Genomic DNA, 57,671 nt, shown 5'->3' with positions numbered 1-57,671 from the left:
TGAAATTCCACTTAGTTCCGGCAGCGTCTAATACTGCTCGGGTACTTATCCCCATTTTATTAAATATAATAGCAAGTTCGTTCATGAGGGCAATGTTAAGGTCTCTTTGAGTATTTTCGATGACCTTGGCAGCTTCAGCAACTTTGATCGACTCAGCACGGTAGATACCTGCGGTTATTATAGCGCCGTACACGTTAGCTACGGTATCGAGCGTTTCTTCGTCTTGCCCTGATACTACTTTCAGGATTTTGGTAACGGTATGTTCTTTGTCTCCCGGATTAATTCTTTCAGGTGAATAACCTACTTTAAAATCAATACCGCATTTAAGCCCGGATTCTTTTTCAAGGATCGGCACACATTCATCTTCTGTTACTCCCGGATAAACAGTGGATTCGTATACTATTATTGTGTTTTTACTTAGATTTTTGCCAATTGTAGTTGAAGCTTTAATTACCGGAGTTAAATCCGGTTGTTTACTTTCATTGATAGGTGTTGGAACAGCGACTACAATAAATGAAGCTTCTTTTAACCTGGCGGCCTCATTTGTATAATCAATGTGTGTCAGCATCAAATCTTCAGCAGTTAATTCTCTCGTTGAATCACTGTTATTTTTTAACTCGTTAATTTTTTTTTCAGAAATATCAAATCCAATTGTGTCAAAGGTTTTCCCGAATTCAACTGCCAGAGGCAAACCGACATAACCAAGGCCGACTACTGCTAATTTGGCGTCTTTGTTTACTAACTTGTTGTATATTTCTTTCATAATCCTACCCCCTCATAAATTTTAAACCATCGAAGATGCGGGATTCATATTATCACAACGATTTCCTTTTGAGAATAACACGAAATTCGCATATAAACATACATAATTATATACCAGTAACAGTTTCATTCTGCTTTGTGTAAAGTCTTTTACATTTTTTGCATTCGGATTTCCCGTTCTCAAAGGTGAGCATTTCTCCGCATTCGCAGATCCACCCTTTGATCCTGGCCGGGTTACCATACACTACAGCAAAATCAGGAACATTCCTGGTAATGACCGACCCGGCCCCAATAAAGGCCCATTTGCCGATACTATTGCCGCATACGACTGTGCAATTGGCACCTAGGGATGCGCCGTACCCAACCTTTGTCGGAACATAAGCACCTGTTTTCGGATACTTGGACCTCGGGTTCCTGTCGTTCGTGAATACCATAGAAGGTCCGCAAAACACATAATCAGCCAGTTCTACATCATCATAAACCGAAACATTATTCTGTATTTTGACTCCATTACCGATTTTTGCCTTGCCGCCAACATAAACAGACTGGCCTATATTGCAGTTCTCTCCGATGTGCGCACCTGACATAATATGGGAAAAATGCCAGATTTTGGTTCCCTTGCCAATAGATACCGGCTCATCGATATATGCTGATTCATGTGCAAAGTATTCTTCCATTTATTACTTCCTCAAAAGTGGCATTATAAATATAATTCTCGTATTTTCTTATAAAGGTACTCGAATGCTGAAGCGTTTTGTTTAATGGTGCGATAAACGGTTAAAGCTATCGGTTTGGCATAAGTATGAGAAGTGAGATTTCTTGCTTCTAATAGATTCAGGAAGGTATCTTCATCAAGTATCCAGCCATATCTGAATGCTTGTTTTATACATTCTCTCGGGGATAAACACTCTATTCCTTGATCTTTTAGGACTAGCTTGATAGTTTTCCAGGAATTTTCAAAAGTAAACTCAAATCGTTGGATCGTTGCATCAAGGACAATATCATCATCTTCGATGTTTCTTTCTAAAACCTCAACTAATCTATCAAAAGAGTTTTTAAAATTATCAAGCTGGATCTGATGTGGTGTTTGCATAAAGCACTATTCCTTCACTATCAACATTTTTTTTAAACATCTCATCTAAATCATTATAATCGATTATTTCTATGATCTTAAGGGTTGGCAAGGCATCTGCTTCTTCTTTAATTATACTTTTCGTAATTGGTCGTATCGAGTTTTTTTTTATGACAAAATCAAAATCCGATCGAGGATTACTGTCCCCTCTCGCTCGAGACCCAATAAGTATTAACTGGCATTCAGGACAGTATTTTTTGATAATATCGATCACTTTAGCTTTAATCTGCTCATTAGATAAGGCTTTTACCATAATTTTAATTGTTTCCAAATTCAACGAACTGCTCTCCGGCGAGTATAGCTTTTATCCTGGAAGATGCGTTGCCATCGCCATATGGATTTACAGCAGTGCTCATTTTTTGATAGTATACCGGATCATCGATCAACTTTGATACTTCATTGAATATCTTGTTGTTGTCTGTGCCTACTAGCTTAACAGTTCCAGCGGTAACAGCTTCCGGCCTTTCGGTATTGTTTCGCATGACAAGCACTGGTTTTCCTAATGAGGGAGCTTCTTCCTGTACGCCCCCGGAATCAGTAAGAACGATTCTGCTCTTGCTCATCATAAATACAAAGTTCTCGTAATCGAGAGGAGTAATGAGTTTAATGTTTGGAATCCCGGTAAGTATTTCATTTACCGGCGTCTGGACATTCGGATTTAAATGGACCGGATAAACGAATTCGATATCAGGATAAGTATTCGCAAGACTCTTTATCCCGCCGCACATATTCTTGAATTCCTGCCCAAAGTTTTCTCGTCGATGCGCAGTAATAAGAACAAGCTGCTTAGAGAAGTCGATATCCTTAAATTGAGGTAATTTATAGTATTTTTCCAGATTACCTTTAATTTTTTCCATTGAAAGCATTAATGCGTCAATAACCGTGTTTCCGGTAACATAGATATCATCGTTGAAGACTCTTTCATCGAGCAGGTTTTGACAGGCAGTCTTAGTCGGGGCAAAATGATATTTCGTAATAATACTCGTTACTCTGCGGTTGAATTCTTCGGGAAATGGGCTCAATAAATTGTTAGTCCGGAGCCCGGCTTCGATATGGGCGATTGGTATTTGAGTATAGAATGCGGCTATTGAAGCTGCCATCACGGTTGTCGTATCTCCCTGAACAAGGATAAGATCAGGCGCAGATTCTCGTAAAACAGATTTCATCTCGACAAGAACATTAGCGGTAATATCGTAGAGGTCCTGTCCGGGCTTCATAATATTCAGGTCGTAATCAGGTGCGATGTGGAACCAATTCATCACCTGGTCCAGCATTTGTCGATGTTGCGCCGTTACACAGACTTTAACATCAAATATTTCCGGATATTTCTTCAATTCTATAATTACCGGTGCCATTTTAATTGCTTCAGGCCTGGTGCCGAATACAAAAAGTAATTTCATGATTGAACCTATCTTATATATAGTAGAGTGTATTAATTAAATATACTTTAACAAATAATTTGTGTAAAGCATCAGCTCAGAACAGATAATACCCATTAGTCTTAATCCTGAACTCTAACCCTCGTAAAGGATGGGAACAGTTACTCGTTTCCAATCGATCATACGCGTATTGATCAAACGATCGGGTACTATATCCTTTAAAAACAGAGAACGCCGACGTATAACCGGCACGAGTAATTATACGTTTCAAATTATCATCGTAGCAACCATGAGGATAAGAAAATGTATTGATTCCGATATTGAAGGTATTTTCCATGAAATCTTTGCTGTTAACAATTTCCATCGTTTGCTCTTGTAATGATAACTTCCTCAAATTAACATGAGTAACCCCGTGGGATCCGATTTCGATTCCATAATCAGCCATTTCTCGAATTTGTCCTGAAGTTAGTCCGGCAAAACTATCCTCGCATTTATTGATAAAGGAGGTTGTAAGAAATATCGTTGCAATAAAGCCATATTTTTTTAGGAGAGGAAATGCTTCTGTATATATTCCCTGATGTCCGTCATCGAAAGCTATGGAGACTTTTTTAGGGACAAAAGTATCGCGCAAATCAATAAGCTCACGGCAAGAAATAGTATCAAACCCATATTTCTTAAAATATATCAATATAGATTCGAAGTGTTCCGAAGTAATCGTCCACTTATCAGCACTTTCATGTGCAACGTTATGATAAAGGAGAACCGGGATTTTTCTGAGCATAATATTCCTGTAACGATTTAGTTTTGAATAGTTTTTCGTAAATGCCAAACAAGAAATAATAATATCGTATTCGTGATTGCACTTTTTCATGTTCTTTAGAACCATTTTCCAGAAGGTCTAATTTATTGTAATAAAGTTTGTGCAGGAAATAGCGGTTATTAAGAGAAAACAGCATAAACATAAACAGGTTGAACGGATTGATTCCAACATAAATTCCCAGGAAAAAATGCTTTTTAAGCAACACAACTGCGCTATGTCCTGCTTGTCGTGACTTATCACACCGTTTCTCAAAACTTAATTTTGCGGAAAAAACATAAACAATCGCATTCGGATTAACTTTGATATGGTATCCGGCTTTAACTAATCTATATCCAAGTTCAGAATCCTGAAACCCGTATTCCTTGAAATCTTCCTCAAACCCACCGACTTTTTCTAAAGCTGCTTTATCTATAGAAACATTACCGGTAAAAAAGGATATAAACGGATTATTTTCCCCTTTGAACTTAAAGGTACTCATATCTTGATATGCAGCTTGGGCAGGTATTTCGGATTTGTCCCGGACTAAGGGAGCAAACCCGCGGATAACCTTTATTTTTGTTGCGCCATATTTTTGGTGAAAATTATAATGTTCTTCAAGTAAGCGGCTGTCCGAATAAACATGATCATCGATAAAAACAACTACTTTACCCCTGGCCATTTTAAGCCCCATATTTCGAGCTGCTGACCTGCCGGCATTTTTATGCCATTGATATCTAACCGGAAAACTGGTTTTCAATTCGGCAACCATTTTTTCCGTGCCATCAGATGACCCGTCATCAGCGATTATCAGCTCAAAATCAGTAAAAGTCTGGCTCGATAACGACAAGATAGTTTCTTTTAATATATCTCTTCGATTAAAAGTAGGTATTATAACTGAAAAATATGGCATTATGCTTCCTTTGGTTCTCGAATATGATTATTATAATCCAGTCTTGATAATTTGAACAATCTAATTCTATTTAGATGCCGTTACCCCTACTTACAAACATCTGCATAATTTTGTTATATTACTTAGCAAAATCAACCTGAATAATCGATGCAATCCGTTAATTTTTGCTTTACAAGTAATTGCAATTATACGATAATTAAGTCCGATTGATTAAATTTTCTTTTTACCTTTTATCAAAGGAGCTGTCATGGAAAAAATAACATACAAACAAGCCGGAGTCGACGTTGAAGCCGGATACGAGGTCGTACGCAGAATCAAACATTTCGTAAAAAGCACGTACACTCCAGGCGTTATTGGAGAAATAGGTTTTTTTGGCGGTTTTTTTAAGCCGGATTTCAAAAAATATAATGACCCGATAATGGTTTCCGGAACTGATGGTGTCGGAACTAAAGTTAAAGTATCGATACTTCTAGGTAAGCATGACACTATAGGCATCGATCTCGTTGCCATGAGCGTTAATGATATACTTTGCTGCGGCGCTGACCCGCTTTTTTTTCTTGATTATATTGCGTGTAACAAGGTTGAACCTGCTATTATTGCAGATATTGTTAAAGGTATCGCCGATGGCTGCAAGGAATGCGGATGCGCACTGCTTGGTGGTGAAACTGCTGAAATGGGCGATGTTTACTCTCCGGGAGATTATGACCTGGCAGGATTCGCGGTTGGCATAGTTGATAGAGAAAAAATAATAGATGGCTCAAAAATCACAAACGGTCAGAAAATTGTTGGTCTGTCTTCCTCAGGCCTTCATTCAAACGGATATTCTCTAGCCCGAAAAGTTTTGATTACAGGAAATCCTGAAGATGATCGCGCTATCTTAGAGGAAATGCTGACTCCAACGAGACTTTATGTCGACGTTATGAAGAAGTTTAAAGAAGCAAATATTACGATAAACGGGATCGCAAATATAACCGGCGGCGGATTACCGGAGAACGTAGCCAGACTCCTTCCGAAAAACAGTAATGCGCAGATAAAAAAGGATTCATGGGATAAACCGGCAATCTTCCAAAAAATTGTTGAAACCGGCCTTGTTGAAGAGAAAGAAATGTACCATGCGTTTAATATGGGAATTGGTATGGTTATGATTATTCCGGAAGATGAGATCAGTAGAATCCCGGAAGGTTTTGTCATAGGAGAAATTATTCCAGGAGATCAGGTAGTTGAAATTATTTAAAAAAACCAAGTTAGAGCCAACAAAATTAGCAATTATGGCCTCCGGTAGAGGCTCAAACTTCGAAGCTCTCTATGCTGCCATTAAAAATGAAAAACTCAATGCTGAAATAAAAGTACTTGTCAGTGATAACCCGGAATCCGGGGCTCTTACCAGTGCTAACAACAAAAATATTCCGGCTGAATGCTGCAACAGAAAAAGCTATTCCTCCAAAGAACAATTCGAGCTTGCTTTAATATCAAAGATTAATGAATATGACACTGACCTCATCATTCTTGCCGGATATATGAGAATTTTAGGCAAAGAATTCGTTGATACATTCGAAGGTAAAATTTTAAATATTCACCCTTCCCTTTTACCTTCTTTTCCCGGACTTCATGCTCAAAAGCAAGCATTAGACTATGGAGTTAAATACTCAGGCTGCACTGTACATTATGTTGATGCAGGACTTGATTCCGGGCCTATTATTATGCAAAGAACCGTTCCAGTGCTCGATAACGATACAGAAAAAACGCTTTCGCTCCGTATACTAAAAGAAGAGCATGATATATACTGGCGTGCAATAAAACTTATTACCGAAAGCAAACTACACAATTAAAATCGATAAATATCAGAAGGAGGATTTAAATGCGAGCATTAATAAGTGTTTCAGACAAAACCGGAATAGTTGATTTTGTCATGGGTCTTGTGGATCTTGGCTGGGAAATTATTTCAACCGGAGGTACCTCCAAAGCATTAAAAGAAAGTGGGATTTCAGTAAAAGATGTAAGTGATATTACAGGTTTCCCTGAAATTATGGATGGAAGAGTTAAAACCTTACACCCAGCAGTTCACGGCGGATTGCTTGCACTGCGAGACAACAGCGAACATATGGCTAAAATCAAAGAATTAGGAATTGAACCTATTGATCTTGTCTGTGTAAACCTATACCCTTTTGAAGCGACAATTGCAAAACCGGAGGTCGAACTTCATGACGTAATAGAAAATATCGATATCGGCGGGCCATCCATGGTCAGATCTGCCGCAAAGAATTATCGTGACGTTATTATTGTTGTCGATCCGGGATTTTACCCGGCAATTTTAGATAATCTTAGATCACAAGGATCTCTTCCTTTGGAACTGAAAGAAGATCTGGCAGTACAGGCATACTCCCATACTGCAAGATATGACGCAATTATTTCTAATTATTTAGCTAAAAAGATCGGAAGCAACAAAGAATCATTCATGAATACAAAGACACTCCCTCTCGACAAAGCACAGGACCTTAGATACGGTGAAAATCCTCATCAAAAAGCCATATTTTATAAAGTCCCCGGAGAGTATGGACTTGGAAATATCAAACAGTTACACGGAAAAGAACTTTCTTTTAACAATTTTATTGACCTTGATGCTGCCTGGTCAATCGCTAAAGAGTTTACTAAGCCGGCCGTAACAATTATCAAACACACCAATCCTTGCGGCACTGCGCTTGGTAATAATCTGTTGGATGCCTACAACAAAGCGTTGTCATGTGATCCGAAGTCTGCCTTCGGAAGTATCATCGGATTGAATAAAATAGTAGATAGTGAAGTAGCACAAGAGATGTCAAAATTATTTGTCGAAGCAGTAATTGCCCCCGGGTATACAGATGAAGCGTTATTAATTTTACAGGAGAAAAAAAACATCAGAGTTATTGTGCTTGATGATTATTTCAACCATGATCAGCAGAACGACGTGAAGAGAGTAACCGGAGGTCTTTTGGTACAAGTAAAAGATACAAAAGAGGTTCCCTTTGATGAAATGAAATGCGTAACACATCTTCATCCGGAACAACATATGGTCGCAGACATGCTATTTGCCTGGAAAATAGTTAAACATATAAGATCTAATGCAATTCTTCTCGTAAAAGACGGCAAAACTGTCGGGGTTGGAGCTGGCCAAATGAGCCGTGTAGATGCTGTAGAACTCGCGTTAAAAAAGGCTGGCAACGAAGCCACAGGAGCAGTCCTGGCGTCGGATGCATTCTTTCCTTTTAGAGATTCTGTTGATACCGTAAATAAAGCTGGAATTAAGGCAATCATACAACCGGGCGGCTCATTAAGGGATCAGGAGTCTATCGATGCATGTAACGAGTACGGGATCCCAATGCTCTTTACTGGCGTGAGACATTTTAAGCATTAAAACCAGAATTGTTTAATACATCCAGTGCTTTTTAGCGAGCATTTTTTTTACGAGTTGAATTCTATTTTTAGCATCTCGATGAAATGGATCAATTTCTAAAACTTTTTCATAATATTTTATTGTTTCAAGATATTTTTGCTGTTTTTCGTAAATGTTACCTAAGTTATAATAAGCTTGAACTAGCTTCGGATCAATTGCAATAGCTTTGAGATATTCTTGAACAGCTTGATCTCTGTATGACATCCTTTCATATACATATCCTAAGTTATTATGAGCATAAGCATATTTAGGGTTTATCTCAAGTACTTTGTAATATAATTTAACAGCATCTCCTAATTTTCCTCGTTGTTCGTAGAGCGTTGCAAGGTTAAAATATCCATCTTCAAAAAAGGGATTTATCGCAATCGCTTTATTATAATAATATTGCGCGCTTTTTAAATCGGAAGAATAACTATAGAGTAGTCCAAGATAATTATACGCTTCATAGTTTCTCGCATCCAGCTTAATTACTTTGTAGAACTCTTTTTTTGCCAATATATTATTATTCAGTAAGCCATAAAGAATCCCTAAATTAAAATGAGCTTCAATCGATCCCGGTTTGTTCTGAATTGCTCTTATCAGTAGCTCCCTGGCTCTATCATATTTATGCAAACCTATCAGCATATCTGCATAATCAATCAATAACTCGACTCTGTCCGGATCAATTTCCATGGCTTTATCAAAACTGATAGTTGCATTTACATAGTCACTTACTTTTGTAAATGAAACCGCGACGGCTATATAGGCATCTGTATATTTAGAATCTAATTCTATTGCTTTGAGTAATGCTTTTTGAGCAAGTTTAAATTCTTGCTGTCTATCATAAAGTACGCCCAGATTATAATACGCTTCCTTGAGCGTTGGACATAAATCAATAGCCAGAAATAATTCATTCATCGCCTCTTTTAGGTTTTCATTTTTTGAGAGGTATGCAACTGCGAGGTTCATATGTGCACTCGCAACACTATCATCAATAGCTAGTACCTTTTTATACAGATTGATTTCTTCATCGTATTTCCCCTGAAAACCTTTCATTATACCGGCACTCAGGTAGACAGACGGCTCTTTAACTCCTAGTTTAATTGATTTATCTAGATGTTCAATTGCACGATCATAACTATTACGGTTTTTATAAAGGATACCTAGTTTAGCATGAACTTCTTTATAGTTCGGATCGAGTTCAAGTGCTTTCTTATAGAGAGCAATCGCTTCATTATCCTTATTAGTCATTCCATAGAGATTTCCGAGGCAGTAATAAGCTTCTTTGTTATTTTTATCAGTCTTCGTTACTTTTTCAAGATTGAACTGTGCCCAATCAAACTTTTTTTGCTGCAAGTAGATTTTACCTAATGGGAAATATGCCAGCGACGCGGCTTCATCTAATAATATTGATTTTTTGTAATGACCAACAGCATCATTTATTCTTTTATCTTTTTCGCTTAAAATCCCTAAAACATAATATGAGAGAGAATTGTTTTTGCTGTAAGAAAGGCTCTCTTGTATATATTTTCTAGCTTCATTATATTTGCTGTCTTTCACCAATAAAAATGCCGTTTGCGCGAGTGATTCTGATATTTTACTGGAATTAACAGAAGTAATGGCTGAAATATTGACAGGAACAGTTATAGCTGGAATTATAAGTGTTAATAATTGGATAATTACAATTTTTTTTATATTCATTGTCATATTATAATAGAAAATGCATTTATTATTCTCATATAAACAAAAAGAATCGGTTAAAATACCTCAAATATAGCGGGCACTGAATTCTATTGATAATAATTATGTTGTTAAAAACGAATAAATAAATTAGTTGCAGAAGCTTCAAAAAATATTTTGAAAGGCTTCAATCGTCTTAATTCGTGGTAAGTACTGGCCTTCAACCGTCTCTTTAATATTTTCTCTAATATTATCCGAAACTTTGGTATCTGAAAAAACTAATCGTAAATAATCAATTATCTCTTTATTAGTCATTAAGCTAAAAAACAAATCTTGATTACTTTGATACAAAATAATCAAAAATTTTATTTTATTAAATAATTCAAGGATATCGATTGTATCATGCGCAAAAAAAGCTTTTGTGTTAACGTTTATACCATTTGCTGTCTGTATTTCAAAGTCCTGCTTCATCTCATTTCCTGCAAGCATGAAAAAAGAGTTCAAGAAATTCTGTGGCATTGATGCAAAAATAATTGAAAGGACATTGATATTAAATTTATTCTTAGTACATAATCTTTCCGTCATATCATTAATTTTTATAATTTCTTGAAGAAATTTAACTTCCTTTGATAATCGTTGGCTGGCAGCATCATACATTTTACTCAATTGAACAAGAAGTTCCCGGTTAAACATCATATTGTCTTTGCTAAACAATAGTCTCAATGATTTTTTAAAAAATTGAAGCATATTATTGTCAAATTTATGTACATCAAAAGTAAAACTCTCACCATCAAAAAACATTACGTTTATGGCTGAACTGCTTTGTTTTTTTACAACGTTAACATATTTTTTCCCAATATTTTCGTAAATGTATATGCTAAAAATTAGCAGACCAACGAGAAATTTTGTAAAGTTCAGGCTAACCTTCATATCAGAGAGATCTAAACTCATTGCTCCTGATTTGATCGCCATGAATAATTGATAGTCTTTGTTATCTTTCTCCCACATGTTTTTATTGGTTGTAAAACATAGTGCGCTCACAAGCTCGAAAAGGTGAATTTCTTGATACATTGAATTATCTGGATTATTAATTTGGTTTACCATTTTTTATCAAAATAACTTTCTATTTTTTCTTTGTTGAAATTAACAATCAACTGTTCCGGAATCTCAGCTTTAGCTAAAAGATCTAATGCACTGCTAAAATTAGCTACATCGTAATGAATATGCGCATCAGAAGATAGCAGTAAGTCCGCATTCTGCCTTTTTGCCTCTTGCGCTATTCTAAAGCAATTATCGTATGAGCCTTTTCGCGTGTGGATGAATGAGGAATTATTAATTTCAATAGCTACATGGTTCTCCTTACATAATGCAACAAACTCTGGAATAAGTACCGGGAACTTTGGATTACCTGGATGCCCGATAACTTTTACGTAGGGTTTCACTACAACTTTTTCATATATATTGAGATATTTTTCAGGACTTAGCCCCAGAGGGCCTATAACCTCGTGGAAACTGGCAATAGCGTAGTCAAGCTTTTTAAATGCATCCTCATCAAAATCGATATTTCCATGTTCATCAAGAATATTAATTTCAATACCTTTTTTAATGTTTATCCCGTTTATTTCCTTAGGAATAACAGACATATTAGAAAAATAGAAAGGATGAGGGCCATCCAGCATTTTTGGCCCGTGATCTGCTATACCGACATACTTGATTCCAATTGATTTCGCATGGCTTATAATTTCGCTAAGCGTACTATACGCATGCCCGCTTGCAATAGTATGTATATGAAAATCACCTAAAGGTCTCACTATTCAGCTACTTTCTCTAATATTTCATCCGGAATTTCAAAGTTCGCATATACATCCTGTACATCATCAATTTCTTCAAGTTTCTCGATTGTTTTCAAAACCTTTGTGGCAGATTCAAGATCATTTATTGCCAAAGTCGTAGTAGGAAGATAGGCTATCTCAGAATCTTCAATTTCGATTTTATTCGTTTCAATAGCTTTTCTTACAGCTTCAAATGATTCAACCGAAGTTCTAATTTCGATAGAACCGTCACTTTGAGAAATAATATCTTCAGCGCCGGCATCAATAACAAAATCAAAAATCTTATCTTCAGTTGTTTTTCCATCATTGATGGTTATCAACCCTCTTTTTTGGAACATCCATGAGACGCAGCCCGAATCACCCATACTGCCCCCGTTTTTATTAAAAGCCGACCGGATTTCTGTTACTGTTCTATTTCTATTGTCGGTCATGGTAATAATCAAAACAGCAACCCCACAAGGCGCATACCCTTCATAGATAACATCCTCTAAGTTTACCCCTTCTTTATTCCCTCTCTGGATTGCGTTTTTTATGTTATCTTTAGGCATATTCACTTTCTTAGCATTTTCAATTGCTAATCTTAACCGTGAATTTCCCTCTGGGTCTGACCCACCCTCTTTTACCGCAGCAAATATTTCTCGTGCTACTTTTGTAAAGGCCTTCCCTTTTACTGCATCGGTTTTCGCTTTTTTATGTTTTATGGTGCTCCATTTATTATGCCCTGACATATTCTCTCCTCCTAACAAACATACAATAACCTGATTCTCATTGCGTATTTTACTTGGTTATTTATTTGTTTTTTGTGTGATTAAATATAGTTATTTGTTTCAATAAGTATATCATTTTTTACTCAATGTTAAAACCTTTTATCGATATATTTGTTTAATTAACATACATTAAGGCATATCAATATTTGAAACGTTAGGAACAAATAAAATTAGTGATTGAACTAACAATTGATTTCAAATTAACAAAAAAAACACGGAATTTATTGCGATTTGCAAATTGTATGTTTATAATATAGATATGGTTAAAATAATCGATATATTATCAATTGCACGTGAAAATAATGCTTATCATATCCAATTAATTGCTGGTTACAAACCTGTCTTTCGCATTAATGGTGAAAATAACGAATTGGAAGGGTTTGAGACTCTCACAGCTAATGATTCGGAACAATACTTTAGAGAATGCCTTGAGATTGTTTCGTGTTCCTCAATAAAAAAAGATTATATTATTCAACAATTCGAAAACCATAAAAATACTAATTTTTCAATAGAGTCTAAGGACGTCGGACGGTTCAGAATCAACGTCCATATCCAAAAACAAACAATAGCTCTATCAATAAGAGTCATTCCATTGGATATTCCTTCTCCTGAACAGCTTAATCTGCCTCAATTGATATATGAGTTATGTGAACTGGAACAAGGATTGATTGTTGTCACCGGACCATCATGTCATGGAAAAACGACAACCATCGCAGCTATGATTAATATGATCAACCGCAATCAGAATAAACATATTATTACTATCGAAGATCCCATTGAATTCGTTTATGAAAACATGAGCAGCTATATTCAGCAACGAGAACTCGGAATAGACTGCAACTCAATTAGCAGTGCTCTAAAAAACTCTCTTCAGCAAAATCCGGACATTATCTTTGTTGGAGAGTTGAATTCTCCGGAAGTTATTGAGGCAGCGATTAATGCATCGCAAGCAGGTCATTTAGTCTTGTCAACTATATGCACAAATGATGTCGTTCAAACAATTGATCACATAATTTCGTTGTTCCCATCAAATGAGCAATCAAAAATAAGGCAACAGTTATCAGGAACACTTGCTGCCGTGATATGTCAGCGGCTGGTACCGTCCCTTGCGCTAACCCGTATTTTAACCACGGAAGTGTTAAGAACAAACTACTCGGTGCAAAGTATAATCAAATCTGGTCAATTACAGGACTTGTATAAGATTATTGAGACTTCAATACAAGAAGGTATGCATTTGTTTTCGCAGGATCTGATGAGTATGGTCCATAAACAAATGATATCGTTTCAGACAGCAATAAAGTATTGTAATGACAAGAATTATTTCGAAAAAATTGCTCACGAATTATTAAAAGATAATTGATTTTTTTCTATACTAGTCTATATTTGATTATCACATCAGCAATTAAACCTGCGATGAACGATAGATTAAGCCATAAAAAAATAATTTTAGTAGACCTGTATAAATACGAAAGATGTTCAATCTTTTCGTAATCTTTGAAAATAACTTGTTTAGTAATATTTATTCCCCATATCAGGCTGAAGATACTTAACCCTGCTACTATATAGTTAATAAAAAAACACTTTATTATACTATAGAAAAGCAACCCTATCAAAAATAACATAATTAATAAATAGTTATTTTTATCCAATGAAAAAAACTTTGAGTTTGAACTGAGTACAGTCTCATTATTTTTTTTATCAGTACTTTTAGTTGAGCCAGTGAGGGCTTCAGAAATAAATTCAGAACCATAGACTTTGTTTTCCAATAAGCCATACCTCACGGTAGCATAAAGTAATCCTGAAAAGAAAATTGGCAACAATAATGTCACGAGTTGTTTATATATAATTCCATTAGATACAATGCATGAGACTGCCCATAATCCGATACTATTCCAGAATGCAAGGGTAATAATTTCATTAAGTAAGTGTCGCTTTGTTACAAAATAAGGTGGTAATGCAAAAAGGATATACGCAAAAGTTAAGAAAGACAGAGTTAATGATTGGGAAATACTTTCAAAAGAAATTTTTGCTATCACAAGAAACATAATAGTAAATAAAAAACAAATACCCATAACCACTTTCAGAATGTACTTACTTTTCCTTTCTTCGTCAGTCGTAATTGACTCGTTCTTTTGTTTATCTTTATTCTTGGTTTTGACGTTATCGGATTGATTTAATTTTAATATATCTTGTTTAATGAAATACATTTCATGGATAAGAAAATTAATAATTATAAGTAAAATGATGTAAAATAAGAGCAAAGAACTCTTATAAACAGATATATAACCAATTTTATGCCAAACGAAAATAAAAGCACAAAACATAGACAGCATTGAATAGATAACTATTTCAGGTTTAAAAATAAGTCGCCATGTTAAATAGCTCATTTTAAACTCAATATCTTTTGGGGAAATGTTTGTCATTGGACTGACGTTATTTATCTATATTTTTAAGGATTTTTTCAATTTGCGAGGTATATTTAACAGAGTCTATTACACGAGATGCAAAAGGTTTTTCTATTTCTTTGATCGCTTCATTTGCAGCAATAACAACTTCATCGGATGAATCATTCGCTAACTCTCTCAATTTATCGAGCGCTCGAACATCATTTATTTCTCCTAGTATTTCTGCGGTTAACGCTTTAACTTCTGAAGACTCATGATTAAGGCATTCCAATAATTGGGGGACAGAGTTCTTTCCTATATCTTTTAAAATAAGTGCCGCAATTAGCTTGGTTTCATTGTTCATCTTCATCAGATTGATGACTTTTTCTACAGATTCTTCACCTATGTTAGCGAGTACACCTGCTACAATCAGTTTTTTTGCATCGCTTAAATCCTGTTCTAATAATTCAATAAGCGATGAAACAGCTAAACTTCCCCTATTTGCAAGTTCAATAGATGCCTTTAATATTTTATTACTATTATTTGATAATAAATCTTCTAATAATTGATCCATAGCATTCTCCGTGTAAAAAGGAAATCATTTCAAAAGCTTATTAATGGTTGCAATTATTTTCTCCGGTTGAAATGGTTTTACAACAAAATCTCGAGCTCCTGCTTTTATAGCATCCATAACCATTGACTGCTGCCCCATTGCCGATAGCATTGCTATTTTTGCTTCAGGGTCAATTTTTCTAATCTCTGCAACAGCCGTAATTCCATCCATTTCAGGCATAGTAATATCCATAAACACCAAGTCAGGTTTTTCAGATTTATATTTGCTTATTGCCATAGTTCCGTTTTCTGCTTCTACGACCTCATGTCCATTTTCTTTAAGAAGCTTGCTACAGCGCATTCTCATAAAAGCAGCATCATCAACAACTAATATCTTAACCAATGATTATAACACTCCTCTTTAAATAAATTTTTGCTATTTAAATTGTATCATAAAAAAAATAAAATACTAATCAATTATTATTAAATAACTTCATTATTATATTTAGTTGTCGCAATTTCATCAATAAACTTCATTTCTTCTTTATTCATTAAATCTTTCCATGCTTTAAGCTTGTTTTCTTTGTCTTTTTCAATAATTTTCTTTTCTTTCATTGAGTCTACAAGCTTTGTTCTCTGTTCTTCATTTATCTCTTCGGCTTTAATTGCGATTTTCTTTTGGACTTCAACTTTTTCTTTTAAATTTTCAATTTGATTCTGACGTAAAAAAACTTGTGAAAAGTCAATTTTTTTACCTTCTTCAAAATGTTCTCGCAGTGCGTTTTGTGCCTGACGATGATTATTCTTTATTTCTTCTTCTTTACGTTTTTCTTCTTCGAGTTTCCGTTGTGTTTCTGCAAACTTTTCTTTCTCTTGCTTCTCTCGAATAAGTTTCACCTTCAAGACAGAGCCTAAATTATACTTAAATATTCCTATTTTAGGTTTTTTAACCATATATCCGTTTCCTAGAACTAAGTATCAGGAGTCCGTATGTCATTTCTGGTATAGATCTAATTATACATTATCAAATACATCAAAATCAGAATCATCAAATCCATCGAATTCAGAGTTCTTGTTAGTATTTTCCGACAAAGAAAATTCGCCGCCGAAAATCCCTGACATTTTTTTCTTAGCTTCATCATAGGTCGATTTATCAAATACGCCTTGTTTTAGAAAATCGTTTACTTTATCAATTTTAGCTATTGCATTATCAATTTTTGGATTGCTTCCCTTTACATAAGCGCCAATGTTAATTAAGTCTTCGGCCTCGGAATATCTGGCAAGGACCTCCCGCATATTTCCTGCAGACTTCTGCTGTTCTTTTTTTGTAACAGTTGTAAATAATCGAGAAACGCTATGCAATACATCAATACAAGGATAATGGTTCTTTGCTGCAAGATCACGAGACAACATAATATGACCATCAAGGATACTCCTTGCAGTATCAGCAATGGGTTCGTTAAAATCATCACCTTCGACAAGCACAGTATAAAACGCTGTTATAGAACCTTTCTGACTCGTTCCCGCACGTTCCATTAAGCGAGGCATAAGTGCAAATACTGAAGGGGTATATCCTTTCGTTGTCGGAGGTTCTCCGGAGGCTAACCCGACTTCCCTTTGAGCCATCGAAAATCTAGTAACAGAGTCCATCATAAAAAGAACATTTTTTCCCTGGTCTCTAAAGTATTCAGCGATAGCAGTTCCAACTAGCGCACCTTTTAATCTTATCAACGGAGGTTTATCAGATGTTGCAACAATAACGACAGATTTTTTCAAACCCTCTTCACCAAGGGATTCTTCAATAAAATCACGAACCTCTCGTCCTCGTTCTCCGATTAGGGATATAACACTAACCTCAGCCTCAGAATTTCTAACAAGCATGCCCATGAGTGTACTTTTGCCCACACCTGAGCCTGCAAAAATCCCCATTCGCTGACCTCTCCCAATAGTAAGTAATCCGTCAATTGCTTTAACGCCGACTTCCATTGGATCTACTATCCGTGGCCGCATTACCGGGTCAGGAGGATCTCTATCAAGAGAATAAAGCTCTTCAGCTATAATTTCTCCTTTTCCATCCATTGGATTTCCCAGTCCATCTAATACTCTGCCAAGTAAGTTTTGGCCAACCTTAACTTGCAAAGAATGACCCGAAGCTATAACTTTGCTTCCAGGACGTATTCCTTCAATACTGCCAAGAGGCATGAGCAAGACTTTTCCTTCTTTGAACCCAACAACTTCAGCGTATACAGTATGTCCTTCATCTAAATAAATAGTGCACAATTCTCCTACGCTCACACCTTCAACCCGAGCTTCAATAATAAGACCAACAACATGAATAACTTTGCCTACAACTTTTACAAGCTCTGTTTTTTCAATTATTTTATAATACTTTGACATATCAATAATAGGCATAGAAAATCCTTATGTGGAAATTTAGATATTACAGGTAATTATTTATAAAAAATACTATTTAAACAAATCATCACCATCATCAAAGTCAAATAAATCGTCGTCATCATCCTCGTCAATTGTTTCAGCCTGGTTGTAGATATCTTCGTTAAGAACTTTTTCTTCTGTTAACTGAGCAATAGGAAGAGATTGTGAAAACTGTACTTTCGGTTGCGTTATTGGAGAAAGTTGTGGATTATTTATCATATTGTTGTTAGCCATGGGATTGTTGTTGTTATAAAGCTTAAGCAGAGCTGCCTTTATTGCCTCCAATTTGATCGAAACCCTGGAATCAACATATCCTAGATCGGTTTCAATAATACAGCCTCCCGGTTCAATGCTTCCATCTTCCTGGATTGTTAAATTTCTTATGTCATCCATTATAGTCATTATTCTATCTTTGTTTTTTTGTACGAAATCAAAATCACTTTTACTCACTTTAACCATTACTCGATCCCTATCAGTGATTTTAGTGATTGCTTCGGAAACAATGTTTAATGCAACCCCCTGATTTAAGGATATTTCACTTCTAATAATTTGTTCTGCAATTTTTATACTAAGTTTTAGTAGCTCGCCTTCAGTCTCTTTAATAATACTTTTCTTATGATCCATTATGCTATTCACAGCTTGCCCGATTTCTGCTATCTTTTGCGTATATTGCTGTTCTGCTTCTATCTTTCCAGTATTGTAACCTTCTTCCCTGGCATCATTTTTAATTATCTCAGCTTCACTTATTGCATTTTTCCTTAGGATCGAAATTTCTTCATCTGCCCTAAGCTTTAAATTTATAATCTCTTGTTCAATTAATTGCTTTTCTTTTTTTAATAGATCTATTTGGGAATTATCCTTGTTATCAGTAACAGTTGAAATCTTGGTACTATCAGGCAGACTTGCCCCACTGCCATTACTAGAGTTATTTACGAATGACTGATTTATCGATAGTTTTTCCTCATCAGTTGAGTCGAATCGATGACTATTCTCAAGAGAAACATTTTCAAAAGATAACGTTTTTTTTTCTTTCTCAATAAAAGAACCTTTTTTAATTAGCGCCATTTTCAGCCTCATTACTACTGAGAATAGCCTCAATAATCACAGGTTTAATCTCTTCAGAAAATTCAAATTGTTCAATAACAAAATTCGTAACTGCTCTTTTTTTATTATAATCCAGGATAGTCAAAATATCATTTGCTTTACCCTCTGGTAAAATTGATAGAATATATCGTTGTATTCTGAATTTTTCATTTTTTAATCTATTGACGAGTTTCATTGGCGGGAGAGAGAGTAATCGCTCCTCTGAAGAACCTATCTGTATCGACTGACTGCTTTCAGTTATATCCGCAGGAGTTTCTTTAATCTGGGAAGAGGATATTGACATTACATCTTTCGGTGCTTCCAGAACATTAGTTGATAGTTCGCTGAGAAGAAAAGCTATTTGATTTGAAGATGGTTTTGGTAATTCAGCAACTCTTGCTGCCAGTAGGTTTGATACCTCTTCCGGCAGTCTTCGCAATAATTGGGCAGCTTTTTGATGTCCGATTATTGATAATAAAATTGTCGCTTTTTCTCGTCCCGATATTTTTGTCATTAAATTATTCCTTCATTAGGATTTCTCATCATTTAGCCATTCTTTTAATACTGCAGCTATTTTGTCCGGATCTTCATCTACTAAGTTTTTGATCTTGTCTATTTCTTCATTTTGCTCCAAGCCCTCGGCTTCCCGATCTAGTTTGTTGTTTCGTTCTGAATTAAACACCGAAGCTTCAAACTCTTTACTATAAAAATTATTCGATTCTTTCTTCCTTTTAATAATTATACTAATAACAACCAGGAGTGCGAGTACAAAAAGAATTGCTCCTAAAATCTTAATATTAAAATATTTGAACTGTTTTTCAATTAATTCCTTTTGCTTTGCTTTTTTAGAGCTTACACTATTATAAGAATTTCGGTTTATTGAGGAATTTGAGAATTTAGTTTCTTTGTTGTTCGAGTGTTTTTTCTCATATAATGGAGTGGTTTTTGCATTATATAATTTTTTGCCTTTATCACTATCTTCCATCTTTTTCTTCGTATTCTTTTTCTCAGAATCAAAAACTTTTGCAACTGATTTGCTATTCAGTTCATCAGAGGTTACTTTAGCAAAAGCAGTAGTTCGAAGTTCAATATTGTCTCGATTTTTTTTATAACCGATAACCGAGGCTACAGATTTAAATGTAATATTTTTTAGAGATTGCGTAAGATTAACACTACGTGAATCAATCAATATCAGAACATTTATTCCTGATACTCTGGGTATTGAGCTGCCTGACTTACTAGATAATTCAACCGATGTAATAAGGGAAGCGCTCCCTACCGGATATAATTTATTTAATACTTTATTAATTTTTTGAGTAAAATCTTGCTCAATATTTACTTTCATCATTAAATAATCAGTTGTAGAATTATTAATTACTTTCGTTTCTACCTGGTTGCCAGTTGCAACCGACTCTTTATTGTAAAGATTATCTTTGCTATTCAATTCATCCGTTTGGGTTAAACTTGCTTGTTCAAAGTTATCGATAGTTCCAGTGTTTTCGTCAGAATCCTCATCGCTTTTTTGTTTTGCGTCTTTTTGGTTAGAGCCATTACCGACATCAAGCACTTTTTCGCTTAGAATATGACCTTCCATATCAATTACTGCGACATTCTCAGGCTTGAGTGACTCAACACTTGCCGCACACAAATGCATAATTCCACGAATCTGCTCAACAGTTATAATTGCGCCTTTTTTTCTTTGAACTAATACGGATGCAGTTACTTCCGGTTTTTTCATGGAGAATATTTTTTCTTCAGGTAATACTATTTGTATTCTTGCATTATCAATAGAACTAATACGAGATATGTTCCTTGATAACTCACCGCTAATAGCTCGAATAAACTTTATACGTTTATCAAAATCCGTAACACCTAATCCTGAATCTTTATCGAAAATCTCAAAGCCAACAACTCCACCTTCAGGCAGCCCTTTTTGGGCCATTTTTATTCGTGCTTCATCAGCTTCATCTTCTCTGATTTCAATAATGCTGTATTTACCATTAATTTTTGTTTTAAAATGAATGCCTTCAAAACTCAATTCCTCTCTTAATTTTGCTGCTTCCTCGTTGCTAAGACGTTCAAATACATCCGCATATTTATATACTTTCCTTGAATTGGCAGATTTTTTAGTAACCGAAAAAAAACCAATCAATAATACTACAGATAAAGCAATAATAATAATAATAAATATGTTTCTTCTGGTTCCTAATAGTCTAGAGGGGCTACTTGGTTCTTCATAATTCTCTTGCTCACCCATTACGATATACTCCTTTATTCGGGTTACTTAAATCACTTACAGGTAATTGTTCTTATAATAGTACGGTAATCGTAATAGTTATATTGGCATCTGTTGAATTTCTTTAAAGGAAGAAACAACATTATTGATTGCAGTTACTGCCATATTTATTTGTATTCCAGTTCTATTTTCAGAAAACATAACTTCTTCAAGAGAAGCCTTTCCTGCCGCATAATTATCGAGTGTCATGTTTGTTTGTATTTCTGAAATACTTGTTTTGCTCAAAGAATCCACCGCATAGTCTAAAAACTTCTGGAAGGGATGTTCTATATAATTGATCTTATCTGCATTAAATAGAAAATTAGTAGTTTCACCATCGCCAAACTTTATTTTCTTAATTACATTAAATTCATCCATTATATATTTTCATCCTTTCATTACTTCCCTAAATTAATTATTGCCTGAGCCATGTTTTTTGCAGCATTGTAAACAGCAATATTAGCATCATATACCTTCGAAGTGTATGCCATGTCGGTCATTTCTCGCGAAATACTGATATTTGGATAATAGACAAACCCCTGTTTATCAGCATCAGGATGTCCTGGATCATACACCTTTAAAAAGGGTTCTTTATCTTCATAAACACCCGCAATTTTGACACTTTCTGTAGTTTCTTTTATTATAACATCTTTCCTTCTGTAGGGTTTGCCATTAGCTGTTTTGGTTGTGTTTATATTTGCAATATTCTCTGCGATTATCTGCATTCGTGCCTGTTGAACGATAATCGCCTTGGAACTGGTATCAAGCGCTTTTTCAATACCCTCTTTTGCATAACTAGAGGAATTAAAAAAAAACAATAAAAAAATAATGATAAAATAACGATGCATAATCATTTACCTAGCGTAACAACTTTTCTTATGTTTTGATATCTCATAGTTAATAATTTAACATAGGTGTTATAACGAACACTATTTTTACTCATTTTTGTCATTTCATCTTCAATAAGCACTTTTCTATCAAGTCGTCCTTGTGCTTCAGCTAATTCTTTATCAAACGTCTTCGGAACATAATTTGGATTGCTTAAATTGGCAATATTTTTGGCAATATCCTGTTGTGTTTTTGCACAGTTCTGAATACCATTCTCTAACTTTTCAACTGATGGGTTAAATATACTCATTCTTTTCACCCTGTGTTAATTGTTTAATCTTTTAGTAAGACGGTTTCTTAATTTTTTTAAGATTTTCACATGCAACCTGCTTACCTTACTTTTTGACACGGACATAATCTCTGCAATTTCTTTTTGTGTTTTTTCTTTTTCATAAAAAAGGTAGACAAAATCTTTTTCCTGATCAGTTAATAAGGTAACTTCTTCCCATAATATTTTTCTTTCGTTTGAAAATTCCATTTCAGTAAACAACTCTTCGGCGATATCCCCCTGTCCAATCAATTGTCCTTTAATTTCTTCATTATCTAGGGACAACATGTAAACTACAGCGGAGTTGGCAATGATGTCGGCAGCTCTTCTTTTTTTTTCGTCTTCTGCACCAACTTCTTTAGGTTCAGGATCGCCTTCCTGCTCTATTTCTAAGGTACTTTGCACAACTTCGGTGATTTTATCCTGAATCTTAGCCTGAACAGACTTGTATGAGATCGGATTTCTATATTTCCATTCTTTTCTTAATCTATCTAATATTTCACCTCGGACCCGATAGGCTGCATAGGTTTGAAATTGAGCGCCTTTTTCATGGTCAAAACTACTATAAGCTTTAAGAAAACCTTCATATCCATAACTTATTAAGTCATTAAAATAAATACCAGGAGGAAGCTTTCCACCAGCTGCAATACTAGCCGAAATTGATTGAATCATTGCTAAATGCTCTTTAACTACACTATCGTTCAGTTTACCTAGTTTCGCAATTGTTTTTGCTTTATTCTCAGTTTCAGCAGCTTCATTTAACGTCATTACTAAATCCCCGTTTTTTTAGTGCATCTAGTAATCCAAATGAATCTGATTCTGTTAATTGCGAAATAACATTTTGCTTAAAATAGTCATCCATAATTCCATTTTTTTGAAAAGTCACTACATCCTCCGGCTCTTCGCTATCGGTATTATCATTAATATGGCTGCTCGTTGTTAATATTTTGCTCAAAAAAATTTGTTCAATAACCATATTTAAAAATTCTTCGTTTGTATTACTTTTATTGACTCGCTTCTGCTTGTCAATCAGATCTAGGTACTCATATCTCTGCATAGGATCAATACTCAAATTATTCATTTAAGGCTTCCTTTAAATAATCTCTATTTCCGCTGTCAAAGCTCCTGCTTTTTTTATTGCCTGCAATATTGAAATAAGATCCTGAGGCGTAGTTCCTATTGCATTCAAGGCTTTCACCAGACTCGCTAGATTAGCTCCTGAGGAGACTTGTACTAGCTTAGATGGTTTCTCATATACTTTAATGTTAGTTTGGTGCAGAAGTTCATCATTATCGATCTTTACGCTTATTTGTCCGTGAGTTACCGCCACCGCAGTTAGCTTAACGTTCTCTCCAATAACTATAGTGCCTGTTCTTTCTGAGATAACTATCTTCGCAATTGCGTCCGGATTAATTGATAGTTTTTCAATTCTAGATATAAAATCTACAATATTTTGTTTGTAATCATCAGTTAATTCGACAACAATAGTACTTGCATCTTTTGCTTTACTTCTTGCCATGCCTGAAGAATTAATTGCATACGACACTCTTGAGGCATTCGTAAAATCAGGGCTATTGAGCACTATTGTCAAATATTTTTTTGATGTAAGATCGACATGAACTTCTTTTTCTATAATTGCTCCGCCATTAATCCTTCCAACCGTAGTTTGATTCCTGGCGTATACTGTTTCTGCGGAAGATTCATCAATTCCGCCGACAACCAAAGCTCCCTGAGCTACTGCATATACATTTCCATCAGCTGCCTTGAGTGGGGACAGAAGCAATGTTCCTCCTTTAAGGCTACGAGCATCACCGAGTGAAGAAACAGCAACATCAATTCTCTGCCCAGGCTTTAGAAAGGACGGCAAATCTGCTGTTATCATTACAGCAGCAACATTTTTGCTTTTGAATGATGAATCCGACAGACTAGTGATATCCATGTTGTTGAGCAAATTACCTAGTGCAATTTTAGTGAACTCCGTCCTGGAAGAATCACCGGTATTTTTCAGACCAACCACAAGACCAAAGCCCATAATCTGATTATCACGAGCTTCAAGAATTTTTCCAATATCTTTTATTCTGACATTTGCAGCATTGCCTACATCAACTAAAAGAACGAGAGATATTATACAAAATACCTTTATTAAATAATTACGTCTCATATACAATCTCTTTCGTAAAAAAAATAATTTAATTACCTTAGAACAACCATCCAAATAATCTTGTCATAATACCAGGATTCTGTTTAGAAGAAACTGTACCGTTACCCTCAACAGATATTTGCACATTTGCTATCTGGTTAGAGAAAACAGTATTTTCATTTGAAATATCTTGTTTTCTAATATTTCCTTTAATATATATCTTTTCCATTTCATCATTCACTTTGACCTGATGAGTACCTTCTACATCAAAAATGTTATCATCAATCTTTCCCGTTACCATCACCGTGATTTTGGCCTTAACTACGCTCTTCCGGGTTGTCTGTCCTTTTCCTCTATAATCATCCCCGCCTGATAATTCAGCTTTATTATCATGTCGTTCGCTTTTTGAATTTGTAGCGGAAACTATGTTCGCTATCCTCTCCCATGATGAGGATATATCAATATTAACATCAGATTTCTTTGATAAATCAGTCTGTGCTTGTTGTAACGCTGTAGTTGATTCGATTATTTCGACTGTAATAATATCGCCTACTTTTAATGGATTATTTCTTACATACGGCGATTTTGATTCTTCTTTCCATAAAGAATCTGCATAAACAATACCGCCTATAATCATTATGAGAAAAAATAATGTTATTAATTTATTATTCAAAATATTTCCTGCTTCTAATAATTATTTTTATTTTTGATTACTCTCTTTACTTATAATAAATATTATCACAAAAAAAATTGCAGAGTCAAGACAAACCCAACTATTTTCTAGGTTATTGACTAGTTTTTAATAATTGCTCTTTTTTATCTCGAATATAACAATCAAAAAAACAACAAAAAACCAGGTATTTATAATAAATTAATAATTATTTAAACCATTAAGAGAAAAATATCGATAATTGTCTGTAATATTTTATTTTGCAATCGGTTGATTCTTTTCGTCTACCAAGACAACGGAAGGCAAAAAAGATTTTGTTTCTTCATCAGAGAGCATGCCATAGGCTATAATAATGATCTTATCCCCTAGCTCAACAAGTCTTGCCGCTGCGCCATTCATACATATTTCGCCGCTATCTTCTTTTCCTTCAATCACATATGTTTCAAATCTTTTCCCATTATTTATATTAACTACCTGAACTTTTTCGTAAGGGAAAATATTTGACAGCAATAACAATTTTTTATCAATAGTAATACTTCCTTCATAGTTAATGTTTTTGTCGGATACCGTTGCCCGATGAATTTTTGACTTACATATAAACCTTAACATTATCCCTCTCCTCTTATCATTCCAACACGTCTACTATTACAGTTTTACTATCAACTAGTATTCCTTTAAGTTTTTTTTTCGATTTCGGATTTTGTACCCATACATAATTATTAATCGAAGAATCCTGAAGTAACTTTCCCGTACATTTTACAGTAACATCACCTGTTTTTGCAACTATCTGCACATCACTATCTTTCTTGCCTAATGTAACATTCCGAATCATCCAGTCAAGGACTATCGTATCCTTTGAAATGTTGGTAACGGATTCTTTATCTATTATAGTAGCCGGGTCAAGAATCACATTGGATGGTACGGAAGATAAATCGTATTTTTTTATGCAAATTTTATCAGAAGAAATAATATCGTATTTTTTTATATTAGCTGAAGCAACAACAATATCTTTAATAATTTTGACAGAGACAATTACATTATTTTTTTTCCCATCAACAAAAGTTGGAACGACTAATTTACCAATAACGTTAGTGAGTCGACTTGGAATTTTTAGTTCTAAAGAAGAAATTTTTAGTTCCACCTGTTCGAGCTTTTTGGGGATATACAAAAAATCAACTATAATCTCAGAATTATAATATAGCGAATTTCTTTTCATAATTTCTTGTTTCAATAAGGTGCAGAAGCTCGTTTTAAATGAATTATTTTCAAATGATTCTGCATACACTAGTGCATTAAATAACAAAAAAAAAAGCAAACCTGAAAAGAAATTACATTTAATCATTTATCACTCTTAATTCTATGTAACCTTAGCTATCTCTATAGCTGATCGAAGCATATTCTCGCCAACCTGAATAGACTTGGATATAATATCGAAAGCTCTTTGGGTTATGATCATTTTCATCATTTCATCGACAATATCAACGTTAGACCCTTCAAGGGAAAACTGAGCGATTGTCCCAAAACCATCTTTTCCCGGAACACCTTCTGCAGCTTCACCAGAAGATAACGAATCACGATAAAGATTTTGACCAATGCTCTCTAATCCGGCTGGATTAGAAAACTTTGAAATAGAAAGCTGTCCTATGAGATTTTCTTGCATAGCATTAGTTATCTTAACATACATGCCGCCATCAGCAGAAACACGAATTCCGGTTACATCCTGAGGAATAACAATACTAGGCTCAAGGATATGACCATTGGGATCCACTATATTCCCGGCATCGTCCCTATGAAAATTTCCGGCTCTGGTATAGGCTAGCGTCCCATCAGGCATGCGTACTGTAAAAAAACCTTCGCCTTGAATCATAAGATCAAGCGGATTGGAAGTTATTTCAGGAGTTCCTTGAGCAAAGTCTTTTGGAGTTGAAACAACTCTGACTCCTGAACCAAATTCAATTCCAGCAGGCCGTTTGGTCTCCGAGTCGATTTCAGATACTGCCTCGTCGAGTACTTGCGGAAATAAATTCTCCATTTCTGCTCTGCTTTTTTTAAAAGCAGTAGTCTTTGAATTTGAGACGTTATTTGTAATAACTACCATATCCTGCTCAAGGGCATTCATTCCTGTTGCACCAACATAAAGCTGTCGAAACATATAACTTCCTCCTTTTATTCTATTATAGCTGAGGTTTAAATAAACTTATCAGTTTATTGTATTTTACCCATTTCTAAACTACTTGACATAGATTTTAACCGGAACTGAATTACTCTCGAATCAGCGTCATATTTTTTTTGTACCTGAGCAATATCTGAGAGTTGCCGGGATAAATTAGTATTAGGACCTTCTATATAACCTATTTTTAGTTTGCTATCCTCCGCAAAATCAATGGTCGAATAATTATCATATTTCACATAAAAAAAACTTCCATTAGCTGGAGCTAACACAGTAAGGTCTTTAAAAGATGAAATCTTTAGTTTATCGACAACAAAATCTTCTTTAACAATTTTCCCTGTCTCAGTGATAGAAGTATTATCTGGCTCATTAATAATAATCGGACCAAGCTCTCCCATTACAAGAAAATTTTGAGAATATGTGCATAACCTATTTTCTGAATCAAGAGTAAACCTTCCATCCCTCGTATACAACAGCGTTCCTTCTTTTGTTGCAACGGTAAAAAATCCTTTGCCTTCAATAGCAACATCAAACTTTCTTGAAGTATGAATGAACTCACCTTGAGAATAGTTGTAATACGAACTCGATTCGACATCCCCTCGCCTCGTCATTTCGTCTTTTGCGCTCACTTCACGGTATCCGGGAGTCTTGGCATTGACCATATTATCCATTAATAATTTATATTTATATTCTGTCCTCTGTAAAGAATTACTAGCAATCTCTATCGTTTTTTCATTTGCATAGACGTAATTTGATAACACTATCATACTGAAAATCAGAACAACGCTTGCCTGCATCATTTTCAGTCTTTTCCCTTCATCTCTGTAAGCCGTCGGGAAATCTGTTCTTTCTTCTGTTTCATTCTATCGAGTTTGTATACAAACGATAAAACTTCTGCAACCAAGACGTACAATTCCGGAGGGATTTCAGTATCAACCTCCAGCGAAGCTAACAAATTTACTAAATTGGCATCTTCATAGAGCGGAATGTTATTATCTTCAGCAATCTTAAGTATTTCATCTGCGAGAGATCCTTTTCCAGATGCTAAAATTATTGGAGCAGGATCTTTGTCAACATCGTACTTAAGTGCTGCAGCTATCTTAAAATCTTTTTTAGGTTCGTTTTTATCTTTTTGATTATCCATTGTTTGTCTCTTTATGCCTCTGTGCTAATTCGTTTTAAGGTATCAATATTTATTGTCGGAATTAAATATTTTTTTAGATCCACCGTTCTCCGAATAGATTGAACTCCTTTAACATTCCAATTGAGTTGGTTCATTCTATCCCGAAGAATGACAGCATTTGCCATAATAAATTCTCTGACTTTATCATTCTCATTGTTAAACACGTACCATATACTCTTATCTTCAATATCAACCATAATAGTAATTTCCCCTAGTTCTTCTGATTCCACCTTAAGGATAATTCTTGTACGATTAGGATTGATTTTAGCATTTTTATTGCCTTCATCTCTTTTAATAAGTATTTCAAGGGTTCCTGGCATCTGCCCCATGGTATTTGGTATTTGCCAATAGGCATATTTATCCGGCAAGGCAGCATCTTGACGAGACGCTGGCTTTGACAGAATAGCTTGCGCCGTAATATTTTGCATAACTTCATCAAGGCTTTTTCCTAAACCAATGAATGCTTTTGCCAGCTGTTTTGAGTCTCTAGACAGGGCTTCGTTAGGATTATTCATTAATTGCTTTGCTACGCCGAACAACAGCGACTTTAGTGCTCGCATCTCTTCAAGAGAGCCGCCACGTAAAAACTTTTCCATAAAGTTTTCAATACCGGATTCACCGTTCAATAACTTTTTGTATTTATCATCCATTGCAGTAAGTATCTGGGTAAGCTGGGTTAATAATTGAGGAGACAGCAAATTTCTCCCGCCTAGAATAGATGACTTAAAACTCTCCATAGCATTATTGAGAGACAATAACTGTTTCGCAAGTTGAGGATTATTGGCAAGAAACGATTCGAGAGGCTTAATAACTCCTTGTTCATTTTGAAGGCCCTTGCTAAGCGCAACTAACGCAGCCTGTTGTGTCGACGACTGTCCCCCGGTATTTTTTAGAATATTAAATAATGAATTGAAGTTCTCGGAACTTAATTCAAGACCATGCAGAAGCATTTTATTTGCTAGTTGGATATTGTCATTTGTTACCGGCAGTCCAAGTTGAACTAATTGCGCCGAAATATCAGTTTTTGATAACGATCGAGCTATTGTTGGTTTACCAAACTGCTGAGCTTGTTGGGCCTGCTGCGCTATTTGCTGAGTAACAGAGGTTTCTTTTGCAGCTTGTGCAGGTACGGTTACTGCTTGACCTGCTTGCTGAGTTTGTTGAGTCTGCTGCACTTGCTGAACTTGTTTGCTGGATGGCCATATTACAGGAGCCCCTGGATGAATACCGCCCCCGCTTCCTGCATTTATTGAATCAGCCATATGTCTTTACCTTTATCTTTACTTTCTTTTTTTATAGTATTATGTTGAAAATTCAACAACCTATATCCTGTAGGTTATACAGATTATAGGTTATAGCATAAAGCAGGAACAGTTATATCTAAATAATCATGCAATAGGAAATAGGGAATAGGAGAAAAGAAACTGGGGGGGATTAATGTTTCATTCTCTCCTATTCATTATTTCCTATGTTAAATAAATACTTTCAAATATCTGGCGCATGGATAATAAATACAAACAATGTTCCTATTCTCTATTTTACTATTTTAATTGTAAGAGTCAAATTATTAATATCGCTCGAAAATTGCTTTTGATGCTATGAGGCCGTCAGAAGAAGCCGTCACAATCTGTCTAATCATTTTCGATCGTATATCTCCTACCGCATAGAGCTGATCACAAGACGTTCGCATAGTTTCGTCGGTCAGAATAAAACCTTTTTCATCTAATGTCATGAGATGACCGATGAATCCTGTTTTAGGATACATGCCAACACAAACTACAACAGCATCGACTTCAATTCGTTCAAGCTTACCGGAGGACCGTTGAGACAATAACAACCCTGAAATCATTTGGTCTCCATAAATTTCTTCAACATAATATCCTAGTTTTGTCGTATATCGAGTATTATATCGTATATTCTCTTTAAAGGAGGTAATCCCTTTTAAGTCTTCCTGTCGGTATACAATGATAATCTTTTCAGCTATATCTTCAAGGGAAAAAGCTTGTGCAAGTGCATAATTACCGCCGCCCACGATCGCAATAGTTTTATTTCTGAAATATTCTCTGTCAGCCATAGCAAAATATGAAACACCTAACCCAAAATACTTATCTTCACCGGGTATTCCAAGTTTTTTAGGGCTTAATCCTGTTGCTAAAATAGCGTAAGGTGACGAATAGATAGTATTTTTTTCAGTACAAACAAATACATGCTTATCAATAAGCTTAATATCAACGACTTCATCCCATACAATAGTGATTCCTGATTCCTTGATTTGTTTTTCCATCAGTCTTACAAGTTCTTCACCGGAAATGCCGATTCGGACACCAAGGTAATTATGAACAGTCCCGATTGCACTGATTCTTCCGCCGACAAAATCCTTTTCTATGAGAAGGACACTCATGCCATTTTGTGCCGCACCTATAGCAGCGGTCAAACCTCCAGGTCCTGCACCAATAACTATCAGATCAAAAGAGCGTGATATATCCAGCTTTGATTCCGTCTTTGTCTCTGACTCAATGTTATAGTGGTTTCTGTACATAACTAGCCTTTTCTTATTATCATTGAAAACATCCTGTTCGACTCTTTTCGTTTTCGAAATGAATAGAATAAATCATCTCTGCATCCGGTGCATAAATCTAATGAAAATATGTTTTCTTCAGCAATACCCATACTTTTGATGAGTTTAATATTAAAGCTTTGCAGATCTAACATAAAATGGTCGTTTCTTGATGGAGAAATAATTTCCTGATAGAAAGGAAACTCTTTGATTTTCTCTATAATTGGCTGATCTACTTCGTAACAGCATTGATGAATACACGGACCGATATATATATAAATATCAGCTATCGATGATCCGTAAATTTCCTGCATTTTATTTATACAGGTAGGAACGATTCTTTCGATAGTGCCTTTTAATCCTGCATGTGCTGCACAAATAGCCTTTGTCTTCCGGTCATACATCAGCACAGGGACACAGTCGGCTGTCCTGATAAATAAAGCATGGTTTTTTTCGATGGTGATGATTGCATCGGAAGCCTTAAAAAATAGCGGAGATTTATCTGTAGATATGCTGATATTGGAGCCATGAACTTGCTCGGCTTGCACACTAATAGCATTATTTAAAGCAAAATCCTGTATCATGGATTCCGGCAAATGGAATCCCTTCCCAGAAAAGACAATCAAAATATCTTTTTCAGGAGAAAAAGTAAAATATCTATTGCCAGGGGTTGCCATAATATTAATAATTTATTTCACCATTTTTTCCGGAGATAATTTTATTTTAGTTCTACCAATAGTTTTTATCTGATTATCCTTAATGGATATAAGAACTTCATTACCTTTAATAAAATCACTTCCCTGCTTTACCTCTGTATTACCTTGTAAAAGAACTCGCTCATCTTTTGAATAGAATATTGCTTTGTCACTTTGACCAACAATGTCTTTGTATAAGTAATGAACATCTCCTTCAGCATATACAATTTCATGTACGCTATCAACAATCATTTTGTTACAGTTCATAACGATATCCTTATACGTTAGTTTAACAGACTCCCATATTGTTATTTCTTTCTTATCTTGTGTATATTCGGCTTTTTGCCCTATTACTTTGATATCTTTTTGTAATATCTCTATATTACCATCAGCATGAACTTTCTTATCATTTCCGCTAAATATAAAGGTGTTAGCTTCAATAAAAACATTTTCCTTCGAATATGCTGCCGAAATCAAATTAATACACAGAAATACTATAAGAAATAGAATTTTAAGATTTCTCGATTTACTTATATCGCTAAAATAAAGCGCCATACTTTCATACTCCTTTATACAAATAATGAATTACAATGTTAGAACCTCAACAAGTTTCAGTAAGAAAATTGTAACTTAGGTCTGTTTTTTAAGATAAATTTATTCTCATTTATAAAAACTTCAAAGCTATCGGCATCAACGGTCACATTGTTTCTCAAAAGTTTAACATTGCCCCTGCCTTTAATCAAATATTTATCGTAGAACCAAGTCATCTCGTCTACTTTTAGAGAAATATCACCTGATAGTTGTCGTAAAAAACTATTATAAAAAGTTACTTTATTGTTTTTTAAGTCAATCTTGGCTTTCGGTGCATTAAGTAATATGTATGGATTATTCTGGGTGATGATATTAGCTGTCACGTTAATCATGAAGGCAACTTGATTTTTTTTGTAAAATTCGCCCTTTAAGGCTTGAATTTGCCATGTTTTCATTCCACTATTGTTTTCAACTATTATAGGATTCTCGAAAACAAAATCAGGTTTTTCTTCAGTAGTAACACCCAAGTTAAGGACCTGGGGCCTTGTTAGGACCCAAAGTATTAAAAATATAAACACTACAATTATTGTAACGACCATTAATTTTCTAAATATCGTTCTGTTCATTACCACTCTTCTCATTGTTCTGATTACTTTGTTGTTCTTCCGCCTTAAGCCTGCCAACAGTCAGCGTTTCGCCTACGAATCCTAGCCAATTCCCTCGCTTCATATAAGCGTATCCAAGAGCCATGTGTAGCGCGGTACCATCCGGTTCGATTTTTAGACCTTTCTTAAGATAGCCGATAGCTTCGTCGAATTTCTCCTGTTCTCCTCGTATCGCGCCCATATAGCCATATGCCCAAGCACTTACAAAATTCTTATCCCCTAATAAATGAGTGATATCCTTAAACTGCCCAAAAGCCTCTTCCTGAAATACTCGAGCTTCTTCTTTAGAAATATTTTTTTTTCTTCGATCTAACGTAAGTGCATAAACAGAAAATGCATAATAAAAACGGGTTTTCCAATTCTGCGGGTCTGCCTCTATTTTTTCTTTATACACAGGCGTCATTTTTTTTGCATAGTTTGGATCGGCAGCATCTACTTTCTTTAACGCGTCTAACCCTTCTTCAACTTTTCCGATGTACGCACAAGTCATCGCGTAACTGTACCAAAGCTCTGCATTGTTTTGATTCTGCAGGGCATATTTTTTGTTATTATTATACTCGGTTAATAAATCGGGAGGAATCTTCGCAATCGCATGTCCACTGCTAATAATTAATGTTAACAGAAGAAAAACAGTAAATATATTTAAACGTAATGATAGTTTTCTCATGAATATTTAATCACCAACCTTATCGTTTTATAATAAGCTTCTTTCATTTGCAGAATTCTTTCTGGCTCTTGATCATATATTTTTTTTATTGTCGTAATTATAATCCGTGACAACAAATCGGTAATAACTAATATTTTATAGATTGGCAATAGAACCTTACCATAATGCTTCTTGAAAAAGTATAATCCGCCGGTATATCCTTCAATAATTGAAAATTCCGATAAATATCGATTCATACTTCCGCCATAATGGATAATTTTCACGTCAGGGTAAAAAACGATACGATAGTTTCCCTGTTTTATTTTTTTACATATATCAATGTCTTCATTAAAAAACTTGTAATTTTCATCAAATCCGCCAATTTCAGTAAATAATTGCTTCGGGATAACCATTGCCGCTCCAATTACAAAATCAACATAGAGCATACTCTTACTCTTCCAAAACTTTTTCCCAAACAATCCTCCTTGTACCTGTGGAGTTCCATCTTTATTAATTAGTCCAAGCCCGATCATCCCAATATTTTGGTTAGAAAATACACGTATCATCCTATCAAAACTTCCGTCAATAATTTTTGTGTCGTTATTGAGGAATAGCAAATAATCTCCGGCAGCTCTGGCGGCACCTTGATTGTTTGCAGCACTGAATCCTCTATTTTCGTTATTAGAGATTAATACGATATCCTGGTGATCTTCTTGTAAAACTTCTGGAGAGCCATCTGTTGAGGCATTATCGACAACTATTATTTCATATATTATATCATTAACTTTAGACTTTATCGACGAAAGACATTCAAGCAATAACTCTTTATTATTAAAATTAACAATAATAATTGATAAAGTACAATTAATCTTTTGTTTATTAAACATAATCATAGTTAAATAATTATTCGTCTTTCTTGCTTTTTATCCTAGTATTTTCAACTTTCAGTTTGATAATACCATGAAAAGATATGTAGGATAACAGGTGATTTATATATTATTTTTAACGTAGCATGGTAATGGATTAGATACATAGTGAGTGTTATAAGACGAAAAAAAACAATTAAGCAAATCTATTTATAAAAAATATTATAATTGCAATTATTATTGATGCGTATATACAATAAAACAGGAAATCAATGAATACATAAGTTAAAGCCTTTACTATTCCATAATTTTTTTTAAGAAAATAATGCCGGCTTTTCAGCCAGACAATTCCCGAAAAGGGATTTCTCCATAAACGAAAACTTTTTCCTTGATGGTGCGTAAGTTTAGCCTCTGGGTAAAAAAGGATTATTTCGCCAGCTTTTTTTAGCTGATAGCACCAGTCTACCTCATCAAACCAGACAAAATTATGATCATCCATCCTACCGATTTTATCAACAACTGATTTTCTTACGAATAACGCAGCGCCCATTGGTTGCTCAACTTCAGCAGTTTTTAGATAATCAAAATCCCCCATCATATATCCATTTAAATAGGTTCTGGGAAATAGTGTACTTAAAAAAAGCTTATTAAAAAGTTGAAACCTCAGCCGTGGAAATCTTCTGCAGGATGGCTGCAACGAACCATCGGTATTAAACAGCTGAGGGCCTATCATTCCTACATCAGAACGTAATTCCATGAAGCTGTGCATTTTGATAAGAGTATCAGGTTCAAGTTCGGTATCAGGATTCAAAATAAAATTATAAATACCCTTTGCAATAGCGATTCCCTGATTGTTAGCGGCAGCAAATCCTTTATTCATTGTATTCGCGATGAGAATAACACCAGGAAATTCCTGTTTAACCATATCAGATGACCCATCACTTGATGCATTATCGATGACTATAGTCTCTATTACTAATGTATGTTTCGCATTTTCTATAGATACAAGACAATCCTTTAAGAGGTTCTTTACATTCCAGTTAACAATTATAATAGAAATATCTATTGTCATCTAATCCTCCCACATGTATCATCACCTTAGCTATAGTTCTTCGTAAATCATAGCAATTTTTTCCGCATGAGCTTCAATACTAAAAAACTCATGTGCACGTGTAAAGCCGGACTTTCCCATGTGGTCACAAATGTCAGAATTGCCTAACAAATAACTAATTGCCTTGGCTAAACTGATTCCATCTGCCGGATTAATGAGGATTCCAGTTTTTTGATTATCGATAATTTCCGGTATTCCTCCGACATTTGAACCGATTACCGGTTTTCCTGCCGCCATACCTTCAACAACTACGCGTCCGAAAGGCTCTGCAAGTGAAGGTACACACACGATATCTGTTATCTGTAATAATTTCGGAATATCTGCTCGTGCCGGAAGAAATCTAACATTACTTAAATTATTTATAAAACACTCTTTTTCCAGTCTTTTTTTATACCTGGCCTGACCTGGAAGAGAATTTCCTACGATAAGGTAGGTAACATTATTAATCTCTTTCAACAGCTTAATAGCTTCAATAAAGTACAATTGCCCTTTCCTTTTTTCTACAGTTCCTATTACGGTGACGATTTTTTCGTCCTTTCCAATAGACAACTCTTGACGAAGTTGACTTTTATCATCTTCAGAAAGAGTTTTAAATAGCGAAAAATCAACACCATTGTGAATAATTTTTAATTTATCAGCAATTATCTCTTCTTTAAAATAAACTTTCATGCTTTGAGACAGAATTATTATTCTGTCAGAAATTCGTTCGATAATTTTTATCATCACCTTGTTCTGTGAAATATCCTCCCTGATGTGCCATACAAGCTTTTTATTCATCACCCAGGCAAGAATAGCACCGGGAGCTGCGATAATTGTATTGGCATGAACTACTTGAATATTATATTTTTGGATGATCTTTCTAAGGTAATAAAGGGAGAATATAGTGCCGGTAATCTCGTATGCAATGCCCAATTGTTTGAGCAAATCCTCTAATTGACCTTTAGCCGGGATAGAAAACACGGGATTATATCCTCTGTTCCGAAGACACTTCGCTAGCAATGCTAAACTGATAGGCGCTCCTGATAAATTAGAAAAATGTGAAATTAGTAGGATATTTTTGTTCTTCATAATTGTAGTGATATTTTAGCATAACTTATAAAGTTTTCATATTCTAGATAACCATTAGGGTAAAATTCTCAATATATTTATAGTAATGCCATAAGGTACCCTTATTTTCTCCGTAGATTAGGCTGGACATAAAGCATTGTATTAAATATAATGCCTCCGTAAATTACTATATATCGGCTGATTACTGTTTTTCATCGTTAGGTTGTTTAGATGGTAGAAACCAAGTATATATCAGTAATCATTCCAGTGTTTAATGAGCAAGAGAATCTTATTGCAATTAACACTGAGCTTCTTGAGGTACTTAACAAGCTACCCTATTCTTATGAAATTATTTATGTTAATGATGGAAGTACAGATAATAGTATCTCGCTACTCTCAAACATTTCAAAGAATCATAACCGCATAAGAGTAATTAGTTTTAATAGAAATTATGGACAAACAGCTGCTTTATCGGCAGGTTTTGAGGAAGCTGAAGGACAATATATTGTTACTCTTGATGCAGATAGACAGAACTCTCCTAAAGATATTCCCGCACTATTTAAGTATATTCCAAAATACGATATTGTTTGCGGAATACGAAAGCACAGAAAAGATTCTCTAGTAAAAATAATATCCTCAAAAATTGCAAATTCGATCAGGAATATCATCACCAATGAAAATATTACAGATACAGGATGTTCTTTAAAAATAATTAAACAAGAATATGCGAAATCATTTCCATTATTTGAAGGAATGCATAGATTTTTTCCTACATTGGTAAAATTAAAAGGAGGAAAATCTATAGAAGTTGAAGTTAGCCACAATCCGAGAAGGTTCGGCAAATCAAAATATACTACTTTGAACCGAATGTTTATTGCCTTTATTGATTGCCTTGCAGTGAAATGGATGCAAAAAAGAACTATCCGATATAAAGTGATCAATAATGAGTAAGATATTCCTAGTTATTGGCTTATTAGGTCAAACCCTCTTCTGTTGCCGGTTTTTAATCCAATGGATATATTCCGAATTCAAAAAACAGAGCGTCATCCCGCCAATTTTCTGGTATTTAAGCATTAGTGGAAGTCTATTGCTATTAGCGTACTCAATTTTTAAAAAAGATATCGTATTCTTTCTGGGCTATTTTTTCAATACATTTATTTATATGAGAAATATATCACTTATAAAAGCGAAAAGAAGAAATGAAACCGAATAAGATTATTCTTTTTAAAAATATATTTAAAGGGGGACTGTTCTCCTTAGTAGTAATATCTTTTCTTCTCTACAATCTTAATATCATAAGTATTGGAGATGGATCTGAATTCAGAGCTGAAATTGCCCGAGAGATGTTCCAGAAGAATCAATATCTAATTCCTGTTCTTGGAAACGAGATAATACTTACAAAACCGCCAATCTACTATGATTATGTGATGCTATTTTATAAAATTATGGGAAATACAAATTTAGTTACAGGGAGGCTCTCTTCGGTTATAGCCTCGTTACTAATTCTCATTATCACTTTTCTTTACGCCTCATATATATTAAAAATAAAAAATAGATTTCTTGTTTTAGCACTAATATTTTTTACTCCTGTATATTTGCATTTTAGCAGACGAGTGGAACTCGAGATATTTTTAACATTATTAATTCTGTTGTCTTTTGTCTCTTTGCATATAGGCATTATAAAAAACAATCCGTACCTAAAAGCAACAGCTTATTTTTTTTTAGCTCTCGTGTTTTTCACAAAAGGACCATTAATTCTTCTATTTCTAGCTTCCTGGATTATTCTATATCTTATGATTCATGGAAAAAACAAATTCGTTGTAGCAGCAAAAAGAGCCATCAGTTTTCCTGGTTCAATGATTTTTATATTTATTATTTTGTTTTTTTTGTTCTATTATAAAAATTATAGCAATATGTATCTGACTGTCGGGCTAAAGGAAGTTGATCACCGGTTTCCCTTGCTGGACTATTTGCACAATCCATTTACTTTTATTCTTAATTTTTTTGTTAAGAACCCGCTTAACTTTCTATATTATATGTTTCCTTTGTCATTTTTTGTGCCTTTCTTTTCTTTTGTTAAAGAAGAAAGCTATAAAATCATTGCAATTTTATTGTTCGGAATTGTTCTCAGCATTTTTACCTTCAATGAAGTTCTCAGCTATTATTACCTACCTGCAATTCCTTACCTTGGATTATTAAGCGCAAAACTCCTCGAAAAATATCATAAACCTGTAAACATTACAATAATTGGATTAAGCTCTATTATTCTTATTGCAATAATAAGCAGTTTCGTTATTTTAAAAGCAGTCTATAGAACAGATATTCTTATTATCTATGCAATGGGAACAATAATTCTTTTCATTAAAATGCTATTTTCTCGTAACAAGCCGATCATTTTTTCTGCACTTCTTGGATTATTGTTTTTCTGTGTAATTCACTTTTATGAACCCCTCGATATCTCAAATGATTCGGTAAAATATATAAAATCAGTTAATAAGGAAATTGAAGATAATAAGAGTAATTACCCCATATATAATATAGGAGGAAATAAGACTTCCTTTTCTTTTGAGCTCAAAAAGGCAATTCATAAAACATCTCTTGAAAAATTAGAAGAAGTTATAAAAACAAATAAAACAATATATGTGATCATTGATAAAGATAGCGAATATAATTATATTGCGGCATCAAAAAATATTAAAATTAAGTCAATCTCAAAGTTCCATAGTAACCTGGCAGAAAAAGTTTACCCAAAAATACTTTTACTCAAAATTAAGATTCCAGTTCTTTATTTTGCCCTTATCGAATATATTTAATATATTCCCAGAAATAGGACTAACTGATCTTTAAAAACAAAGACAATATCCAGGCTCTCCGACTTTTAGTTTACAATAATTTCTCTACCGTTTAATTCAAACCCATTTAATGCCGAAATTGCTTTCTCAACATCTTCTTCAGGAATTTCAACAAACGCAAACCCTTTAGATCTGCCAGTTTCTCTATCTGTAATAATTTTTGCATCTTTAACTTTTGTATGTTGGCCAAATAATATCATCAAATCATCTTCGGTTGTCTGCCATGACAAGTTTCCGACATATAAACTACCACTCATTTTAATGCCCCCTGTATTTTGTAGAGTTACATTTATATCGTATAAAATAATGGTAAATTTCACAAATTATATTTTATAATTTGGCATTTATCAACAAAAAAACGCAGGCACCCCTGCGTTTCTTGATAAAATCAAATTAAAGACTATTAAATTGATACTGGAAGTAATCCCCAAATATCCTTATTATATTCCAGTATTGTTCGATCACTGGAAAACTTTCCTACTCTTGCAATGTTAAGAAGTGCTTTCTTGCCCCATGCTATTCTATTTTTGTACAATTCTGCGACTTCATCCTGTGCTGCTTTATATGCTGATAAATCTTCCAATACATAATAGAAATCTCCACCATGCATCAAATTATTAGCCAGTCGCTGCAACACGGTTCTCTCAGATGCATCACGAGCTAGTATTCCTTGAAACAGTTGATCAATTATCTTCTTTACTTCCGGTTTTTCTTTAAAAATATTCCAGGGATTATAAGTACCAGCTTCTTGTAACTTTTTCACTTCTTCAGACCTCATACCGAAAATAAACAAATTTTCTTCACCAATTTCTTCAGCCATTTCTACATTAGCACCATCCATTGTTCCAATAGTCAGGGAACCGTTCAATGCGAACTTCATGTTTCCGGTTCCAGAAGCTTCAAACCCTGCTGTCGAGATTTGCTCACTGAGATCAGCTGCAGGAATAAGTTTTTCTGCAAGAGATACATTATAGTTCTCTAAAAAAACCACTTTTATTAATCCTCTAAGTTCTGGAGCATTGTTGGTTCTGCGGGCTAAAATATTTATAAACTTTATAATATCTTTTGCCATTTGATACCCAGGAGCAGCTTTAGCTGCAAAAATAAAGGTACGAGGTACAAACACTTTGTCCGGGTTTTCTTTTATTTCATTATGTAACATCATAATATGTAACGCATTCATGAGTTGGCGTTTGTATTCGTGAAGTCTCTTGGCGTGCACATCGAATATTGAATCAGGATTAATTTCTATCCTTTCAACAATTTCACCATTAGCATCTTTCACAGGATTATATTCAAAAATATAGCTTGTTAGAGCTTCTTTGTTCTTAGCTTTGACATCCATTAGTTGATTAATAAATACTTCGTCATCAATATAACTCTCTAGTTTTTTAAGTTCAGAAAGATCTGAAATCCATCCAAAACCAATTTTTGAGGTTATTAATTCAGATAACAAAGGATTTGACTTCAAAAGCCACCGGCGAGGAGTCACTCCATTCGTCTTATTATTGAATTTTTCAGGATACATAATATAGAAGTTACGTAACGCCCTATCTTTTAGTATTTGCGTATGTAAGGCAGCAACACCATTAACAGAATGACTTCCAACAATAGCTAAGTGAGCCATTCTTACACTTCCATTTTCAATAATTGACATTTTTCTTACGATATCTTCTCGAACTTCATAGGTTTCGTCTTTATATTTATCTCTTACTTCGTCACAAAATTTTTCATTGATTTCTTCTAAAATATCAAAATGAAGAGGAAGCAGTTCTTTAATCATGTGGACAGGCCATTCTTCTAGTGCTTCTGGCAAAACCGTATGATTAGTATAAGCAATTGTATTTGTAGTTATTTCCCAGGCTTCATCCCATTCAAACTTCTTTTCGATAACTAATATCCTCATTAATTCAGGTATAACCAGCGCCGGATGCGTATCATTGATTTGAATAGCAATTTTTTGAGGAAAATCCCCATAATATTTATGAGTTTTTTCAAATTTCCTGATGATATCTTGTAAGCTTGCCGATACCAATGCGTATTCTTGTTTAAGTCGTAAACGCTTGCCTTCATAATGATTATCATTAGGATAAAGTACCGCGGTGATACTAAGGTCGTTTGGATTGATGAACTCAAAAGCATCCGGATAATTCCCTTGATTAAATGATTCAATATCAAATCTTGTATAATCCGGAAAAACATGCCAGAGTCGCAGAGTATTTACATTCCCGCTAAATCCTACAACCGGAACATCGAACGGAAGCGCACAGACTGACTCACAGCCTTCCATCTCAATAATTTCTTCGTCATTCTGATTGGTTTTTTTTATGAGTCGACCACCAAACTGTACTTTTACTGCATCCCTCTCATTTATGATAGCCCAAGGATTCCCATACTTTAACCATTCATCAGGATTCTCAACCTGATAACCATTTAGGATTGTTTGCTTAAAAATTCCATATTGATAATAGAGACCATACCCATGACCAGGAAGCTTCAATGAGGCTAGTGAATCTAAGAAACAAGCTGCTAATCTTCCTAAACCTCCATTGCCAAGCCCCGCTTCCATTTCAACATCTTCTATTTCGTTGAGATTGTATCCAAGCGATTCGATAACTTCTTTAACTTCTTTTTGTGCACCTAGATTAATTAGATTATTGCTAAGTGCTCTTCCCATTAAATACTCTTGAGAAAAATAGAATAATTGCTTAACATCTTTTTCGATATATGCATCATTAGTTTCTATCCATTTTTCCATAATTCGCTCACGAAGAGCCAATGATAAAGCCGTGTATATTTCTTGTTTAGACGCATTATTCAACGAGGTTCCACTTAGTCCAAGACCCATGGTGTATTTTAGATGATATTCTATTTTTTCTCTTAAAACGTTTACAGCTTGCTCCACCTTTATTGTTGCGTTTACTGGATCTGATGGTACTCCTAGACCAATCATAATAGCCTCCTCATGAAAATTAAATATTTTTTTCGAAATATATTTTATTAATTGCCGAACATAAAATCTCTGTATAATAATTACCCTCTATCTTTACATTTAACATATAAGCATGGGAAATTCAGATTTAGTTTAATTTTTTAATTAAGGAACCGGTGGAAAGGTAATCCGCTACGATAGCTTTCAACTCATCTACATTTAATGGTTTTTGAAGAATTTCATTTAACCCATTAGCAAACCCTTGGTTTCTGGATTCTTCGTCACTATAGGCTGTATAGCCAATTATTGGTGTCATTCTGCATTGCTTGATTTCCCTGATTTTTTTTGCTGCTTCCCAGCCGCCAATGTTTGGCATAGAAAAATCAATAATTATTAGATCCGGGCTAATTTGTTCTGCTTTCTTTATCGCTTCTTCGCCGTCTACGGCAATAAAAACCTCATATCCTTCTTTTTTAAATACAAATGCTAAACTTTGGCGAAGAGTCGTCTCATCATCCGCAATTAGTATCTTATATTGAGTTTGAGGTTTCATTTTTCCCCCTATTTAATGGTAGCGGCGAGTGGAATCGAACCACTGACACCACGGGTATGAGCCGTGTGCTCTAACCATCTGAGCTACGCCGCCACTTGATATAATGACTATATCACGGAATCCTCAGCAACGTCAACCAAATCAACTCTTTTTAGCTAAAGAACGAAGCATTTTTATTTCATTAAGCGAAAGTTCTTTCACCTTGCCGGGAGTCATGTTTTCCAGCATTAATGTTCCAAAAGTTAAGCGCTTTAATGCGGTAATATTTAATCCTAGGGATTCACTCATTCTTCTTACTTGTCGATTACGTCCTTCATAAATGGTAAGCAAAAAAATAGTTTTATCTGATTGTATTAATTCTACTTCAACTTGAGCCGGCAAGGTCATTCCGTCCTCAAGCATTATGCCTGAACCTAATTTTTCAACAGCTTTTTTTGTGATTTTGGAATCAATCGTTACCCGGTATGTTTTAGATATTTTTTTTGAAGGATGCATCAAATTATTAGCTAGTTCACCATCATTTGTAAAAAACAATAAACCGCTCGTATTCCGATCTAGCCTACCGACAGGATAGACTCTTACTGGAAGATTATTTGGAAGCAGTTCATAGACGGTTTTTCTCTGTTTTGGATCTGAAGCAGTAGTTATATAGTCTTTCGGTTTGTACATTTTGAAATACATTTTTTTTTGTTGCTGCGGAATTGGCGCTTTTTTATAAAGGACCTTGTCTTTCTCTGTGTCGATTTTTATTCCTAACTCTCTTATGACGGTTCCATTAAGTGTTATTAGTCCTTCTTCGATGAACTTTTCACATGCTCTCCGTGACCCGATTCCAGCGTTTGCTAAGTATTTTTGTAACCGTTCTACTACCATAAATTCTCTTCCGATAATCTTTAATAAATTTTTGTACAATAAAGCTTATTAACTTAAACTACGGCATTGATTAATACATCAAATTTCCTATGACATATATTATCAGTTTATAAACATAATCAAAAGCGTCTCTAAAAAAGTAAAGAACTATGAAAATCAGAAGAATTCCATATGGTTCCAATTTGTCAAAGAGCACTTGAAGTCTTGAAGGCATAAAAAAACGAAGGATTCTTGAACCATCAAGCGGCGGTATTGGAATGAGATTAAAAAAGGCTAGTAGAAAGTTATAAAAGACTCCCCACCCTAATACAGTTATAGCGACCGCGATAATTGAACTTGCAATTGTGGGCACCTGATAATTAATTGTCATTAAAAGAACTCGCCCGATTAATATTAAAAACAGCCCTTGAATGATATTCGATAATGGCCCTGCGGCTGCGACCAGTACCATACTGGTTTTGGGATTGCGCATATTCATTGTATTAACCGGTACCGGCTTCGCCCATCCGAAAACTACCGGAGAGTTACTCAATCGGAGGAGAAGCGGTAAAATAATTGTCCCGACAGGATCTATATGTTTTAGGGGATTAAGCGTTAATCTTCCACTTCTCTTTGCTGTCGTATCACCAAAAAAAAATGCGACATATCCATGAGCAACTTCATGTATAATTATAGAAAAAATGAGCGTAATGAAAATGAGGATATTTATTATTATAGAAACGAGCAAATAAACTTCTCCTCCTAATGCTATCGATGATACCGATTAAACAACTAACACATTTTATTACATATCATGAAAAGATTAAAGAACTATTATGAAAAAGGGTATTAACTATCCTCGAGGATGGGATTTGAAATATACCTCTTTCAAGTATTTCTTACTAACACCGGTATATATCTGAGTGGTCGAGATGTTTTTGTGGCCAAGCATCTCCTGAACGCTTCGCAGGTCAGCGTTATTTTCGAGTAAATGTGTGGCGAAACTATGTCGCATCGTGTGTGGCGAAATATGTTTATCGGACTTTAGATAGGCACTATATTTCTTTATGATAGCCCAGATACTGACGCGGGATATCTTATTTCCTGACCTGTTTAAAAACAAGTGGTCTTCTTTCTCATTCTTACTGAGAACTGGCCTCGATTGAGCTAAATAGACCTGCAGCATAGCATGTGCGTGTTTACCAATTGGAACGAATCGTTCTTTGTTTCCTTTCCCAAGACATTTGATAAACCCTGATTCCACCTGAACATCTGAAAGCTTAAGACAAACGATTTCGGTTACCCGCATTCCGCTCCCATACAGCATCTCAATTATCGCCTTGTCACGAATCTCCATAGGGTTGTTGATGTCCATGGAATCAAGCAATTGCTTCATGTCTCGTTGACTTAATGCTTTAGGCAATACTTTGGGCAACTTGGGAAACTCTATTAGGTCGGATGGATTATCAGAGATAATATTCTCAACAATTAAAAATTTAAAAAAAGTTTTTATTGAAGCTAGCTTCCGGCTGATCGTTCTTACGGATTTTCCATTCTTTTTCATAAAAATCACATAATTATTGATAATTGTAATCGTAAGCAGCGTAATTGGTTGACCTTTAAAGAACCTATTGAGTTGAACAAGATCTTCCTTATAGGCGGATAAAGTATTATCGGAAAAACCTTTTTCGTATTTGAGGAAAATCAGAAAATTTTCTAATAAAAATGGTATTGTTTTGTTATCGGTCATTATAACCTGTAGCCAGTTCCAAAAGTACACTGACAAGATTATTCAAATTCTTGATAGATATTTTCTCTTCTTTGGTGTGAACATTTTCCATACCGGTACCGAGCACAATTGAGGGGATACCGATTGAATTAAAAACGTTAGCATCGCTTCCGCCACCGGAATACACAATCGAGTGATGTATACCGGCTCGTTCAATCGCTGCTATCAAATATTTCATTGGGTCATCCGCAGCTGTAAAGCTGTAGCCATTATATTCTCTTTTGTGGAAAAACGAGTATTTAACACCTAGCAATTTACAATTTTTGTCGATAGCGGTTTTAATTTTACTAAGCTCAGCTTCCATTTTATATTCGATAAGACTTCGAACTTCACCTTTGAACGATGTAAGTTCCGGGACAATATTGGTAGCTGATCCACCGGAAATCATTCCAATATTAACTGTGGTCTCATGGTCTATACGTCCGACCTCCATCGATGCAATTGCCCGGCTTGCAGCGAATATAGCACTCTTGCCTTTCTCTGGCTCTATCCCTGCATGTGCAGCTTGACCATATATTTCAACCTTAAAACTTTCTTGAAAAGGAGCTTGATTAACAATTGTGCCGATATCACCACCGCTATCAAGGACATAGCAATAATCAGCTTTATGATGATTAAGATTAAGGTATTTTGCCCCGACAAGCCCGATTTCTTCTGCACAAGTAAAAACGATAAGCAGTGGCAAATGCGGAATATTTCGTTCTTTTAATATACGAACTGCCTCTATTATACCGGCAATTCCTGCTTTATCATCAGCACCGAGGATTGTAGTTCTATCACTTCGAATATACGAATCCTCAACAACAGGCACGATATTATCACCAGGAATTACGGTATCCATATGCGCACTCAGCATAATGACAGGACTATCGGTTTTTCCAGGTATATAGATGATTATGTTATCAGAATTACAATCAGTACAAGGAGCACTTCCATCATATTCCGGATTAAATCCAAGATCTGTAAATAAATGAAATAAATACTGGGAAATACTTTTTTCATTTTTTGATGGGCTTGATATTCGAATAAGCTTCAGAAACTCGTTTAAGTGCCGCTCAGTGTTCAGCATAAAAAACCTTTACAATCAATTTTCTATCCAAACCCATTGTAACATATTAGAGTTCTTACAGCAAAATAAATATACGCTAACGCATTTATATTTCTCTATAAAAACTACCGGCATGTTTATCAGGATTGCGGGTACTTTTTATAAGAGACAATTCACTTATCAGATTAACTTGATAGTTTACAGGGAAATTTGGCTGCATTAATGTTAGGACCTTTTTAAGATATTTAAGGTTATTCTTCGGTTCAATCCGGTCGATATCTTCAAAGAAAAAACCACAGCTGGTAAACATTAACTGACAATAATAAACAGCTTCAAGATACCGTATTAAGCTGTTTTTAGAATCATCCTCAAGACGGTTACGAGGATTGGCTTTGTCACAAAACAGATTAAAAGTGGCTAGCCCTTTTTTATAGTTTATATATTCCAGAATAAGCTTATCCGGAAACTCAAAGTAGTACGAGGCAAAGGTGAGATACGATGAATATACATCTTTTTTTACAGTGTCAAAAATATTCCATAATGCTTCCGTCCAACTATTATCCTTTATATAACATTCCCGTTGGTAAATGCAGGATTTGCTGGTCAGGTTACAGCTTCCGCGCCATCGTTTGAGATGATTAAAGCACGTCCAACTCGTATTATTTTTTAGACGAGTCTCCGGAAGCTTATTTATCTTGTCCAGATAATGGGACGGCAGCACTGTCGGGTGAGCTTGTAATACTCTCGCAAGGACATTTTCCCTGCCCTTCATATGATGACCGAAAAATTCTCCATCGGAAACAAGAGTGACAGCTTTATTTTGCTTCTCTGTATTATAGGCATAATCGACATGCGACAGCAATCCGTATTCTATAAAACTTGAAGCAGAGAATCGTTTCTTATAATTGATAAGTAATCGCGTTAAAGGATCGTTATAGAGGAAAACAATGAGGTCCTTGTTATCGACCTTAATGACGTGTGGTATCTCTTTTTCGATCCGGTCATTAACTTGCCATGGTGCGAGGAAAATATACTTTATCCCGTGCCGGACTAATAACCGCAATGTCGCATCATCGACAGCAGTTTCGGGCAGCCAGAAACCGAGAGGTTGACGCCGGAACCGGTATTTGAAGTCACAAATACCCCAGTATATCTGCACTTCTTTGTCAAAATCATCCAACAAAGGCAGGATTACATGATTATATCCCTGAGCAATTGCATTTCCGGTACCTGTCCTAACGCATAGGGAATTATCAATCGCAAGATATTTCTCATAAGTATCCCTAGCCTTCAATTCCATCCAGTCTGCGAGTGTCGGACCTATATTGAAACTTATTTTATCGATATTCCCAAGCCGGACATTTGGTTTATAACATTCATCAAGAATCTTTTCGTTAAAATTAGAATAAGGCTGTGAACCATATTCTTGCGGTATCACTCCGGAAAAGGGATCTACTCGGGAAGGCTGGTAAAAATGCGTATGGACACAAAGAGGTATCCTCACAGCTACTTACCTGCAAGTTGACCGCATGCTCCGAAGATATCCTGTCCAGTACTATGTCTCACGGTAACACTTATCTCGTTTTTTAATAAAATATTCTTGAAATTACTCACCTTTGTGGACGGTACAAACTTAGGATCAAGATCAGGACTCGGATTGAAACCTATAAGGTTAACATGAGAAATAAGCATCTTCATAAGCTTAGACAAGTCTGTTGCATCTTTTTCCGAATCATTGATCCCTTCAAGCAATATATACTCAAAAGTGATCCGTCTTCCTGATTTCTTCTGGCAATATTCTGCTGTTTCCATTAGTTTCTTGATCGGGTATTTTTCATTAATCGGCATCAGAGAACTTCGGACATGGTTGCTTGTTGCGTTGAGCGATATGGCAATATTAACCCCGAGCTCAGAATCCGCAAGCTTTATAAGATTAGGGATCATACCTGCAGTTGAGACCGTTATCTTACGAGCGCCTATACCTATTGAATTAGGATCATTGATAATCCTGATACTCTGAATAACATTATCAATATTTATCAGCGGCTCGCCCATCCCCATAAACACGATATAATCAACATTTTTCCCTTCACGGAGAATAGCCAGGACTTGCTCCACGATCTCGTGCGATTTAAGGTTGCGCTTGAAGCCTTGGGCACCTGTCGCACAAAAAACACAGCCTTGAGCACACCCAACCTGCGAAGAAATACAAACGGTGCTATGGTCGATAGAAGGTATAAACACGCTTTCAACTAGAGACCCGTCTTCAAGCTTGAAAACATACTTCGTTGTTTTACTTTTTCCTGAAGTTTTTTTATCAGCGATCTCATGAGTGGATATATAGGCAACTTCTGACAACACTTCCCTATCCCGCTTGGATAGATTGGTCATTGCATTAAAATCAGTCACGTATTTTTTATATATCCACTGCCATATGATCTTTGCTTTATATTTTTCTATATCGTTTTCCAGAATAAACTCTTCGAGCTGTTTGGAATTTAATTTTTTTAAATCTTTTTTATCATCCACGTTTATCACCAATTATTTAGCCTTAGCTTTATCTTTAGCTTTACCTTTTTCAATTATTTTGACACTTTTCATTTTGTCGCCTATCTGAATTTTATCGACAATATCCATTCCCTTTGCAACTTGACCGAATACTGTGTATTGACCATCAAGATATGGTTGAGGCTCAAGGCAAATATAGAACTGGCTGCCGGCACTATCCGGATCCATACTTCTTGCCATTGCAACAGTACCTTTTAGATGCGGATTTTTGTTAAATTCTGCTTTGATCTGATATCCTGGACCACCGGTACCATTCCCCGACGGATCTCCACCTTGCGCTACGAACTTCGGAACGACACGGTGAAATGTCAGTCCGTCATAATAATTCTTTTCTGTAAGCTCAATGAAATTAGCAACGGTATTCGGTGCCTCTTTTGGAAAAAAATCGATGACGATTTCTCCGCCTTTTTCCATAGTGATAACTGCTTGTTGTTTTACCATTTTATCAATCCTCTCTTTCGTTATTTTGAAATCATTTGTTAATTCGGCATAAGCTATGCCTGTTATTACTGTTATTGCTGCAAGTACTAATCCGATATGTTTCTTCATAATAATATACCCCCTCTCAGTATTCATTGCTCATCCATTATACCAAATTGAAGAGTATTTTATAATACGTTAAGTTTTTTTACTCTTAATTTAAGGTTAAATGCATTAGATTTACATGAATATCTAAAGAATATAAAGAGAATAGATTATGCCCATTCATTAAAAAACAACCACAATTAATAGCCTCACAACAAAAAAACAAGATGTTTTTAAAGGAAAAACAGAAGATTTACATAGTTAAAGCTCGTTTCTCGTCGCATTTGATATTGTGGTATACTAATTTATATAGTGCTACTGAATGTTGCAGATAAGGGATTAGAATATGACAAAATTCATTATTACAAACAACAGAAGCTTGCAGCTCCAAATCAAAGAGCTCAATGAACTCAACATATTATTTGATGAAGTTATCTATATAAGCAACATGATCAGCTTGCCTGCAAAAATAATAGTTTACAGCCCATTACTCGTTATTCTTGTTCAGGAAAGTTTTGATACCCATTTAATTGAAACAATTAACACAATCAAAGCAGATATAAGGTTTCCGCAGTGTAACATTGTCTTGGTGACCGACAAGGTCATTTTTCCTGATATTAAGCACTACATAACAAAAACCCTGCCGATTTCCTATACATCAGCGCAACTTGTTCAAACCGTTTTAGATGTCATCACACATGACGTTGATCAGGAATCAGATTACGCAAAAGAACAAAAAGCACTGGCACCCAAAGACGCTGAAAAATTTAACAAAGCAATAATAAAAGTGATAGAGGAGAGAGAGGAACGATTAAAACTCGCACAAGAGAGTACGCTTACTGATAAGATCGAAAACGAAAAATCCGAGTTAAAGACCGCCTTTAATAATTATGAAGAAGAGTTATTTGCAGGAATCTCCGGAGCCGCTGAGATTAAAAATATTATGGACCGATATTATAACAACAAGCGCAACCAGGATGAAGACACACCTTTACAACCGCAATTGATCGTTCAGTTCTGGGCACTTTATAAACAAATAGCCTATCAAGCAATAAACTCTGCGTCACTTTCTCTGCAAAAAAGAATGTTCTTGCGTTACGGCATCATTGATATCAGGCTTGTTTCGGAACAACTGATAGAGTATATCTGCGAAAGCCCGTATTCCAATATATATAATGATCCGGTCTATTACTTTGATGAATGGCTGCCGGGCATCTATAAAGGTAAACGGGAAATAAGCCTTGTAGATGAAATTAAAACGAGATTAACCTCAAAGGAATATAAGAATATGAAAGGTGATCCGGCATTACGGCATGAACTGGACACTTTAAAATTCATGGCAAAAATCAGTGCCGGGAAAAGAGGACTTAAGTTACCAATATTGGATAGCGCAAGCATTGGGAACCATAAAGATGTTCTTTGCACAAGAACAAAAGTAGCCACGCATATCAAAAAAGTCGACGAAATCATTGATCCTACAATTTTTCAAAGAGCTACTTTAGATGGAATTAAACATGTCCCCCCTGTAGTTCTTATTACGCCGGGATATGGACTCCATTCCATGTGCTGGCAAATTTGCGACAAGAATGATCGCGACTATGGTCCCGCCCGCATTGTATGTCCCCTGGTAAGCCATAAAAGTATTGAGGTGTCTGTAATTGCCGGGCTAGCGTCATTCCGCTGGGAGTACGCCAAATTCGTCATGCCGTCTTCATGGGAAAAAGAAGGCCCTATAGCTGACTATTATAGAATCTATGGTAATCCTCGAAGCGACTTATTAGAATCTTATATCAGGGATTATTCTATCTGGGTAACAAAAGAATCTGAAAATCGTACAATCCTCTCCAAGGACCTTCGCCGCTATTTCTGGGTAAAAGCTCCCTTTGGAAAAGATATTGTCAGCAAAGTGAAAGACAACCTCTCCTTCCGCGACCTATACCTGAACCGGCTTAAACATCATTGCTTAATATAGCATGACTGCAACCTTTTTCTTCAGCGTTCTATTAGAATTAGTTTTAGCCTCTGACAACTTAAGAGGTTCAGAGTTGATAGTGAGTTCCTGTTTCATTCTGTAGGCTTTCCGTAGTCAGAACAGGAGACTAACCCTTTGTCCTTTTACTTTTCTATTTTCCAGGGCATGGTCTATCGTAAAAAAAGAAACTATCCTGCCTTAGATTTTTGAAAAAAATATTCTTCTCATAAACCCGAAAAAAAGTCTTGTTTTTCTTAGCGAATCTGATAATATACCGGCTACGAAAAGTGCAATTAATTGGTTTGATATACCATCTTTAGACTTTAACCGGGCAGTTCAATTCTACTCAGACATACTGGGGGGCCCCATCAAAGTCAGCGAATTTATGGGACAAAAACTTGGCTTTTTCCCAATGAGCCCGGACGGTGAAGTGGGTGGAGATTTAGTTCCACCATCACCAAATTATGTTCCGTCAAAAGATGGGACCCGTGTATATCTCAATTGAGAAGGAAAACTTGATGAAGTAGCAGCTCGCGTAGAGACAGCCGGAGGCAAAATAGTAGCACCAAAGTTCTCTATTGGAGAGGAAGGATTCATTGTTATAATCCAAGACACTGAAGGAAATACGGTAGGTCTTCACAGTCCCAAATAACAGGTCACTTGGCTCTGCCATGCATATCAATGGAACGAACCAAACCATTGATACCAGCATCCAGCCATCCCCCAACAAAATTTACCAATTGACTTACCAAAGCATAGGTATATTATCTCGATAATTATAGCCGGTTGCTGCTAATTCGAATAAGCAATTAGGTATAATAAAATGAAGGGAGCATACTAATGAACAACCAACTTTCAATCGACACGTTCATTGGCGGGGAAAACGCCTTTTTCATCACCTCAACAATTATTTCCGGAGCAAGGGACGCGGTCCTGATAGATGCCCAATTCACCAAAACCGATGCTCTCAAACTGGCTAAAAAGATCAAAGATTCCGGCAAAAATCTGACAACAGTATATGTCACGCATGGTCACCCTGACCATTACTGGGGCTTCACTGTGCTATCCGAACAATTCCCGGAAGCACAATTCATTACGGCACCTGAGGTCCTCGATGTCATTGAAGAAACCTTCGCTGCTAAAATCGCACAATGGAAGCCGGTATATGGCGAGGAAGTTCCTGACGTACCTATCGAACCGGTCGCCTACGATGATGATGCAATTGACCTAGAAGGAAACCAGCTAAGAATACTTCACGTCGGACAGGGAGACGTACGATCTTCAACGGTAGTCTGGATACCAGTGTTATCAGCAATTGCAGGAGGAGATATTGCCTATAACGGGACTCACGTGTGGCTGGCTGAGACTGACAACGAACAGCGCCTAAAATGGATAAATAACCTTGAGCACCTCGCAGATATGAATCCCAAAACTGTCATTGCCGGACACAAGCAACCAGGCAGCGACGACGAAGGAATCCATGTACTCCTAACAGAAACTCGCAATTATATAACAACTTTCAATTCAGCCATTCTTCAAAGTTCCAATGCCCGGGAACTAATCAAGATAATGACAGAGAAATACCCTGACCGCGCACTCCATATTATCTTGGAAATTGCAGCCAATAATGTATTCCCACCCGAATCAAAAGAAGCTAGAGCTGCCTAAGAAGTATAAGCCACAGACTAATCTTCCTCCTCAATTACAAATCAGGAGTCATTCCTCATAAAATTAATTAAGTTGTTTATCTGCAATTATTTACAAGTTACCTCGATAAATTAATTGTCCACAATATACAAAACTATACTATAAGGGAAAATTATGGAAACCAAAATAATTAATATCTCGGCAGCTGTAAATAGAGTAAAAACAAATAAGCAAATAATTGAATCTATTAAAAATAGAATAAAGTTTCTTATGCAGATGATCAACATTCCAATCCAATACACACAGGATATCAATTATTTGTTCCCTCAACCTTATAATAAGAGGGACAAAACAAGTATTGTAGAAGATATAAAAGATAGTACGGAAATAAAAAAAACCAGCACTATCTCACTCGTCGATTATGGTTCTGTTACTCATGACTCATTTTTCGAGTTAGTTACTTCAACTAGCCTTATGAGGCAATGGAAAGATAATTCTTATAAAGATTTAAGAAAGAAAATTGCTTATAAAACTCTATATATTTATCAAAATTGGATTCTAGAAAACAAAATCATAGGTTCACTGAGTTATGTTGGAGGAGGTAAAGTCGGACATATTAAATTAGATCCCGGCTCGGCGTTATTTTATGTCGTTAACTCTCATAGCAAAAAGATTATTTTAGTTGGGATTGGGTTACATAAAGACAAAAAAGACCCCTATTATTCTGCCAGTCAGAATAATAATATTTTTTCTATATATAAAGAAGAACATATCAGGGAAATGTATACTGACGCAACAGGGATTAAACAGCTACTAGGCACAGAACTCATTAAGGATTATACCCTAGACCAAGCTATAACCAGTTTCACGGAATCCTTCACCATCAACAAAAAAAAAACAAAGGTCAATACTTCAAAACTCGAAGATTCATTGAGCATAACAAAATCGTATTTAATGGCTTCCGCAAAACAAGCGACTCAAGAATTCACCGAAGTTTTCTGGGATGAATTTGATGACAATAGCCGATTAACTGAACTTAAGGATTATGTCGCTCAACTGATAAATCCCGAAATAGCTTCACTAGAAAATGAAACCATAGAAAACGAACTGCAAACTGAGATTAATGACTACATTTCCAAATTTTACCAAAATGTTCTTCAGGAAAAAAACAAGGATCGAATCAATGCTGATAATGTGGGTACAGTTATCGAATATCCGCAAGTCACCATCGATAAAAACCAGAAGCATACGCTGGAAATGGTAGAAAAAAGTATAACGGATGCCGTTAATATTTTGGTAGCTTGGGGAGTATTGAATCAGGATGGAAAAGAACAGGTAGAAGCCGGATTGAATCAATGGAAAATAGATTTTAGAACCCCCTATTATCTCACGGGAGAAGTAGAAACATTTAACACTGCATTACGTACTCTAAAGAATATCAGGGCTAATATTAATACCCTCGTAAGTTTGATAAACGACAGGAATAGTAAAATTATAGAAGATAGTTGTACTATGGGAAACACCATATTAGAAACAATAGAAGCTGAGATTCCTGTAGAATGGCAGAAAACTAATATAATTGACCAGTTGAGCAGCAAATTAAAACAAATTAAGAACCTGTCATTACAAAAAATTTATGAGAGTACTATATACGACCTTAAATCAATTCCGGAAAAAAATTTCTTCTACAGTTGTGTCAAATCACTGTTAGAGTATCTGGACGAATTATCACAAATAATAACTATTAAAAATTCATTCGATACTCTGAAAAGAAAAGGCGTTTTATACAACTTGGAAATCGGTTCAATTATGATCGCGCCAGTAAAACAGGAACATACCACGCTTGTCAATCTGATTGAGTCATTACAAAAAAACATAGATATTTACACGACCCTAATTAAGCACAAAGAGATAGATTATCTTAATGACGTAGCAAAAAAAATGAATATTCTAAATGATTCTATTCAGGGAATGCTACAAGATATGCAACACCGCTTTGAGACAACCTCTCAAGACTTAAGCGAAGCAGCATCGCTTGAATCCCCTCTCATTAAAAATTTTTTAAGAACTTTGATAAAATACAGAGGCAGTTTGTTGAAAGAGATTGACAAGACTAAATTCAACAAAGCTAGACTACCTCTTCGAAAACTATTAGACGAAATTAAAGTTTTAGGTGTCTTAAGTACTCAAGGACCAAATGGACTTAATAATACCCTAAGCGATTTCATTATTAAGATAACAGAACAGAGAAAACAACTGCACCAGATGTTAGAGCTAACGTATATCTGCGATGAAAATCATGAAAAAGTACGCGAAAACAGGATTAGAGGATTCAAGCACTTGATCGTCCAAAGTATGGGAGTCATAGATATATCATCTAAATCTTTTAAGTCACTTTTGTTAATTTCGACATTGGTCAATTCCAAAGAGTTTAAAAAACTAGGAAATATTGCCCAATACGTAGATGTTTCTGATTCTAAAAACCTAAATGAGGACCCTATAATTGATTTTAATATTCCTTATATTAAGCTGTTTCTCCCAAATATAAATGCGCACAACAAAATATATGAAATAAACGAATGGCTCAAAACCGTCGAAAAACAAGAGGTAGTTCCTGATCTGCAAAGCAGCTTCGAGGAGCTTATCGAGAAGCTTAAAAAAATGGACATAGAAAGTCAATCGTTAACAAAAAACTTTAAAATCAAAACGTTAGAAGAACTCACAAAAATAATCGATCAAACCCAGGAGAAACAAAACAAAGCTGCTGACAAACCAGATATATTATAATCAATAATTCAATAAAGAAGGGTCTCAATTATCAGCAGTTTTAAGAACTAGAAATTCTGATTATCCAGGTTAAATACAAATTGGTTTACTTGTTTTCTGATTGGTATTGTGTCAGCAACTCCAGTTTGGCTGCTCCGTGTTTTTGCGCAATACTCAAGACTTTTGCAACGATTCCGTAGTTGGTATTCCTATCGGCATTTACGATCACAGCTGCCTTATCAGCAAGCAAAACCTCAATCTGAGACTCAAAAGAAGCGAGACTTTGCTCTTTATCATTTAAGTATATTTTATTAGATTCGGTAATAACTATTTTTACGTTATCGCTCTGTGTTACGGGATTGCTTAATTGCGTCTTGGGTAGTTTTACTTTGATTGCTGACTGAATAAGGACCGGAGCTGTAACCATGAACGTAATTAATATAACCAGTACAATATCAGTAAATGGTATAATATTAATTTCTGACATCAGTTTTTTCGAATTATCTTGAAATTTAAGCATAAGTAATTATTCCGTTAGTAATTCAATGGCTTCAGAGCTAGCTATCTCGAGCTCTTTTAGAAAAAGTTGGATTTTATGGGTAAAGTAGTTAAAAGCAATTACCGCCGGTATCGCAACGAATAATCCTGCAGCTGTATTGATAAGGGCTTCTGCAATTCCGTTCGATACAAGATTAGAAGAATAAGCGTCAGTAAGGGATAATGAATGAAACGTTTTAATTATGCCTACAACAGTACCAAAAAGACCGATAAACGGGCTAATACTTCCTAGTGTCGCAAGGATGCTTAATCTCTTTTCAAGGTAGAGCGCTAACTTCGCACCATTTCTTTGCATCGCTTCTTCTATCACTATTTTTTGCTTATCTTTTCGTTCTATCGCTGACAAAAACAAGTTGCCTACAACTGACATATTCTCTTCACACATAGCTAACGCTTCGTCGTATTTGTGCTTTTTAAGTTTGAATATGAGTGGAGGAATGAACTTTTTTGTCTTGCTTTTCAGGTTAACCATAACTATGAACCGCTCCAGCATAACCGAAAAGGAAACAACTGAGCAGATTGATAATAGCAACAGAACATAGCCACCCTGTTGCAGGAACTCCATGATACTCATATTTTGAAACATATTCATCCCCTACTGAAAATTTATATAACGATTTATTTAATTATAACAGAGTCTATATAAGCTAACAATAAAGATAATCTCCCCCGAATCAAATCATCTAAAATCTAACCGAAGCCGATAGTAATCTATCAAATCAAAATCTGACCAAGATATGAGCAAAAGCGAATATAGGTTAGGCGAACTAAA

At 35.3% G+C, this 57,671-nt stretch carries 62 protein-coding genes and 1 tRNA gene (1 of these 63 running past the window's edge); 10 read left to right on the top strand and 53 right to left on the bottom strand.

Annotated elements, in window-relative coordinates; genetic code table 11:
* From DKM50_04665 to DKM50_04635, 7 genes are all read right to left on the bottom strand, one after another.
* On the bottom strand, window positions 1–763 hold the 5' portion of the coding sequence (locus DKM50_04665; GenBank protein PZM82043.1) for a nucleotide sugar dehydrogenase. 557 nt of this gene lie to the left of the window's left edge; 763 of the gene's 1,320 nt are visible here — the first part of the coding sequence; it begins with the start codon at window positions 761–763; the stop codon falls past the left edge of the window.
* Window positions 764–869: 106 nt separating this feature from the next.
* The gene (locus DKM50_04660) at window positions 870–1,439 is read right to left on the bottom strand and encodes an N-acetyltransferase (protein PZM82042.1); all 570 of its coding nucleotides are present in this window, start codon (window positions 1,437–1,439) and stop codon (window positions 870–872) included.
* A gap of 23 nt (window positions 1,440–1,462) precedes the next feature.
* Window positions 1,463–1,855, bottom strand: a complete 393-nt coding sequence (locus tag DKM50_04655) for a nucleotidyltransferase (protein PZM82041.1) — start codon at window positions 1,853–1,855, stop codon at window positions 1,463–1,465.
* The gene (locus DKM50_04650; protein ID PZM82040.1) at window positions 1,827–2,171 is read right to left on the bottom strand and encodes a hypothetical protein; all 345 of its coding nucleotides are present in this window, start codon (window positions 2,169–2,171) and stop codon (window positions 1,827–1,829) included. Before DKM50_04650 ends, DKM50_04655 begins: the two co-directional genes overlap by 29 nt.
* On the bottom strand, window positions 2,152–3,294 hold the full coding sequence (locus DKM50_04645) for a UDP-N-acetylglucosamine 2-epimerase (non-hydrolyzing) (protein ID PZM82039.1): 1,143 nt from the start codon (window positions 3,292–3,294) through the stop codon (window positions 2,152–2,154). Before DKM50_04645 ends, DKM50_04650 begins: the two co-directional genes overlap by 20 nt.
* A gap of 76 nt (window positions 3,295–3,370) precedes the next feature.
* Window positions 3,371–4,159 (bottom strand): hypothetical protein, encoded by a 789-nt coding sequence (locus DKM50_04640; GenBank protein ID PZM82038.1) that lies wholly within the window; start codon window positions 4,157–4,159, stop codon window positions 3,371–3,373.
* Window positions 4,020–4,982, bottom strand: coding sequence for a hypothetical protein (locus DKM50_04635; protein PZM82037.1), 963 nt, complete (start codon window positions 4,980–4,982; stop codon window positions 4,020–4,022). Before DKM50_04635 ends, DKM50_04640 begins: the two co-directional genes overlap by 140 nt.
* 247 nt (window positions 4,983–5,229) lie before the next feature.
* Here DKM50_04635 and DKM50_04630 point away from each other — a divergent pair, with 247 nt between their 5' ends.
* Genes DKM50_04630 through purH form a run of 3 tightly spaced genes read left to right on the top strand, consistent with a single transcriptional unit; the run spans window position 5,230 to window position 8,373 of the window.
* A complete protein-coding gene (locus DKM50_04630) occupies window positions 5,230–6,216 on the top strand; it encodes a phosphoribosylformylglycinamidine cyclo-ligase (GenBank protein PZM82036.1) in 987 nt (328 codons plus the stop codon).
* 34 nt (window positions 6,217–6,250) lie between these two features.
* Entirely contained in the window at window positions 6,251–6,811 is a 561-nt protein-coding gene (locus DKM50_04625) for a phosphoribosylglycinamide formyltransferase (protein PZM82100.1), read from the top strand.
* Between the two features lie 29 nt (window positions 6,812–6,840).
* Window positions 6,841–8,373, top strand: coding sequence for a bifunctional phosphoribosylaminoimidazolecarboxamide formyltransferase/inosine monophosphate cyclohydrolase (gene purH / locus DKM50_04620; protein ID PZM82035.1), 1,533 nt, complete (start codon window positions 6,841–6,843; stop codon window positions 8,371–8,373).
* Between the two features lie 12 nt (window positions 8,374–8,385).
* On the opposite strand, the gene DKM50_04615 is transcribed toward purH, so the two are convergent.
* The 4 genes from DKM50_04615 to DKM50_04600 form a co-directional block, all read right to left on the bottom strand.
* Entirely contained in the window at window positions 8,386–10,098 is a 1,713-nt protein-coding gene (locus DKM50_04615; GenBank protein PZM82034.1) for a hypothetical protein, read from the bottom strand.
* Between the two features lie 138 nt (window positions 10,099–10,236).
* Entirely contained in the window at window positions 10,237–11,175 is a 939-nt protein-coding gene (locus DKM50_04610; protein ID PZM82033.1) for a hypothetical protein, read from the bottom strand.
* Window positions 11,169–11,885 (bottom strand): phosphatase, encoded by a 717-nt coding sequence (locus DKM50_04605; GenBank protein PZM82032.1) that lies wholly within the window; start codon window positions 11,883–11,885, stop codon window positions 11,169–11,171. The genes DKM50_04610 and DKM50_04605 overlap by 7 nt, the downstream gene beginning before the upstream one ends.
* Entirely contained in the window at window positions 11,882–12,631 is a 750-nt protein-coding gene (locus tag DKM50_04600) for a YebC/PmpR family DNA-binding transcriptional regulator (protein ID PZM82031.1), read from the bottom strand. Before DKM50_04600 ends, DKM50_04605 begins: the two co-directional genes overlap by 4 nt.
* Before the next feature lie 277 nt (window positions 12,632–12,908).
* Here DKM50_04600 and DKM50_04595 point away from each other — a divergent pair, with 277 nt between their 5' ends.
* Window positions 12,909–14,030, top strand: coding sequence for a type IV pili twitching motility protein PilT (locus DKM50_04595; protein PZM82030.1), 1,122 nt, complete (start codon window positions 12,909–12,911; stop codon window positions 14,028–14,030).
* A 7-nt stretch (window positions 14,031–14,037) separates the two neighbouring features.
* On the opposite strand, the gene DKM50_04590 is transcribed toward DKM50_04595, so the two are convergent.
* The 29 genes from DKM50_04590 to DKM50_04450 form a co-directional block, all read right to left on the bottom strand.
* On the bottom strand, window positions 14,038–15,057 hold the full coding sequence (locus DKM50_04590) for a hypothetical protein (GenBank protein PZM82029.1): 1,020 nt from the start codon (window positions 15,055–15,057) through the stop codon (window positions 14,038–14,040).
* 46 nt (window positions 15,058–15,103) lie between these two features.
* On the bottom strand, window positions 15,104–15,628 hold the full coding sequence (locus DKM50_04585) for a hypothetical protein (protein PZM82028.1): 525 nt from the start codon (window positions 15,626–15,628) through the stop codon (window positions 15,104–15,106).
* 24 nt (window positions 15,629–15,652) lie between these two features.
* Window positions 15,653–16,009, bottom strand: a complete 357-nt coding sequence (locus tag DKM50_04580) for a two-component system response regulator (protein ID PZM82027.1) — start codon at window positions 16,007–16,009, stop codon at window positions 15,653–15,655.
* Between the two features lie 80 nt (window positions 16,010–16,089).
* Window positions 16,090–16,560, bottom strand: coding sequence for a hypothetical protein (locus DKM50_04575; protein PZM82026.1), 471 nt, complete (start codon window positions 16,558–16,560; stop codon window positions 16,090–16,092).
* Window positions 16,561–16,620: 60 nt separating this feature from the next.
* Complete coding sequence (fliI, locus tag DKM50_04570) at window positions 16,621–18,018, bottom strand: flagellar protein export ATPase FliI (protein ID PZM82025.1); 1,398 nt, start codon at window positions 18,016–18,018, stop codon at window positions 16,621–16,623.
* 54 nt (window positions 18,019–18,072) lie between these two features.
* Window positions 18,073–19,119 carry a hypothetical protein gene (locus DKM50_04565; protein PZM82024.1) on the bottom strand — a complete coding sequence of 349 codons (1,047 nt, stop codon included), beginning with the start codon at window positions 19,117–19,119 and terminating at the stop codon, window positions 18,073–18,075.
* Window positions 19,094–19,639: a hypothetical protein gene (locus DKM50_04560; GenBank protein ID PZM82023.1), complete on the bottom strand. Its 546-nt coding sequence runs from the start codon at window positions 19,637–19,639 to the stop codon at window positions 19,094–19,096. Before DKM50_04560 ends, DKM50_04565 begins: the two co-directional genes overlap by 26 nt.
* Before the next feature lie 15 nt (window positions 19,640–19,654).
* Window positions 19,655–21,382, bottom strand: a complete 1,728-nt coding sequence (gene fliF, locus DKM50_04555; GenBank protein PZM82022.1) for a flagellar M-ring protein FliF — start codon at window positions 21,380–21,382, stop codon at window positions 19,655–19,657.
* A 78-nt stretch (window positions 21,383–21,460) separates the two neighbouring features.
* Window positions 21,461–21,778, bottom strand: coding sequence for a hypothetical protein (locus DKM50_04550; protein PZM82021.1), 318 nt, complete (start codon window positions 21,776–21,778; stop codon window positions 21,461–21,463).
* A 20-nt stretch (window positions 21,779–21,798) separates the two neighbouring features.
* The gene (gene flgC, locus DKM50_04545; protein PZM82020.1) at window positions 21,799–22,248 is read right to left on the bottom strand and encodes a flagellar basal body rod protein FlgC; all 450 of its coding nucleotides are present in this window, start codon (window positions 22,246–22,248) and stop codon (window positions 21,799–21,801) included.
* Between the two features lie 2 nt (window positions 22,249–22,250).
* Window positions 22,251–22,538 carry a hypothetical protein gene (locus DKM50_04540; GenBank protein ID PZM82019.1) on the bottom strand — a complete coding sequence of 96 codons (288 nt, stop codon included), beginning with the start codon at window positions 22,536–22,538 and terminating at the stop codon, window positions 22,251–22,253.
* A 15-nt stretch (window positions 22,539–22,553) separates the two neighbouring features.
* Window positions 22,554–23,324: a hypothetical protein gene (locus DKM50_04535; GenBank protein ID PZM82018.1), complete on the bottom strand. Its 771-nt coding sequence runs from the start codon at window positions 23,322–23,324 to the stop codon at window positions 22,554–22,556.
* Window positions 23,311–23,637, bottom strand: coding sequence for a hypothetical protein (locus tag DKM50_04530; protein ID PZM82017.1), 327 nt, complete (start codon window positions 23,635–23,637; stop codon window positions 23,311–23,313). Before DKM50_04530 ends, DKM50_04535 begins: the two co-directional genes overlap by 14 nt.
* A gap of 12 nt (window positions 23,638–23,649) precedes the next feature.
* Window positions 23,650–24,717 carry a flagellar biosynthesis protein FlgA gene (gene flgI / locus DKM50_04525; GenBank protein ID PZM82016.1) on the bottom strand — a complete coding sequence of 356 codons (1,068 nt, stop codon included), beginning with the start codon at window positions 24,715–24,717 and terminating at the stop codon, window positions 23,650–23,652.
* A gap of 37 nt (window positions 24,718–24,754) precedes the next feature.
* Window positions 24,755–25,369 (bottom strand): hypothetical protein, encoded by a 615-nt coding sequence (locus DKM50_04520; GenBank protein ID PZM82015.1) that lies wholly within the window; start codon window positions 25,367–25,369, stop codon window positions 24,755–24,757.
* Between the two features lie 252 nt (window positions 25,370–25,621).
* A complete protein-coding gene (locus DKM50_04515; protein PZM82014.1) occupies window positions 25,622–25,975 on the bottom strand; it encodes an aspartate 1-decarboxylase in 354 nt (117 codons plus the stop codon).
* Between the two features lie 16 nt (window positions 25,976–25,991).
* On the bottom strand, window positions 25,992–26,708 hold the full coding sequence (gene flgA, locus DKM50_04510) for a flagella basal body P-ring formation protein FlgA (GenBank protein ID PZM82013.1): 717 nt from the start codon (window positions 26,706–26,708) through the stop codon (window positions 25,992–25,994).
* A 15-nt stretch (window positions 26,709–26,723) separates the two neighbouring features.
* On the bottom strand, window positions 26,724–27,518 hold the full coding sequence (gene flgG / locus DKM50_04505) for a flagellar basal-body rod protein FlgG (protein ID PZM82012.1): 795 nt from the start codon (window positions 27,516–27,518) through the stop codon (window positions 26,724–26,726).
* A 53-nt stretch (window positions 27,519–27,571) separates the two neighbouring features.
* Window positions 27,572–28,336 (bottom strand): hypothetical protein, encoded by a 765-nt coding sequence (locus DKM50_04500; protein ID PZM82011.1) that lies wholly within the window; start codon window positions 28,334–28,336, stop codon window positions 27,572–27,574.
* A 2-nt stretch (window positions 28,337–28,338) separates the two neighbouring features.
* Entirely contained in the window at window positions 28,339–28,680 is a 342-nt protein-coding gene (locus DKM50_04495) for an FhlB domain-containing protein (GenBank protein ID PZM82010.1), read from the bottom strand.
* 11 nt (window positions 28,681–28,691) lie between these two features.
* The gene (locus DKM50_04490; GenBank protein ID PZM82009.1) at window positions 28,692–29,981 is read right to left on the bottom strand and encodes a hypothetical protein; all 1,290 of its coding nucleotides are present in this window, start codon (window positions 29,979–29,981) and stop codon (window positions 28,692–28,694) included.
* A gap of 305 nt (window positions 29,982–30,286) precedes the next feature.
* Window positions 30,287–31,258: a hypothetical protein gene (locus DKM50_04485; GenBank protein ID PZM82008.1), complete on the bottom strand. Its 972-nt coding sequence runs from the start codon at window positions 31,256–31,258 to the stop codon at window positions 30,287–30,289.
* Between the two features lie 2 nt (window positions 31,259–31,260).
* On the bottom strand, window positions 31,261–31,953 hold the full coding sequence (pgeF, locus tag DKM50_04480) for a peptidoglycan editing factor PgeF (GenBank protein ID PZM82007.1): 693 nt from the start codon (window positions 31,951–31,953) through the stop codon (window positions 31,261–31,263).
* A gap of 12 nt (window positions 31,954–31,965) precedes the next feature.
* Complete coding sequence (locus DKM50_04475; protein ID PZM82006.1) at window positions 31,966–32,526, bottom strand: hypothetical protein; 561 nt, start codon at window positions 32,524–32,526, stop codon at window positions 31,966–31,968.
* A gap of 56 nt (window positions 32,527–32,582) precedes the next feature.
* A complete protein-coding gene (gene lptC, locus DKM50_04470) occupies window positions 32,583–33,143 on the bottom strand; it encodes an LPS export ABC transporter periplasmic protein LptC (GenBank protein ID PZM82005.1) in 561 nt (186 codons plus the stop codon).
* On the bottom strand, window positions 33,109–33,834 hold the full coding sequence (locus tag DKM50_04465; protein PZM82004.1) for a hypothetical protein: 726 nt from the start codon (window positions 33,832–33,834) through the stop codon (window positions 33,109–33,111). Before DKM50_04465 ends, lptC begins: the two co-directional genes overlap by 35 nt.
* Window positions 33,831–34,706, bottom strand: coding sequence for a hypothetical protein (locus DKM50_04460; GenBank protein PZM82003.1), 876 nt, complete (start codon window positions 34,704–34,706; stop codon window positions 33,831–33,833). Before DKM50_04460 ends, DKM50_04465 begins: the two co-directional genes overlap by 4 nt.
* Before the next feature lie 169 nt (window positions 34,707–34,875).
* Window positions 34,876–35,751: a glycosyltransferase family 2 protein gene (locus DKM50_04455; protein PZM82002.1), complete on the bottom strand. Its 876-nt coding sequence runs from the start codon at window positions 35,749–35,751 to the stop codon at window positions 34,876–34,878.
* Window positions 35,752–35,781: 30 nt separating this feature from the next.
* Window positions 35,782–36,858, bottom strand: a complete 1,077-nt coding sequence (locus DKM50_04450) for a hypothetical protein (protein PZM82001.1) — start codon at window positions 36,856–36,858, stop codon at window positions 35,782–35,784.
* A gap of 210 nt (window positions 36,859–37,068) precedes the next feature.
* Here DKM50_04450 and DKM50_04445 point away from each other — a divergent pair, with 210 nt between their 5' ends.
* The 3 genes from DKM50_04445 to DKM50_04435 are packed head-to-tail and all read left to right on the top strand — an operon-like array spanning window position 37,069 to window position 39,650.
* A complete protein-coding gene (locus DKM50_04445) occupies window positions 37,069–37,788 on the top strand; it encodes a glycosyltransferase (GenBank protein ID PZM82000.1) in 720 nt (239 codons plus the stop codon).
* Window positions 37,781–38,050, top strand: coding sequence for a hypothetical protein (locus DKM50_04440; GenBank protein PZM81999.1), 270 nt, complete (start codon window positions 37,781–37,783; stop codon window positions 38,048–38,050). The genes DKM50_04445 and DKM50_04440 overlap by 8 nt, the downstream gene beginning before the upstream one ends.
* A complete protein-coding gene (locus DKM50_04435) occupies window positions 38,037–39,650 on the top strand; it encodes a hypothetical protein (GenBank protein PZM81998.1) in 1,614 nt (537 codons plus the stop codon). Before DKM50_04440 ends, DKM50_04435 begins: the two co-directional genes overlap by 14 nt.
* 65 nt (window positions 39,651–39,715) lie before the next feature.
* Here DKM50_04435 and DKM50_04430 read toward each other — a convergent pair whose 3' ends face one another.
* The 11 genes from DKM50_04430 to DKM50_04380 form a co-directional block, all read right to left on the bottom strand.
* Complete coding sequence (locus DKM50_04430) at window positions 39,716–39,946, bottom strand: RNA-binding protein (GenBank protein PZM81997.1); 231 nt, start codon at window positions 39,944–39,946, stop codon at window positions 39,716–39,718.
* A gap of 146 nt (window positions 39,947–40,092) precedes the next feature.
* Window positions 40,093–42,642 (bottom strand): glycogen phosphorylase, encoded by a 2,550-nt coding sequence (locus DKM50_04425; protein ID PZM81996.1) that lies wholly within the window; start codon window positions 42,640–42,642, stop codon window positions 40,093–40,095.
* A 127-nt stretch (window positions 42,643–42,769) separates the two neighbouring features.
* Entirely contained in the window at window positions 42,770–43,174 is a 405-nt protein-coding gene (locus tag DKM50_04420; protein ID PZM81995.1) for a response regulator, read from the bottom strand.
* Between the two features lie 16 nt (window positions 43,175–43,190).
* Window positions 43,191–43,267, bottom strand: a tRNA-Met gene (locus DKM50_04415).
* A 48-nt stretch (window positions 43,268–43,315) separates the two neighbouring features.
* Window positions 43,316–44,047 carry a pseudouridine synthase gene (locus DKM50_04410; protein PZM81994.1) on the bottom strand — a complete coding sequence of 244 codons (732 nt, stop codon included), beginning with the start codon at window positions 44,045–44,047 and terminating at the stop codon, window positions 43,316–43,318.
* Between the two features lie 70 nt (window positions 44,048–44,117).
* Window positions 44,118–44,759 carry a site-2 protease family protein gene (locus DKM50_04405; protein PZM82099.1) on the bottom strand — a complete coding sequence of 214 codons (642 nt, stop codon included), beginning with the start codon at window positions 44,757–44,759 and terminating at the stop codon, window positions 44,118–44,120.
* A gap of 120 nt (window positions 44,760–44,879) precedes the next feature.
* Window positions 44,880–45,776, bottom strand: coding sequence for a site-specific tyrosine recombinase XerD (gene xerD, locus DKM50_04400; GenBank protein PZM81993.1), 897 nt, complete (start codon window positions 45,774–45,776; stop codon window positions 44,880–44,882).
* The gene (locus DKM50_04395) at window positions 45,766–46,884 is read right to left on the bottom strand and encodes a hypothetical protein (protein PZM81992.1); all 1,119 of its coding nucleotides are present in this window, start codon (window positions 46,882–46,884) and stop codon (window positions 45,766–45,768) included. The genes xerD and DKM50_04395 overlap by 11 nt, the downstream gene beginning before the upstream one ends.
* Window positions 46,885–46,969: 85 nt before the next feature.
* Window positions 46,970–48,367 (bottom strand): hypothetical protein, encoded by a 1,398-nt coding sequence (locus DKM50_04390; GenBank protein ID PZM81991.1) that lies wholly within the window; start codon window positions 48,365–48,367, stop codon window positions 46,970–46,972.
* A 2-nt stretch (window positions 48,368–48,369) separates the two neighbouring features.
* Window positions 48,370–49,404 carry a 23S rRNA (adenine(2503)-C(2))-methyltransferase RlmN gene (rlmN, locus tag DKM50_04385; protein PZM81990.1) on the bottom strand — a complete coding sequence of 345 codons (1,035 nt, stop codon included), beginning with the start codon at window positions 49,402–49,404 and terminating at the stop codon, window positions 48,370–48,372.
* On the bottom strand, window positions 49,405–49,980 hold the full coding sequence (locus tag DKM50_04380) for a peptidylprolyl isomerase (protein PZM81989.1): 576 nt from the start codon (window positions 49,978–49,980) through the stop codon (window positions 49,405–49,407).
* 322 nt (window positions 49,981–50,302) lie between these two features.
* Here DKM50_04380 and DKM50_04375 point away from each other — a divergent pair, with 322 nt between their 5' ends.
* The 3 genes from DKM50_04375 (at window position 50,303) to DKM50_04365 (ending at window position 56,362) form a co-directional block, all read left to right on the top strand.
* Window positions 50,303–51,928 (top strand): hypothetical protein, encoded by a 1,626-nt coding sequence (locus DKM50_04375; GenBank protein ID PZM81988.1) that lies wholly within the window; start codon window positions 50,303–50,305, stop codon window positions 51,926–51,928.
* Between the two features lie 840 nt (window positions 51,929–52,768).
* Window positions 52,769–53,596, top strand: a complete 828-nt coding sequence (locus tag DKM50_04370; protein PZM81987.1) for an MBL fold metallo-hydrolase — start codon at window positions 52,769–52,771, stop codon at window positions 53,594–53,596.
* Between the two features lie 153 nt (window positions 53,597–53,749).
* Window positions 53,750–56,362 carry a hypothetical protein gene (locus DKM50_04365; GenBank protein PZM81986.1) on the top strand — a complete coding sequence of 871 codons (2,613 nt, stop codon included), beginning with the start codon at window positions 53,750–53,752 and terminating at the stop codon, window positions 56,360–56,362.
* A gap of 85 nt (window positions 56,363–56,447) precedes the next feature.
* On the opposite strand, the gene DKM50_04360 is transcribed toward DKM50_04365, so the two are convergent.
* Window positions 56,448–56,828, bottom strand: coding sequence for a hypothetical protein (locus tag DKM50_04360; protein PZM82098.1), 381 nt, complete (start codon window positions 56,826–56,828; stop codon window positions 56,448–56,450).
* A gap of 39 nt (window positions 56,829–56,867) precedes the next feature.
* Window positions 56,868–57,491 carry a hypothetical protein gene (locus DKM50_04355; protein ID PZM81985.1) on the bottom strand — a complete coding sequence of 208 codons (624 nt, stop codon included), beginning with the start codon at window positions 57,489–57,491 and terminating at the stop codon, window positions 56,868–56,870.
* Window positions 57,492–57,671: the final 180 nt, after the last annotated feature.

Source organism: Candidatus Margulisiibacteriota bacterium (assembly GCA_003242895.1).
Classification (GTDB): Bacteria; Margulisbacteria; Riflemargulisbacteria; order GWF2-39-127; family GWF2-39-127; genus GWF2-39-127.
Note: the sequence above shows the minus strand (reverse complement) of the source record. Positions and strands in the feature narration are given on the sequence as shown.

Coding starts and splice junctions, on each gene's coding strand:
- DKM50_04660 (PZM82042.1), bottom strand. CDS start 1,439: ATGGAAGAATACTTTGCACATGAATCAGCATATATCGATGAGCCGGTA.
- DKM50_04655 (PZM82041.1), bottom strand. CDS start 1,855: ATGCAAACACCACATCAGATCCAGCTTGATAATTTTAAAAACTCTTTT.
- DKM50_04645 (PZM82039.1), bottom strand. CDS start 3,294: ATGAAATTACTTTTTGTATTCGGCACCAGGCCTGAAGCAATTAAAATG.
- DKM50_04640 (PZM82038.1), bottom strand. CDS start 4,159: ATGGTTCTAAAGAACATGAAAAAGTGCAATCACGAATACGATATTATT.
- DKM50_04635 (PZM82037.1), bottom strand. CDS start 4,982: ATGCCATATTTTTCAGTTATAATACCTACTTTTAATCGAAGAGATATA.
- DKM50_04630 (PZM82036.1), top strand. CDS start 5,230: ATGGAAAAAATAACATACAAACAAGCCGGAGTCGACGTTGAAGCCGGA.
- DKM50_04625 (PZM82100.1), top strand. CDS start 6,251: ATGGCCTCCGGTAGAGGCTCAAACTTCGAAGCTCTCTATGCTGCCATT.
- purH (PZM82035.1), top strand. CDS start 6,841: ATGCGAGCATTAATAAGTGTTTCAGACAAAACCGGAATAGTTGATTTT.
- DKM50_04615 (PZM82034.1), bottom strand. CDS start 10,098: ATGACAATGAATATAAAAAAAATTGTAATTATCCAATTATTAACACTT.
- DKM50_04610 (PZM82033.1), bottom strand. CDS start 11,175: ATGGTAAACCAAATTAATAATCCAGATAATTCAATGTATCAAGAAATT.
- DKM50_04600 (PZM82031.1), bottom strand. CDS start 12,631: ATGTCAGGGCATAATAAATGGAGCACCATAAAACATAAAAAAGCGAAA.
- DKM50_04590 (PZM82029.1), bottom strand. CDS start 15,057: ATGAGCTATTTAACATGGCGACTTATTTTTAAACCTGAAATAGTTATC.
- DKM50_04585 (PZM82028.1), bottom strand. CDS start 15,628: ATGGATCAATTATTAGAAGATTTATTATCAAATAATAGTAATAAAATA.
- DKM50_04575 (PZM82026.1), bottom strand. CDS start 16,560: ATGGTTAAAAAACCTAAAATAGGAATATTTAAGTATAATTTAGGCTCT.
- fliI (PZM82025.1), bottom strand. CDS start 18,018: ATGCCTATTATTGATATGTCAAAGTATTATAAAATAATTGAAAAAACA.
- DKM50_04565 (PZM82024.1), bottom strand. CDS start 19,119: ATGAGGCTGAAAATGGCGCTAATTAAAAAAGGTTCTTTTATTGAGAAA.
- DKM50_04560 (PZM82023.1), bottom strand. CDS start 19,639: ATGACAAAAATATCGGGACGAGAAAAAGCGACAATTTTATTATCAATA.
- fliF (PZM82022.1), bottom strand. CDS start 21,382: ATGGGTGAGCAAGAGAATTATGAAGAACCAAGTAGCCCCTCTAGACTA.
- DKM50_04550 (PZM82021.1), bottom strand. CDS start 21,778: ATGGATGAATTTAATGTAATTAAGAAAATAAAGTTTGGCGATGGTGAA.
- flgC (PZM82020.1), bottom strand. CDS start 22,248: ATGCATCGTTATTTTATCATTATTTTTTTATTGTTTTTTTTTAATTCC.
- DKM50_04540 (PZM82019.1), bottom strand. CDS start 22,538: ATGAGTATATTTAACCCATCAGTTGAAAAGTTAGAGAATGGTATTCAG.
- DKM50_04535 (PZM82018.1), bottom strand. CDS start 23,324: ATGACGTTAAATGAAGCTGCTGAAACTGAGAATAAAGCAAAAACAATT.
- DKM50_04530 (PZM82017.1), bottom strand. CDS start 23,637: ATGAATAATTTGAGTATTGATCCTATGCAGAGATATGAGTACCTAGAT.
- flgI (PZM82016.1), bottom strand. CDS start 24,717: ATGAGACGTAATTATTTAATAAAGGTATTTTGTATAATATCTCTCGTT.
- DKM50_04515 (PZM82014.1), bottom strand. CDS start 25,975: ATGTTAAGGTTTATATGTAAGTCAAAAATTCATCGGGCAACGGTATCC.
- flgA (PZM82013.1), bottom strand. CDS start 26,708: ATGATTAAATGTAATTTCTTTTCAGGTTTGCTTTTTTTTTTGTTATTT.
- flgG (PZM82012.1), bottom strand. CDS start 27,518: ATGTTTCGACAGCTTTATGTTGGTGCAACAGGAATGAATGCCCTTGAG.
- DKM50_04500 (PZM82011.1), bottom strand. CDS start 28,336: ATGATGCAGGCAAGCGTTGTTCTGATTTTCAGTATGATAGTGTTATCA.
- DKM50_04495 (PZM82010.1), bottom strand. CDS start 28,680: ATGGATAATCAAAAAGATAAAAACGAACCTAAAAAAGATTTTAAGATA.
- DKM50_04490 (PZM82009.1), bottom strand. CDS start 29,981: ATGGCTGATTCAATAAATGCAGGAAGCGGGGGCGGTATTCATCCAGGG.
- DKM50_04485 (PZM82008.1), bottom strand. CDS start 31,258: ATGTACAGAAACCACTATAACATTGAGTCAGAGACAAAGACGGAATCA.
- pgeF (PZM82007.1), bottom strand. CDS start 31,953: ATGGCAACCCCTGGCAATAGATATTTTACTTTTTCTCCTGAAAAAGAT.
- DKM50_04475 (PZM82006.1), bottom strand. CDS start 32,526: ATGGCGCTTTATTTTAGCGATATAAGTAAATCGAGAAATCTTAAAATT.
- lptC (PZM82005.1), bottom strand. CDS start 33,143: ATGAGAAGAGTGGTAATGAACAGAACGATATTTAGAAAATTAATGGTC.
- DKM50_04465 (PZM82004.1), bottom strand. CDS start 33,834: ATGAGAAAACTATCATTACGTTTAAATATATTTACTGTTTTTCTTCTG.
- DKM50_04460 (PZM82003.1), bottom strand. CDS start 34,706: ATGATTATGTTTAATAAACAAAAGATTAATTGTACTTTATCAATTATT.
- DKM50_04455 (PZM82002.1), bottom strand. CDS start 35,751: ATGACAATAGATATTTCTATTATAATTGTTAACTGGAATGTAAAGAAC.
- DKM50_04450 (PZM82001.1), bottom strand. CDS start 36,858: ATGAAGAACAAAAATATCCTACTAATTTCACATTTTTCTAATTTATCA.
- DKM50_04445 (PZM82000.1), top strand. CDS start 37,069: ATGGTAGAAACCAAGTATATATCAGTAATCATTCCAGTGTTTAATGAG.
- DKM50_04440 (PZM81999.1), top strand. CDS start 37,781: ATGAGTAAGATATTCCTAGTTATTGGCTTATTAGGTCAAACCCTCTTC.
- DKM50_04435 (PZM81998.1), top strand. CDS start 38,037: ATGAAACCGAATAAGATTATTCTTTTTAAAAATATATTTAAAGGGGGA.
- DKM50_04430 (PZM81997.1), bottom strand. CDS start 39,946: ATGAGTGGTAGTTTATATGTCGGAAACTTGTCATGGCAGACAACCGAA.
- DKM50_04425 (PZM81996.1), bottom strand. CDS start 42,642: ATGATTGGTCTAGGAGTACCATCAGATCCAGTAAACGCAACAATAAAG.
- DKM50_04420 (PZM81995.1), bottom strand. CDS start 43,174: ATGAAACCTCAAACTCAATATAAGATACTAATTGCGGATGATGAGACG.
- DKM50_04410 (PZM81994.1), bottom strand. CDS start 44,047: ATGGTAGTAGAACGGTTACAAAAATACTTAGCAAACGCTGGAATCGGG.
- xerD (PZM81993.1), bottom strand. CDS start 45,776: ATGACCGATAACAAAACAATACCATTTTTATTAGAAAATTTTCTGATT.
- DKM50_04395 (PZM81992.1), bottom strand. CDS start 46,884: ATGCTGAACACTGAGCGGCACTTAAACGAGTTTCTGAAGCTTATTCGA.
- DKM50_04380 (PZM81989.1), bottom strand. CDS start 49,980: ATGAAGAAACATATCGGATTAGTACTTGCAGCAATAACAGTAATAACA.
- DKM50_04375 (PZM81988.1), top strand. CDS start 50,303: ATGACAAAATTCATTATTACAAACAACAGAAGCTTGCAGCTCCAAATC.
- DKM50_04370 (PZM81987.1), top strand. CDS start 52,769: ATGAACAACCAACTTTCAATCGACACGTTCATTGGCGGGGAAAACGCC.
- DKM50_04365 (PZM81986.1), top strand. CDS start 53,750: ATGGAAACCAAAATAATTAATATCTCGGCAGCTGTAAATAGAGTAAAA.
- DKM50_04360 (PZM82098.1), bottom strand. CDS start 56,828: ATGTCAGAAATTAATATTATACCATTTACTGATATTGTACTGGTTATA.
- DKM50_04355 (PZM81985.1), bottom strand. CDS start 57,491: ATGAATATGTTTCAAAATATGAGTATCATGGAGTTCCTGCAACAGGGT.